This is a genomic window from Parasulfuritortus cantonensis (assembly GCF_004337445.1).
Classification (GTDB): Bacteria; Pseudomonadota; Gammaproteobacteria; order Burkholderiales; family Thiobacillaceae; genus Parasulfuritortus; species Parasulfuritortus cantonensis.
This window is the reverse complement of record NZ_SJZB01000001.1, coordinates 1-55716: the sequence shown is the minus strand read 5'-3', so window position 1 is coordinate 55716 and position 55716 is coordinate 1. Positions and strand designations below refer to the sequence as shown.

Below are 55716 nucleotides of genomic sequence, written 5' to 3'. Positions count from 1 at the left end.
GAGTAGTCCCTTGCGAGCCCCCATGCGGGGCTCTTCCTTTTCATGGAACGTGGTGGCGACAGGTTGCCGATTCCCGGACGACAGGCGCCCACGCCTGCCGCACGCTTCCCGCATGTTCGCTGGCGTAGCCGGCAGCATCCCAGGCAGTCGAGACCTTCGAGACTGCGGTGCGGCTCTTGCCGCGCTGGTTGCTTCTTCCACCGGACGCATGCCGTGTCCTTCCACCTCACCCTCAAGGGACATACCTCCCTTGCGGGCGGGAGTCCCTTGGTTACCACAAGGAATCTCCCATGGATACCCAAGCCATCCGCGCACAAATGCCGACGATCGTTCGCGGCCACGTGCCTTCCAACATTCGCAGCTTCAAGTTCAACATCTTCGACGGCCAGCCCAAGGTTTCGACGCTGGGCTTCCATATCGATCCCAAGCCGTTCGAGGGCAAGGTCATCGCCACCACCGACGAGGCCATCGTCGTCAAAACAGGGCGCGCCGAATTCGCGGTGCTCGACCGGACACTCGTGACTGAAGTGCCCGACGAAGGTGCCAAGGTGCAGGTCGAACCCTACGCCCGACGCCGCTTCGACGGCCTGCGCGCGGACACGCCCGAGGAAGAGACCGCATTCACTGCCGACGGCAAGCCGTACACGGTGCAGCGGTTCGTGCTCGGTTCCGCGCCGGCGAAGTTGCCGATCCCCGTGCCTCGTTGCCCCGAGCTGCAGGAGCTGATCCAGCAGATGGAACAGTTGCCCGCACCCGATGGCTACCGGCGCATCACTCATTTGCTGGTGGATGCCGGGGCACGGGACTTCACCTGGGTCGATCCGCTGCCCAAGGACATCATCGCGACGCCGCCGGCCATTGGCTTCGCGGTGGCCACGGCGAAGTTCCAGGGGCGCGTCACCGTGTTGTACGAGCGCGGGCTCGATGTGTACGCGGTGGAACTGCACCGCGACAGCGAGCTGTTTGATCGGGTCGACGAAGTGTTCTTCGACTCCCTCGGCGGGACGCTGGAACGGCTGATCGACGACGGGAACTGGCGGCGCATTCGCGTGCAATGCCTGTCCGTTCGCAAGCCTGTTCGTCACTGACCGCTACGTGGTTTCCCGTCCTCGCGACGGGAAACCCTTCATCCCTTTACCTGGAGATCAATCCATGTCTGTTCGATTCAAAGGCTCTGACCTGCGGCCCGTGCTCGCCGAAGCGGTGGTCAACCAATGCCGCGTCATTCTGGTCAAGGATCAGGGCGTGTACTTCCTGGCCGAGCGCGGCGAGCGCCGGCCCGATGGGCGCCAGAAGCTCATCACCTACGCCGAGGGCTGCAACCCGGATGTCGATGCGTTCGATGACTGGTGGGAGCTGGCGCGCGCCGAGTTCGGTGGCGACGACTTCGGCGAGTTCTTCGATCCGCAGGATGGCGTTTTTGCGCTCATCCTGAACGGCGAGTGCGACCTCGAGGTGTCTGCCACGGCAACGCAGCTGTCGCTGCAGGCCGTGACTCCTACGCGGCGCGGCAACTGACTGTCTGCCATTCCCAGCCCCCGCCCGGGGGCGTCTCACTTTTCGCACCGCGGTCCTCGCCGCGTGCTCGCGCTCGTCTCCAGCCCCGTCTTGGGCCACCCCTGCCGGCGACCGCCGGCCCCTGCCTGGAGATACTTCGCATGCGCGACCCGTTCAAGATCGATCAGCCGACTTGCATCAGCTTCAGCGGCGGGCGCACCAGCGCCTACATGCTCTGGCGCCCGCACACTCTGCCTGAGGGTGACCTGCGTCGCCCCAGAAAAACAAAGCGCGGTGGTAGATTGCTCCACCACCGCGTCAGCAATTTAGTTCAACGCCGGCGCTCAGCCGCAGCCGCGCGAAGCGATGCCTCGGCTGGAGCGTCTGGTTGGGCCGCACTATTTCTGTAGGGGCAGCACTTTGGTTTGCCCATCGTTCTTGTCCCTAAGCGTGCAATAGAAACCCTTGCCCCGAATGGATATGAAATGGCGCTCCAGGAAGCGCTCCAGCCTTTCCAGATCACTCCACAGAGCGGGTGAGTGCTTAGCGTAGAAGGTGTCGTGCTCTACCCATGTGTATGGATTCAATTCATGCGCCCAGCCATGAAGACGTTGGTAGATGGCGATTAGCTCATCGTGAGTGAGCCGGCGCTCCGGAAGGCCCTCAATGGTGGTCTTCACCCCGTGCTCTTTCTCTTCATCTGGCGTGGCTGGACGGATAACGCTCGGGCTTGGCAATACCTCCAGGCCCTTCTTCTTGAGGTTCTTAAAGATGTCTTCAGCATTCCACTGGCCCTTGGCGTCCCTTGGGATGGTCGTCAAACCGTTCTCAATCGCAACAAGACAGGCGAACGCAGTGCCTTCCACGATTTTGCGCCCGTGAAAGGCCGCAGATTCTGCGCGAGCGAAGTCAGCGGCATGTGATGCTTTGAGTTGTCCGATGACGTCAAAGCGCTCCCTAATGGTCTGCATCAGTGATCCGTAATTCTCGAGCGGCATCATGGTGTGGCCCAACGAAGGGTTATTAGATGTTTGGCGCGACATACCTTGCATTTCCTTTGCACCCCGTAACGGAATATTGCGTGCCCCCAGAACGCCTTCCATTTGTCTTTGGAGCGCGGCCTTGCCACTTTCATGGGGGAACCGCACTTGGGGTAGCTAGGGGCAAACCTGATTGTTTCGAGTTTTTCCTGATGCTGTTTGCGCTTCGCGGATACCGCGTAACCGCTCCACGTGCCCCATATGGCGTTCTTTCTTTCGGACAGCATATCCCATCGGGCCTTCCATCTGCCCTTGTTTCGAGTGACGCGTCAAAAACAGCCAAAACCGCATGATTTCGACATCAGCCCTCGCTTTCTCAGCGCTGCCATGGCGGGACGAATCGGGTCGGACTTTGATGCTGATTTACTCTCACCGGTCACGCCGAGGAATGGCAGGCTGACGCCATGTTCCGCTGACTCCCGTCAGCAACATGCCCAGGTAGCCACGATCCTCAAGGCTACGGCGCGGTTCTGGCCGCGTTGATCACCCCAGTTCGCACCGGCATCCACGCGCGAACGCCCATCGGTTTCCGATGGCGATGCCACCAAGCTGTTCCATTAACCCACGCGGGGGTTCCACACCTTCCCCGCCTGGGTCGGGTGTGTCTCCGCCTCTTTAGTTCTTCAGGAGATTCACCATGACCACTTCCACCGAAAAGTCCTACTTCGATCTGCACATTACCGGCCTCGGGTACCTCAATCGCATCCGCGAAGTGAAGCCCAAGAAGGGCGATGCGTTCTTGGCCTGCGACATCGCAGCTCTGAACGGTCCCAGCGATGACGTCTCGTATGTGCGCTTCGACACGCGCGTATCGGGATCGGAAGCGCAGCACCTGGTGCGCCGCTGCATCCAGGCGGTTGACGCCGAGAAGAAGGTGATGATCGGCTTCCGCCTGGGCGACCTGTGGGCCGACACCTTCACCTACTCCAAGGGCAAACGTGCCGGCGAGCAAGGGGTGAGTCTCAAGGCCCGCCTGCTGTTCGTCAGCTGGATCAAGGTCGACGGCAAGCTCGTCTACAAGGCCGAGCCGAAACCGACCGAGGCCGACGAGCGCGACCCGGAAGTCCCTGCGATGACCGATGCACCCGCCGCGCAGCAAGCCTCGGTACCTGAGCCTTCTCAGTCCGCTGACGAAGCTTCCGACGACACCGATGCCCCCGCATTGGCTGCCGCCAAGTCGTTCTGATCCACAAGGCCCCGTTTTCTGGGGCCTTGTCTTCTCATCGTCAGCAGGAGACCTTCATGATCACCATCCCCGGCCAACTGGCCATCAAGACCATCCACGGCCGCAACGGCGACTTCAATGTCGGCCGCCTGGCGACCTCCATCGGCGAGTTCGTCGTGAAGAACGCCGAGCTCGACCAGTACACCGAAGGCAAGTATGAGGGCGATTTCGTCATTGCCGAGATTCGCCCTTCCACGTACAACGCCAACGGCCGCATGGTCATCGAGATCCGCGCTGTCCTAGGCGGAATGACGCTGTCCAACATCGACGCCCTGAGCCGCGACGAAGCCCGCCGGCTGAGTCCGCAGGAAGTCGATCCGATCGACGAGGAAGCGCAGGCTCCCGCACCGGTCGCCCCCAAGGCGCTGGCTAGGGCAAAGTCGCGCAACACGCGCGATCCCTTGGTCGACACCACGCCGTTCGGCAGCGAACCGGCCGCAGCATCCCCCGAGGCTTCTGCCGAATCGGACGACGCGGCGCTGTTCGGTGCGCTCTGGCCGCTGGGCGCGATCGTCAAGCTCGACGCCACCGTCGATCGTCGCGTGCTGCGCCAGCAGCGCGACCGTCTAGGTGCGCTGGGCTACGAGTTCGCACCTTTGTCGCAGGACTGGCACCTCGCCAGGGCCTGATTCCCACCGCCGCGCCAGCGGCATTCCACCACCCGCCGGGGTTCCTCCCCGGTGGGGCGGGGCTCCGGTCTCTTATCCAAAGGAGATCGTCATGCAACTTGCATCCCGCTTCGCTTATCGCTCCCCGGTGTTGCGGTCGAATCAACCGTTATCGGATGACCAAATTCGCACCGTCGCGCCCTCCATCTTCGCGGACAACCCGCACGAAAGCCGCTCCGAGCGGTACAGCTACATACCCACGGCGGCTGTGCTGACCGAACTTCGCAAGGAAGGCTTCCAGCCGTTCATGGTGTGCCAGGCCCGCGTGCGTCAGGAGGACCGCCGCGACTACACCAAGCACATGCTGCGCCTTCGCCATGCGAGCCAGATCAACGGCGCCGAGGCGAACGAGATCATCCTGCTCAATTCGCATGATGGCACCAGCAGCTACCAGATGCTGGCAGGCATGTTCCGCTTCGTCTGCCAGAACGGCCTGGTGTGCGGCGACACGTTCGCCGACGTGCGCGTGCCCCACAAGGGCAATGTCACCGACCACGTGATCGAGGGCGCCTATGAGGTGCTGCATGGCTTCGAGCAGGTGCAGGGCTCGCGCGACGCCATGCGTGCCATTACGCTCGACGACGGAGAGGCCGAAGTCTTCGCCAGATCGGCCCTGGTCCTCAAGTACGACGAACCTGGCAAGACCCTACCGATCACGGAAAGCCAGATCCTGCGTCCCCGTCGTTTCGACGACAACCACGCGGACTTGTGGACCACGTTCAATCGGGTCCAGGAGAATCTCGTCAAAGGCGGTCTGAGTGGCCGCAGCTCCAACGGGCGACAGCAACGCACCCGTCCCGTCCAAGGCATCGACCAGAACGTCCGGCTCAACCGTGCGCTCTGGCTGCTCGCGGACGGCTTGCGTCAGTTGAAGGCCTGATATCCCAAGCGGATTGTGCCCATCGCGGCATGGTCCGCTTTTTCTTTGGCGGACGGCCGATGTGTAGAGCAAAAGGGGAAGGCGCCGGCTGCGCTTTGTTGCTCACGTTCGTCCGCCCGTTGAATCAGGCTTGGCGCCATGTCCGTCGGCGATGCCGACAACATGCCCAGGTAGCCAAGACCTTCAAGGCTATGACGCGTTGCGACGCGCAGGTCGTTCTTCTTCGCCAAGCCGTTCGCGGCGTTTTCTTCCACCCATTGGGGCAGTCACAGCCCCGGCGGGCCGTGTTGCCTCCGATTCATTCGAGGACCATACCATGCCTGCCACCCATCCTTCCAAGAAGCTGTATCGCATTGACGAATGCCCCGACCTGATGGCCGATGGCTGCATCGGTGATGAGAACGGCAACCTGGTCTTTCTCTCCATCTGGGCGCGCGACACCGCGGTCCAGGAATTCCTTGCCCGTCTGACCCTGGGTCGGGATGAACAGGGACTGGACAAGTTCCATGTCATCACCGAGCAGGGTGGCAGCGTCCCGGTTTTCGTCGGCAACGTCGAGAATCTGGAAAAGCGCAGCACGCGCGCCTACCGGCGCACGCTGTTCGGCTCGCTCTCCAACGTGTGGCTGTTCGACCGCCGCTGCGTGCGCCCCGACAAGGCCAACGCCAGCGCACTGGCGCTGCTGCCACGCGATTCCGCACATCGGCTTGACCGGCTATGGACGCTGGTGCGGGATACCTGCCCGCTGCCGTTGCTCGATCACTGGCGCGACCTCGTGCTGGAGCTGCTGCAGGCCGAGTCGATGCTGACACGCCTGCCGTTCGCTCTCGGTTTGCTGGAAGGCCACCGGCTCGCCATCGACGTGCCGGCGCTGACCCACACACTGGGCGGCCTGATTCGCAGCCGCGTACTCACCGCAGAGACCACCAAGCCCCGCTCGACTCCCGCGCTGCCGCTCGAGGCGGTGGCGTGAGGCGATCCACCCACGGACATGCCCACCCATGTCCGTTTCCTTTCATTCACGCTATCAGGAGAATTCCATGGCACTCATGTTCCCGCGGCTCGCCCGCAATTTCGTCAAGAACGGGTACTTCCCCACGGATGAACCCACGCTCGAAAGAGCACTCGCCGCACTGGCGCCCGCCGCCGGGCCGATGTGCATCCTCGATCCCTGTGCCGGCGAAGGCGTGGCGATCGCCGAAGCCGCTCACGCCCTCGGGCGCGAGCAGGTCAAGGCCTTCGCCGTCGAGTACGATGCCGAACGTGCGGCCCACGCACGCCGACTCGTCGATCGCTGCATCCACGGCGACCTGATGGACACGCTGATCTCACGCCAGACATTTGGCCTGCTGTGGCTCAACCCGCCCTATGGCGACCTGTCCAAGGACGCCAACGGCAACATCGGCTACCAGGGCCAAGGTCGTGCCCGGCTGGAAAAGCTGTTCTACCAGCGTGCACTGCCGCTGCTGCAGTACGGCGGCGTACTGGTCTTCATCGTGCCGTCCTACGTGCTCGATGCTGAACTGGTTGGATGGCTGACACGCCACTTCGCCGAGCTGCGCATCTACCGTGCGGTGGAGACGCAGTTCAAGCAGGTGGTGATCTTCGGTCGCCGGGTTCGCCAGCGCGACCAGGCTTCGGATTCGGTCAAGGCCACGCGCGGTCTGCTGTTGCAGATCGGGCAGGGCGATGCCCAAGCTGAGGAGCTGCCGCTGGAATGGCCGTTTCTGCCGTACTCGGTCCCCACGAGCCCCGTCGAGCCGGAGCACTTCTATCGCGTGACGATGGAACCCGAACAGTTCGCCGACGAGGTCGGCCGGCTGCAAGGGCTCTGGCCGGCACTCGATACGCACCTGGGCGCCGCACAGCAGTCGCTGCGCCCGCCGGCCCGTGCCTTGTCGCACTGGCATCTCGCCCTGGCCTTGGCCGCGGGCGCGATTTCCGGCGTGGTGAAGTCCAGGACCGGGCGCGTGCTCGTCGTCAAAGGTGATACCCACAAGGAGAAGACCCTCCAGACGGAATACACCGAACGCGACGACGGCTCCGTGGCCGAGACGCGCATCCTCACCGACAAGTTCGTGCCGGTCATCCGCGCCTGGGACATGACGCCAGGTTCCCCGACTCGGGGCGAGGTGCTGACCATCCGCTGATCGCTGTTCCCCGACGGTTCGCCGTCGCTTTCATCCACCCATCGAGGTCATGTCGCCCCGATGGGGGGCCGTGGCCAGCTTTTCCCAAAGGAGAAATCACCATGTCACTCGCAGTTCTCAGCCTCGCGTCGCAAGCACGTTTTTCGCCCGGGCCGGTGGTCATGACCACCGGCGTCGACGAGCTGGTCCATCAGGGCCGGCTCAATCCCGTGCCGTGCCTGCGCCGTCATCTTCATGGCGACTGGGGCGACCTGAGCGACAACGATCGGCGACTGAACGATGCCGCGCTGAAGTCCGGCGAGGATCGTCTGTTCTCGTCTTACCAGGTCACGCCCGACCTGAAGCTCTGGATCATCACCGAATGGGATCGCAGCGTCACCACGCTGCTGCTGCCCAGCGAGTACTGATCCTCCTCGACGGCCTTGCGCCGTTCCTTTCTTCCCGCTTTGGGGCATGTCATCGCCCCGTGGGGGAGGTGCATGCCCTTTCACCTTGGAGCATCACCATGTCCCTCGATCTTGAAACCATTCCTGAAACCGCTGTGCAGGGCGACCTGCTCGAAGCGGCTGCTTCTCCTCTCACTCTCAGCCTGCAGGACTTCGTCACCGAATTCGGCGACGAACTGCTCGACTCGCTCAACCGCGCCAATCCACCGGTCTACGCCGGACAGGCGCGGGCGCATCGGCAGATCGTCCTCGCCAGCCTCAAGCGCAAGCTGTTCCAGGCGCAAGCCGAAGTGGTCCATGCCGTCACCGAGCTGTTGGTCGACCGCGGCGAACGCGCCGCGATCGTCAATGGCGAGATGGGATGCGGCAAGACGACCGTTGGTATCGCCACGGCCGCCGTGCTCAACGCCGAAGGCTACCGCCGTACCTTGGTGCTCTCGCCACCCCACCTGGTCTACAAGTGGCGGCGCGAAATCCAGGAGACGGTGGCTGGCGCCAAGGTCTGGGTACTCAACGGCTCGGACACCTTGCTCAAGCTCATCAAGCTGCGCGAGCAGTTGGGTGTGCCCGCAGGCGGTCAGGAGTTCTTCGTTCTGGGCCGCGTGCGAATGCGGATGGGGTTTCACTGGAAGCCCGTCTTCACCCGCCATCGCACTCGCCACGGCGACGTGGCTGCGTGCCCGGACTGCGGCCATGTCATCACCGACCTCGACGGCGAGCCGGCCAACCCGGTCGCGCTGGAAGCCGAGGAGTTCCGCCGAGAGTGCAGCCATTGCGCCGCACCGCTGTGGACGTTGATCCGTCCGAGGAGCCTGTCCGCCAGCGACCAGTCCTCTTCCGTGCTCAAAGCCTTGAAGCGCATCCCGACCATCGGGGAAGTCACCGCGCAGAAGCTGATGCAGAAGTTCGGTGATGCATTCCTCGCGTCGATGCTCGAGGACAACATCCACGAGTTCATCAACCTGATGGACGACCGGGGTGAGCTGGTCTTCTCGGATCGCCAGGCGCACCGCATGGAGCGCGCGATGGCGAACATGGAGTTCGGCTTCGGCGAGGGCGGCTACCAACCGTCCGAATACATCAAACGCTACCTGCCGCAAGGCACGTTCGACCTGCTCATCGCCGATGAGGCGCACGAGTATAAGAACGGCGGCAGCGCCCAGGGCCAGGCCATGGGCGTGCTCGCGGCGAAGTCGCGCAAGACCTTGCTGCTCACCGGCACGCTGATGGGCGGCTACGGCGACGATCTGTTCCACCTACTGTTCCGAGCCCTGCCGGGGCGGATGATCGAAGACGGCTACCGGCCGACCAAGAGCGGCAGCATGACGTCGGCCGCGATGGCGTTCATGCGCGATCACGGCGTGCTCAAGGACATCTATTCCGAGAGCACCGGCACGGCGCACAAGACCGCCAAGGGCACCAAGGTATCGGTGCGCACGGTCAAGGCACCGGGTTTCGGTCCCAAGGGCGTGCTGCGTTGCGTGCTGCCGTTCACGGTCTTCCTCAAGTTGAAGGACATCGGCGGCAACGTGCTGCCGCCCTACGACGAGGAGTTTCGCGAAGTGGCGATGGACACGGCGCAAGCCGTGGCCTACCGCGATCTGGCGGGGCGGCTGACCCAGGAGCTGAAGCAGGCCCTGGCGAAGCGCGACACGACGCTGCTCGGTGTAGTCCTCAACGTTCTGCTGGCCTGGCCGGACTGCTGCTTCCGGTCGGAGACGGTGGTACATCCGCGAACGCGCAGCACTTTGGCGTTCGTCCCGGCTCAGTTCAACGAGCTGGAAGTGATGCCCAAGGAGCGCGAGCTGATCGAGATCTGCCGGCAGGAGAAGGCGGAAGGTCGCAAGACCCTGGTCTATTCGGTCTACACCGGCACGCGCGACACCACGTCGCGTTTGAAGGTGCTGCTGGAGCAGGAAGGCTTCAAGGTGGCGGTACTGCGCGCTAGCGTGGATGCCTCCCGCCGGGAAGACTGGATCGCCGAGCAGTTGGACCGCGGCATCGACGTGCTCATCACCAATCCCGAGCTGGTGAAAACCGGCCTTGACCTGCTGGAGTTCCCGACCATCGTGTTCCTTCAGTCGGGCTACAACGTGTATTCGCTGCAGCAGGCGGCCCGGCGCTCATGGCGTATCGGCCAGAAGCAGCCGGTGCGGGTGATCTACCTCGGCTACGCCAATTCCTCGCAGATGACCTGCCTGGGGTTGATGGCCAAGAAGATCATGGTGTCGCAATCCACCTCGGGCGACGTGCCCGAATCCGGGCTCGATGTCCTGAACCAGGATGGCGACTCGGTGGAGGTGGCGCTGGCACGGCAGTTGGTGCATTGAGCATGGTTGAACTTGGCGGCCCCTTCGGGGGCCGTTCCTTTGCGGTCGGCGATCAGTTCCCTTTGTTTGCTGCCCAAATGTGCGGGCGCGGCGATGGTGACGGCTCCATCTTCGAGGAACCGACCCATGCGACAGTCCTCCCGTCTCCTCGGCCTGGCCGTCCTGTCGGCGGTGATGGCCGAGGCCATCCTGCTATCAGGTTGCGCCACGTCTGCGGCACCTCCCACTTCTGCCCTGGCTGAAGACGCGCCCGCGCTGCGCGCCGCGCTTCCAGTCCCGGCGACGATCAACCCTGACCCTGCCGTCTCCTCCGACCTCACACCTGTCGTCCGGTACGGACGCTACACGCTGATCGAACTGGTGTCCGAACCGGCGCAGCGCGACCTGATGCGGCAGGTGGTGGAGGTCGTGATTCCGCCAAGCCTCGACGCCAACGTGGGCGACGCAATGCGCCACGTGCTGCGGCGTTCGGGGTATCGGTTGTGCGACACCGCGGACGCCGCGGCGCTGTATGCGCTACCGCTGCCTGCCGCGCATCTGCACCTTGGGCCGCTGATGCTGCGCGATGCGCTGCTGACGCTCGCCGGCCCCGCGTGGGATGTGTCGGTCGATGACGGTGTGCGCCAGGTGTGTTTCAGGCGCCATGCGACACCCGTCGAGGCTTCCGCGAATCCATCGGCTGCGACCGGCGCCGCACTGCCCTCGGACGAGACCCAAGGTGCCGATGGCCGGGAGGTTCGGCCATGAACCTCCCGCAAATGTCTCCCGACGGCGCAGGCCATCCACGCTGGCTGAAGATCGCGGCTGGTGTCTGGTTGGTGCTGGTGAGCGCCATCGCCATTGTCGACAGCGTGGGGCTCTCGCGCCTGATCGAACAGAGCCGCAGCAGCGCACAGGATGCCCAGATGCAGGCGCTGGCCACGCGCATCAGCGATCTCGAACATCAAGCCGAAGCCGCGAAGCGCCAGCCCAAGCCGGTCGTCCAAGGGGACTTCGACGCCGCCCGCCAGGCGCTGGAGGAGCGGCTAGCGCACGTTGAACAGGCGCAGGCGACGGATGCGCATGGCGACGACATCAAGGCGCTGCAGGCGCGCGTGGGTGTCCTCGAAGCGCGCCTGAAGAGCAGGGCACTGTCCGCGACAACTTCCCGCAAGACCGCAGAGACGGCCAAGCCCAAAGTGCCCGAACCGCCATTCAACGTGGTCGGCCTGGAGCTGCGCGGCGGCGAACGCTTCGTGTCGATCGCATCGCGCGGCGCCACGGCGCTTATCGACCTGCGGCTGCTGCGCGAGGGGGAGTCGATCGGTGCTTGGCAACTCCAAGCCATCGACGCGCATGCCGCCGTCTTCCGCGTGGACAACCAGACCGTGCGCCTCGCGCTGCCGTAGGAGCGTGCTATGAAGCCAGGCTTTGCGACCGCGATCAGCCTTGCCGTGGCGCTATCCCTCGCGGCGGCAGGTGGATTCGCGCAGTCGGCGCCGGTGGCGAACTCCCGCGTGACCCCGAGCTTGGTCCAGAACAGCGCCGACGCAGGCTTGGACGAGCGCCTCGCACGCGACTGGGGACTGCGGCCCGAGGAATGGGCGCGCTATCGGCAATTGATGCAGGGACCGCTCGGCATCTACTCCCCGAACCTCGATCCACTCACGGCATTGGGCATCGAGGCCCGCAGCGACGAGGAGCGCAACCGCTACGCGGAGCTGCAGGTGCAGGCCGAGTCGCGGCGAGTGGGCAAGACGCTGGCCTACCAGCGCGCCTACGACGCTGCGTGGCAACGCATGTTTCCCGGCCAGCAGCGCGTGAACCTGCCCGGCGCACAGGCTCCCGATTCCGGCAACAAGGGCTCCGGCCGGCTGGCCGTCTTCGTCAAGGCTGACTGCCCGCCGTGCGAACAGCGCGTCCGCCAATTGCAGGCGGCTGGCACGGCCTTCGATCTCTACATGGTCGGCAGCCGCCAGGACGATGCCCGCATTCGCCAGTGGGCGGTGCAGGCCGGCATCGACCCCGCACGGGTGCGGGGGCGCACGATCACGCTCAACCACGACGCCGGGCGCTGGCTTTCACTCGGCTTGCCCGGCGAGTTGCCCGCCGTGGTGCGCGAGGTGAACGGCCAATGGCAGCGCCAGTAGCAGCGGCACGGGCCGCATGCGCGGTGCTGGCCCTCTGCGCCTGGTTGCCGATCGCATCGGCCCAGGAAGTGCCGCCACCGGCTTACCAGCTCGCGGCACGACGGGCGGGCATACCCTCGCCAGTGCTGTTTGCGGTCGCTCTGCAAGAGAGCGGCGCGCGGCTGCACGGCCGCCTGATTCCCTGGCCGTGGACTCTCAACGTCGCCGGCCGGGCGGAGCGCTATGCCACACGCGCGGAGGCCTGCTCGGGGCTGCGCCGAGCGCTCGCACGCACACCCGCCAGCCGTATCGACGCGGGCCTCGGGCAGGTGAACCTCGGTTATCACGCGCACCGCTACGAGCACCCCTGCGATCTGCTCGATCCGTACCGCAATCTCGCCATCGCCGCGGACATCCTCCTGGAGCAGCACACACCGGGCGAGGACTGGATGGTCGCCATCGGCCGCTACCACCGGCCCGCCGGCGGCGAGCCGGCCGCCCGCTACCGCCGCAGCGTTCACCGGCACCTTGCCCGCGTGCTGGGTACGGACGCACCCGTTTCTTCCAACGCTTTCACCCGGACCCGCACGCCATGAAGCGCATCCTGCTTGTCACTACCCTGGGGTTGTGGTCGGCCACCGCCGCCGTCGCGCAATCTACTCTCCCGCCAACCCAGACGACCGCGTCCCAGGCGCTGATCGTCGTCGAGGACCGTGGTGGCGTCTCGGCCTTGCCGTACTACCAGGCTTTGAATCCACAGGACGCGGGCCCGGCCCAACCGCCCGTTGCGACACCGGTGCCCCGCGTCGACAATCCGGCCTCTGCGGAAGCGGCCGTGCTGCCGGTTCGCTCGGCGCAGCTGACACCCGGCGACGAGCCGCGCCGCGTGATTCGTGCACCGGGCTTGACGCCGCTGTTCTTGGTGGGAGACGACGATCGCTCGCGCGCCTGGCTGCGGCAGCGGCGCGCGGCCCTGCAGGAACTACGGGCGGTGGGACTGGTGGTCAACGTGGCCACGCCCGAGGCCCTGGTCGCGCTGCGCCGGCTCGCGCCCGGACTCATGCTTTCGCCAATCGCCGGCGACGACCTGGCGCAACGGCTCGGCATCCGCCACTACCCGGTGCTGATCACAGCCACCGGCATCGAGCCTTGAAGCCCAATACGGTGAGGCATCCGCCATGGCCCAGCCCCACTCCGTCGAGGTACTGCTCCGGCCAGCGGTGGAGCTTTACACCGTCGCGGTGTGTGTCGGCGCCGCGCTGCTGTGCCTGGTGGCGCCGTGGTCGCTCGCGCTGAGCCCCTTGCTGGGCCTGGGCAGCGCGCTCGCGTTTCTCACCTTCGGCGCCATCCGCTGGCGGGATGCCTGGGCAATCCTGCGCTACCGGCGCAACATCCGGCAGTTGCCACGCTACGTGATGACCAGCCGCGATGTGCCGGTCAGTCAGCAACGGCTGTTCATCGGCCGGGGCTTTCGCTGGGACCAGCGCCACACGCACCGGCTCGTGCAGACCTACCGGCCGGAGTTCCGCCGCTACGTTGAGCCGACGGCAATTTACCGCGCGGCGCGGCGCATCGAGGAGCGGCTGGAGTTCGCCCCCTTTCCGGTCTCGAAGCTGGCAAAGGCCATGGCCTGGGACAGTCCGCTCAATCCAGCGCGCCCGCTGCCGCCGGTCGGAGGGCTGCCGCGACTGCACGGCATCGAGCCGAACGAGGTCGACGTCAGCCTGCCGTTGGGCGAACGGGTGGGCCACTCGCTGGTCCTGGGCACCACGCGCGTGGGCAAGACTCGCCTGGCCGAACTGTTCATCACCCAGGACATCCGCCGCAAGGTGGGCGGCCAGCACGAGGTGGTGATCGTCTTCGACCCGAAGGGCGACGCCGATCTCCTGAAGCGCATGTATGTGGAAGCCAAGCGCGCTGGGCGCGAGGGCGAGTTCTACGTCTTCCATCTGGGCTGGCCGGACATCAGCGCGCGCTACAACGCCGTGGGCCGCTTCGGCCGCATCTCGGAAGTCGCCACCCGCATCGCAGGCCAGCTCTCGGGCGAAGGCAACTCGGCCGCGTTCCGCGAATTCGCCTGGCGCTTCGTCAACATCATCGCGCGCGCCCTGGTGGAACTGGGGCAGCGCCCCGATTACCTGCTGATCCAGCGTCACGTCATCAACATCGACGCACTATTCATCGAGTACGCGCAGCACTTTTTCGCGAAGAACGAACCGAAGGCCTGGGACATCATCGTCCAGCTCGAAGCCAGGCTGAACGACAAGAACATCCCGCGCAACATGATCGGGCGCGAGAAGCGCGTCGTGGCGCTGGAGCAGTACCTCTCGCAGGTGCGGGTCTACGACCCGGTGCTCGACGGCCTGCGCAGCGCAGTCCGCTACGACCGGACCTACTTCGACAAGATCGTCGCGTCGCTGCTACCGCTGCTGGAGAAGCTGACCACCGGCAAGATCGCCCAACTGCTCGCGCCGAACTATTCAGACCTGGCCGACCCGCGGCCGATCTTCGACTGGATGCAGATCATCAGGAAGCGCGCGGTAGTCTATGTCGGATTGGATGCGTTGTCCGACGCGGAGGTGGCGGCCGCGGTCGGCAACTCGATGTTCAGCGACTTGGTGTCGGTCGCCGGGCACATCTACAAGTTCGGCATCGACGATGGCTTGCCGGGCGCAGCGGCCGGCGTGAAGGTGCCGATCAACGTGCACGCCGACGAGTTCAACGAGTTGATGGGCGATGAGTTCATCCCGATGATCAACAAGGGCGGCGGCGCCGGCGTGCAGGTGACGGCCTACACGCAGACGCTCTCGGACATCGAGGCGCGCATCGGCAACCGCGCCAAGGCCGGCCAGGTGATCGGCAACTTCAACAACCTGTTCATGCTCCGCGTGCGCGAGACTGCCACGGCGGAACTGCTCACGCGGCAGTTGCCCAAGGTCGAGGTATATGCGACGACGGTGATGAGCGGCGCGACCGACAGCTCCGACCCCACCGGCAACACCGCCTTTACCTCCAACACACAGGACCGCATCACCACCACCAGCGTGCCGCTGATCGAGCCGTCGCATGTCGTCGCATTGCCCAAGGGACAGTGCTTCGCGCTGATCGAGGGCGGCAACCTGTGGAAGATTCGCATGCCGCTGCCGGCACCTGACCCCGACGAGGCGATGCCGAAGGATCTGCAAGAACTGGCCGGCTACATGCGGCAGCACTACGTCGAGGCTGGCGACTGGTGGGAGAACCAGGGCCTGCCCAGTCTGCAGGACAGCGCACTGCCGGCCGACATGGTGGACGACTTCAAGCAGATGGCGGGCGATGCCGCGGAGGCCGAGGCATGACCGACCCGGCCGTCGCCGCGCAACGGCAGCAGGTTCGCCAGCAAGGCCTGATCGCGGGTCTGGTCACGCTGCCGTTTCGCTTTTTCGGCGTACTGTGCGGTTCGCTGCTGCTGTGCATCGTGATCGAGTGCATCGGTCTGCATTTCTTCTGGCCCGAGCAGGGCTGGCACCATGCGCAGGGCATGCTCGATTACGAGCTCGCCCAGGTCTCGGAGAACTTCACACGCAGCGTGCTCGTGCAGGAGCCGGGGCGCAGCGCGCGTCGGCTCATCGAGCATGCCTATGACTGGATGTTTCTCAAGAGTGGTCTGCTCGATTGGATACGCGATGCCGCGGCGCAGTCCCGCGCCGGCGCGCACAACCAGGCTGATGACTTCCGCTACTACCTGGGCCAGGTCTACGTGCATGTCGAGAGCTACCTGATCGCGTCGGCCTACACCGTGCTGGTTTTCCTCGTGCGGCTGCTGGTGCTGACCCTGACCTTGCCCCTGTTCCTGATGGCCGCCTTCGTCGGGCTGGTGGACGGCCTGGTGCGCCGGGACATCCGCCGCTTCGGCGCGGGACGCGAATCGGGGTTCATCTATCACCGCGCCAGGGCCAGCCTGATGCCGCTGGCCGTGCTGCCGTGGGTTACGTATCTGGCACTGCCCGTCAGCGTCCATCCGCTGCTGATCCTCCTTCCCAGTGCAGCGCTGCTCGGGATCGCCGTGGACATCGCGTCGGCGAGCTTCAAGAAATACCTCTAACCGATCACTGGACTGGCGCTACACACTACGAGCTTCATCGACCCACGGGTCACGGCGACGTAGAGGTTCTGCGCGCTCATGTCCTCGACATTTAGCAGCACCGCGACTTCGGCTTCCAGCCCCTTGAGCAACAGCGTGCTGCCGACGGCGCGTTTTGGCAGCGGGCGCCCCAACAGCCGGTTCTCTTCCCGCACGCGCCGGGCCGCTTCTGCCAGAAGGATGGCCCCCGACGAGGCTTCTCGGAGCGCCTTGAGCACCCCGTAGAGGATGGCCGGCCGATGCACACGCACGTTCGGCAGTGCCCGCAGTTCCGACAACAGCGCGGCGGCCGCAGCGAGAGAGGGCGCGCGCCCGAACGCCAGTGCGCGGCTTTCTGCCTCGTTCGGAGGATTCCTTGCAGTTCCCTTTGCCAACGACTCCAGGCGCCGCGTCAACTCCGCCACGCCCACATTGGTCATGACGCTCTGTGCAAGCGCCAGTAACTGCGCGATGGCATTCGGTGCCCCCACTTCAAAGCTGCTGGCGAAGGCGATGAGGTCTTGCAGATCGACGGCCTCGACTGTCGAAGCGCCCGGCGTCTGGCTCGCAAAGTTCTGCTGAGCTGCTCGGTTGCGGCTATCGGCGATGATGAGCACGCGCCCGTCAGCGGTTGGCGATGCCGTCCTCGCAGCGGCTAGGCGCTGGGCATGGTCGTTGGGCGGTACGGCCTGCATCCAGGTCACATGCGCCGGTGGCCCACTACGCAGATCCACCGACTGCCCCGCCGCCAACAAGTGGCGGGCCTCCAGCAACCATTGTCCCAGCGCTTCCGCGCCGGCGTTGCGCCATCGCCAGGGCGTTGCCAGCTCCCCGACGACAGGAAAATGCGCGCACACGTGCTGGTTCCAGTCGGCCAGCGCATTGCCCCGGAACCCGAAGATTGCCTGCATGGGGTCGCCCAGCACGCAGGTCGGCAAGATCAACGAGAGGAAATAGACGATGTAGTGCTGAGGCACCGAACAATCCTGGTACTCATCCACGATCAGATGCGCATACGAGGCTTTCAGCACCTCACTGACGTGCCCGGCTTGCAGCAGCTTCCAGGCGGCATCGCGGATTCCCGGGTAGTCCCGCGCAGGTGTAGCTAGCCGCAGAATCTCCGGATCGTGGGCGCTGCGGCCGGGAAAGGTCGAGATGAGCCGGATGGCCCAGCCATCGATCGTGCTCAATCGATAAGCGCTGGCTGGCACACCGGCGCGGTCCAGTCGGCCACGCAGGGCCGCTACCCCAGCGTTCGTGTGTGTCAGCACGAGGATGGGCTTGTTGCCCCGATGACCGGCAAGCGCATGGGCAATCAACTGTGTTTTGCCGCAGCCGGCCGGTGCGGTGACGGTTCCGCGTTCGATCGCACGAAGGTCGATTTCAACGTGGTCCATGAGCGGCCCACCCGAATACCTGCTCCATCAGCGCACGGAAGCCCGGATCGCAAAGATGCAGGTCCGGTGCAACGATGGTTCTCGACACGTCCTCCATCCACGAGATGGACTTGAACCAGCCAGCCTTTCGGATGCGCGCCGCCTGACCAAGGATGGCCCTGCGTTCGGCCGACAGGAGGCCGGTGTTCTGGATCTCGTCCCAGACCTGCTGGAAGGTGAGCGTGTTGTTCGAGACGGTGCGCAGGTGTTCGACGATCAGGTCGCCATGCAATTCGTTGGCGTAGCCGATCAGCCTCTGGCAGGCAGCCGGCGTGAGACTGCCGAACAGCTCGTCCTCCAGCGCCCGGCCCGCTCGGTAGGCGACGACGGTGCCACCGTTCTGGACAAATGCCTGCTCGATAGCAGGTGTGGGCTTCTTGTCGTCGTCGCGCAGCACCATCACCCGGTAGCCCAGAGACTGGAATGCTGCGGCGCGGGCATACGGTCGATCCGGCTCCCCGCCACCGCAGTCGACGAGGGCCACACCCAATGCAGCCAGTGACGCATTCCCCTGGTCAAGCCTGTACAAGTCCAGGCCGCGCAGCAGGCCGATCTCGCTGGCTCCCTCGCACACGACCACGGAGCCAGCCAGGAAAGCCTCGGGATAGAGGCGGATCGTGCTCTGGATGTCATTGTCGGCGCCGACCAGGCGAGCCTCGTGGCCCTGATGACCACGGCGTAACACGAAGAGTTGGCCGCCCGACAGTTCTCTCAGCGCCACGGGTGAATGGGTGGTGAGGAACACCTGCAGCGGAGCAGCGGCCTCCTTGGCGCCGAGGGAGCCCAGGAACCGCGCGATGCGGTGCGGCTCCAGCCCGTACTCCAGTTCGTCCGAGAGCACGATTGACGCCTGACCGGCCGCCTTGCGCTGCAGGCCGGCGACGAGCAGGCGCGTGGAACCGACGCCCAGGCCGCGAAGCGGGATGCCGCTTTCGTTGTGCAGGGAGATGGTGCCGCCACCAAACGACACCGAATGCGAATCCAGGAGTGCCTTGGCCTTGGTGCCAATGTTGACGCCCAACTCCTGGGCAGTGGCGGTGACGATCCCCAGCGCTTCTCCCAACTGTTGTGCGGCCTGATCTCCGAAGGCACTACGCGCATCCCTTGCAGCCTTGACCAGAGCGGCTGAAGCGTCGGCTCGCTCCTCCGAGATGCGGTTCAGTACGGAGCCCCGCTGCCATCCCAGATTGAAGTCCGAAAGCGCGCCGATGCGGGTGGGCGCCAGGGTGCCGCGATCCTTCCATGCGAGCGTCTTGACGATGCCTTGCTGTGCGGCGCGGTCGGAGACTAGGGTCCACGAGGGCTCCAGGTCACTGGCGACCGTCAGGTTCAGGCAGAGCACAACCTCCGCGCCGGCAGAGGGTTCGTCTTCGACGACGCCAGTGTTGGCATGGTATCCGCGCAGGAATGCACCGAAGCTCTCCAGCGTCCTCATGCTGTCATCGAGGTCGCCGAGCGTCAGCGTGACGCTGATCGGGGTCGTGATGTCCAGGCCGAAGAAGTCCGCATCCGAGAACTGGACATTGCGCCTGGCCCCCAGGCATAGGTCGATCGCGTCCAGTACCGTGGACTTGCCGCTGTCGCCCGGGCCGATCAGGCAGTTGATGCCAGGTGTCGGGCACCAGGCCAGCCACTGGATGCCGCGGAAGTTGGCGATCTCGATTTTTCTGATTCGTGCCATGGGTTTCCTCTCTGGTGATGTGCGGCCGTGGCCGATTCATGAGGTTTTCGCGCCGAAGTGCCTGGCGAAGTAGTCGATCATTTCCGCCGCCTGCGCCCCCTCACGGAACTGCTTCTGTTCATCGAAGTTGATCGACGGCACTAGATGGATGAACTGATCGTCGGCATACAAGGACATCACGGTCTGCGGGTCCAGTAGCGGCGGGCGCAGGCCTGTCAGCCCGTTGGCGGCCTCGATGGCAGCGCCGATCATGACGTCGGCGATCTGCACGGCCGGACTGGTCTTTGAGTCGACCTGGGTCACGGAAGACAGCTTGAGCGGGAAGCGGATGCCCGCGATCTGTGTCTGCCTGAATTCGACTTCATCCTGATGGTCGATGTAGCGCTGGAGCAGTTCGTGGTACGTGAGCAGATTCTTGGACTGGTCGTGCTCGACCCGGTACGGCCCTGCGGCCATCACCTCCATCCGGGTAATCAGGGATTGGAGCACCACCATCGCGGCGTCGGTCGAGACGCCCGGCGTGGCGATCGCGGACAGGCATTCGGGCGAGCCCAGCGCGATCGGCCCCAGCGCTTCGGGCAGTTCGGGCCAGTTGAGCTTCCTGGCCGCGTTCACCAACGCATCCAAGGCTTGCGGGGTCTTTGCCTTGACCGCCCTCTGGAAGGCCACAAGCAGATCATCGAACGCGGCCTTGCCGAGCAATGTCGGGCCGACCGTGTACAGCAGCGAGGCCAGGGCGTAGTTCTGTCCGTCCTTGTAAAAGTCCTCGCCACGCTCGTAGTAGAACGGTTCGACGGCGTAGTCCAGGAACATTAGGATCAGCAGGAATCGCTTGTCACAGACGTAGGTCACGCACTTGTGCTGGGACAGCACGGCACGCTGCAAGTCCAACAGTGGCTGCCGGTAACCCGGCCTGCGCGCGAGGGCGTGGTACTTGAGTTCGGGCGCCTGCAGCTTGGGGAAGTGCGCTTGGATCAGCTGAGCGGCGTCTTCGTCACTGATGGCCACCGCCGTGGCGCCTTGAAAGCGCTGTTCCGCATTGAGCAGGTCGAACCCCGTATAGCCACTCTCGTCGATGTGAAAGCATTCCATGTCCATCCCTCGCTTCCGTCACCGCCCGAGCAGCGCAGCGGCGGCGTCCATCTGTTCGTGCTCGAAGGCCGGCGCGAAGTCATCCAGCTCGACCGCGCGCAATCCGACCTCCGGGCTGAGCGCGACTTGGCGCCAGCACGATACCGCGGCATGCACCTCACCCAGCACGGCCAGGGCCTGCGCCTCGTCCAGCGCGAAGTACGATGCGCGGGCCAGCAGCATCTGAACGTCGGTGATCGGCCCATCCTGCTCGGTCAGCCAGGTCTTGGACTCCCTGTCCTTGTCCGGGAAAGGATTGATGTCGAAGGCAGGCGCAAGCCGCCAGAGCCCATGCTCCACGTGCAGGAATCCGTGGTTCTGCAGGTGATCGTCCACGTTGGTGATCAGCAGGTTGAGCACCAGGCGGCGCCAAAGCTGGCGTACATCCTCGGTGGGCGCGTGGCTGTGGGAGCGGATGGCGTCTGCGATCTCGGTATAGCTACGATCCTCCTCGCGTGAGGCCTGCAGCAGCGATGCGGCCGACTGGTAGGGAATGCGGCCGTCTTCGCTGTCGCGGTCGAACCGGCGGATGACCGCTACCGGCACCTCGTGTCCGCTGTCACCCAGCAAGACGATGCGCGCGGGCGCGGCATCGATGCCGGCCAGCGCCGCCAGCTTGAGGGCCAGCACCTCGCCGCGCGTGACGCTTCGGGTGTCGCCCACGCTCGGAAACTTGCCGATGGCCAGCCAGCCGTCCTCGTCCACCATCGTGCACTTGGGCCGCAGACCGCCGAGCGAGGTGCCCTTGCCTTGCAGGTAACGCAAATCCTCCGCCGATTCCTGCCCGCGTTCGACGGCACGGCTGGCCTGGTAGATGTGCTCCAGCTCGATCAGCGGCGGCGTGTTGCGCCGGCCTTTCGCGACCGTTCTGTGCCACGTCCCATCTGCATCGCGCAGGCGCAGTGCACCGACGCGGCTAAAGTCGTCGACCGCCAGCAGGTAGTCCAGCTCGGTGAGGGCCGGCAGTCCCGGATCTACCCGACGGCGCTTGGCATGGTCGCGGGCGATGATGCGTCGGCCCCAGGCATCTGGCGCGGTATCTGCGATCGCACCATGGAACACGGAATCATGGGGCGATGCGGCTTTGTGCGGCTGGTGGCCCGGCATCAACTGCAGGTCGGCCGACACGTTGAAGCACGCCGGATTGGCCAGCCAGGCCGCGTCATAGGCGAAGGCGCAGTTCTCGCGCCGTCCCTGCCGGACATAAATGAGCGAGCCGACCGGCAGGCCCGCCTTGCCGATGCACAAATGGACCTGCTGACGGATCGGGGCGACGGCAGCCATCAGAGCGCTCCCGAGGTGCCGCCTGGCTTGCTGCGCACACGCTTTGGCAAGCGCTCGTCCATCAGCGTCAGGCCGATCTCGTCGTGAGCAGTATCCAGCAGATGCTCCAGCGCCTGGATTTCGCCGAAGACATGCAGCGCACGGGCGAAGAAGTGGATGGGTACGCGCACGTCACCTTTCTCCATGCGGCGCACGGTGGAAAGGGATGCCCCCATGCGCTCGGCCAGCGAAGCCTGCGAGATATGGCGGCGCCGGCGCGCCAGCGAAATGTCGCTGCCGAGCTTGTGGATGGCACGCTCGACAGGCAGGGGAATCGGGGATTCCATGCTAATCGCTCCCAAGGGATTCTTAATGTCGGATACAGAGTTCTGTCGGATGATTATATCAGGCGACACCAGGAAATGGCAATAAATGCTCCTGTGGGAGCATTTAACCCAGATCTACGGTCCATCGAGAACTCTAATGTGGCTAAAATGGGGCGCGCTGCGCACTTCGGGCTCAATGACTGGGCGGTGTTGCGCCATCAATCCGGTCGCACAGGAGTTCCCTTTCTCTGCTGCGCCTGAGTCGGGAGCGCCGCAGCATCAACGCCATTCACTACACGGGGGAATGGCGATGGAACAAACCCGCCGACGCATTGGCACATGGCCGCGCGCAATGGCTGCGTTGCCGCTGGTGTTGGCCCTCTTGGTTTCGGCCGTGCGTCCGGCCATGGCCTCCGACGGTGCTCTGGAGCGCGAGCAACTCGCGGCCCTGGCGCGTCAGATCGAGCTGGCCGACCGACTGGCCGACCATCTGGCAGCACAGGCCGCCAGCTCCTCGTCGCCAGAGCGCGTCCGCTACCACTTCGACTACGCCCGGCTGCGCGCTGATCTGCAGCGCATCCGCGCCGGCGTGCAGGACTACCTCGTTCCGCAGCGCGCCCAGCCGCGCGATCCCGTGGCCCTCACGGGCGACTACACCCGCAGCCGCATCGCAGACGATAAGGAGGCGCCGTCGCCATGACGCCTTCCGCCGATCAGGTCGCCGCGTTCCAGGCCAACGGCGGCTTCACGCCCGCGACCGTTTCCACCGTCGTGCTCGGCTTCGTCTTCGCCATCCTGCTGCTGTGGGGCGTATGGGCGATGCGCACCGCCTATGTCGGCTGGGCCGAGCAGCGCCTGTCCCAACGCCAGTTCCTCGGTGTCATCGTGCGTTTTGTCGCGATGTACCTGGTGCTGAGCTTCTTCCTTCTGTCCTGACCACCACGAAAGGGTATTCCGCCATGAACGCTTCTTCCCTTGCGCATCGCGCTTCCTCCCGCTTCCCGCTGCTCACCCCGCAGCGTATTACTGCTGCACTCGCGCCGCTGGCGAGCGCAGTCGCACCGCTGTCCTCGCACGCGGCCGGCCTACCTACGATGGAAGATCCGTCGCGTGGTACGGGCAGCGGCATCATGCAGACACTGCAGAACTACGGCTACGACATCGTGCTGCTGGTCGCACTGCTCGTGGTCGCTTCGATGTTCATCGGCGTCTGCTACCACGCCTACACGCGCTACGCGGAGATTCACACCGGCCGCGCCACCTGGGGCCAGTTCGGCCTGACCGTGGCGGTCGGCGCCATCCTGCTGGTCGTCGGCATCTGGTTGCTGACCAAGGCCACCGGCGTGCTGTAAGGGCCGCAATCGATGGCTGGTCCCATGGACAGTTCGCGGGACATCCCGCGCGACGGGCTCGTGACCTTTCTGCCGCACCGCCTGAACCGGCATCCGGTGGTCGTGCGCGGGCTCACCGCCGACGAGCTGTGGGTCTGCGCGGGCCTGTCGGCCGCTGCCGGCTTCTTGGCCGGGGTGCCGTTGGCGTGGCTCACCCACAGCATCGCCATGGTCCCGACGCTGATCGTCGTGGGCATCGGCATCGGCGTCTTCGTGGGCGGGGGACTGGTGCGCCGGTACAAGCGCGGCCGGCCTGACACCTGGCTGTACCGCCAGCTCCAGTGGTCGCTCGCGCTACGCCACCCCGCGCTGGCGGCCCACGTGGGCGGTGCGCAGCTCATCGCCCGCTCGGGCTGGTGGACCACTCGGCGCCAGCGCGCCGGCCACCACGCCACACGAGCTGCGGCTGTTCCGCCCTCCGGACGGACGGCACGCGGCGACAGGAGGTCCATCCAGTGAGCCGATTTCGCAATGAGGTCATGCACCTGCAAGCCCACGTGAAGACGCTGCGTCTGAGCGCCGCCGCGCTGTTCGTGGTCGCGCTGCTGCTTGGCGCGGGTTGGTGGAGCGCGCCCAAGAGCCTGACCATCCACGTGCCACCCGATCTGCGCTCGGGCAGCACCCGCAAGTGGTGGGAGGTGCCGCCGGAGAGCGTCTACGCCTTCACGTTCTACATCTGGCAGCAGGCACAACGCTGGCCGACCAATGGCGATGAGGACTACCCGCGCAACCTGCGCGCGCTGTCCACCTATTTCACGCCGAGCTGTCGAGCCTTTCTGCAGCAGGACTACGAATACCGGCGCGGCAACGGCGAGCTGCGCCAGCGCGTGCGCGGCATCTACGAGATTCCGGGCCGGGGCTACGGCGACGACCCGGCATCGCGCGTACAGGTGCTGTCCGCGAACGACTGGGTCGTCACGCTGGACGTGAGCGCCGACGAGTACCTGGGGTCGGAGCAGGTCAAGCGCGCGCTAGTGCGCTACGCACTGAAGGTCGTGCGCATGGACATCGACCCCGAACGCAACCCCTTCGGCTTGGCGCTGGATTGTTATGCAAATGCGCCCCAGCGCATCGAGACCCCACCGGCTCCGGCGTCCGCCGGCAAGCCCGCCACGCCCGTCAGCCCAGCCACGCCTTTGCAGGGAGCAACCCCATGAAGCGACTCATCCCGTCGGCCCTGGCCGGCATGCTGTTCGGCCTGGGGCTGGTGCCTGCCGTACAGGCCATGGAGATTCTGCGTTGGGAGCGGCTGCCCCTGGCCGTGCCTCTCGTGGTCGGCCAGGAGCGCGTGGTCTTCATCGACCGCAACGTGCGCATCGGCATGCCGGCAGGCGTCGGCGAGAGCCTGCGAGTGCAAAGCGCGGGCGGCGCGATCTACCTGCGCGCGAGCAAGCCCATCCCATCCACGCGGCTGCCGCTGCAGGATGTGGAATCCGGGGCGTTGATCCTGCTCGACATCGCCGCCGAGCCGGCGAAGGCAGGCCAGGCAGCGCTGGAACCGGTGCGCATTGTCGAAGGCGAAGCGGCTCCTGCGCACTACGGCGAGCAGGCAGCCACGCCTCCGAGCACCGACGACGACACGCAGGGCGATACGCCAGCGTCGGGGCGCACGCCTGCCCACAAGCGCGAAACGCCGGTGGCCGTGGTTCTGACCCGTTTCGCGGCGCAGAACCTGTATGCACCGCTGCGGACGGTGGAACCTGTTGCCGGCATCGGCCGCGTGAACCTGCGGCGCGATCTGGCGCTGGACACCCTGTTGCCCACACTGCCGGTACGGGCAAGGGCGCTGGAGGCCTGGCGGCTCGAAGACCAGTGGGTGACGGCCGTGCGGCTCACCAATACCACCGCACGCGGGTTGGATCTCGACCCGCGCGCGCTGCAGGGCGATTTCGTGGCAGCGACGTTCCAGCACACTACATTGGGGCCGGCCGGCCAGTCGTCCGATACCACGGTGGTCTACCTCGTCACCCGCAAACATGGCCTGGCCGAGTCGCTGCTGCCAAGGATCAGCCGCATCGACGCCACCGTGAATCTACCGTCTGCCGGGGCCGCCGGCACGACCGAGGGAGCCGGCGATGAAAAGTAACCCGCTCCTCAAGTGGCTCTTGATCCCGATGGGGCTGCTGCTGGTCTTCGTCGGCATCAAGCTGTTCTCCAGCGAGCGGGGCGCCAAGCCCGCACCGGCCGGCGCTGCCAGCCAGCTCACACCCGAGGAAATGAAGGCACTGGGCGTCGAGGGCGACACGCCGCGCGATACCGTCGCCACGCTGGTCGCCCAGGTCAAGCAGTTGCGCAACGAGCTGCAGACCGCGCTCACCGACAACAAGAATCAGAAGGCCGAGAACGAGCGCATGCGTGCCCGCGAGGGTGCGATCGACCAGCGGATCCAGACTGCACTGGATGGCGAGCGTGGCCGTCTGCAGCAGGACCGTGACCAGGTGGCCAATGACCGCCAGCAGACCCGGGGTCTGCTGCAAGACCTGCAGCGTCGCCTCGACGGCCTCTCCGGCAAGGGCGGCCAGGCCGATATGCCAGTCGGGCTGGGCCTGGAGGACGGCGACGGCAAGAACTTCGGCGGTAGTCAGAGCGGCGGCGCCCGCCCCAGCAGCAGCGTTGGCACGCGCTGGGTCGAGCCGGACGACGCGAAGCCGACCAAGAATGGCGGCACGACCGGCGGGCTGAACTTCCCGACGAGCTTCGGCCCGGCGCAGAAAGCCCTCTCGAACGCCGCCGATTCGGTGGCCGATACTGGCACGCAGGCGGCCAACGCGGTGCGCCCGTCCGCCAAGCCGGTCTACACGGTGCCGTCGAACTCGACACTGATGGGCTCAATCGCGATGACCGCGCTGATCGGGCGCGTGCCGATCGACGGCACGGTGAACGACCCGTACCCGTTCAAGGTGCTGATCGGCCCGGACAACCTGACCGCCAACGGCATCGACATTCCCGACGTGGCCGGCGCGGTTGTCAGCGGCACGGCCTCGGGCGACTGGACGCTTTCGTGCGTGCGTGGCCAGATTCGCAGCGTCACCTTCGTGTTCCAGGACGGCACGATCCGCACCGTGCCGGAGGACGGCAACCGCGCGCAGGGCAGCGGCGGTCAAGCCAATGGCGCCAATGGCAACAGCACCACACACGGCGGCCTGGGCTGGATCAGTGATCCCTACGGCATCCCCTGCGTCTCAGGGGAGCGGCGCAGCAACGCCCAGCAGTACCTCGGCTCGCAGGCTTTGATCACCGCGGCCGGTGCCGGCGCGGCGTCGCTCATCAAGTCCAACAACGGCAGCGTTGCCGTTGTCGCCAACAGCAACGGCTCGCTCGGCACGGTCGGCATCAGCGGCAACGAGGCCATGGGCCGTATCCTGGCCGGCGGCGTGCAGGAAATGTCGCAGTGGGTCAACAAGCTCTACGGCCAGGCGTTCGCCGCGGTCTATGTACAGCCCGGTGCCAAGGTCGCCGTGCATCTGGAGCAGCCGCTCAACATCGACTACGACGCCAAGGGGCGCCGGGTCAATCACCGCATCGGAGGCGCCCATGCGTCGGATCTGGACTGAGGCGGCCGCGATCATGCTCGCGGTCATGGTGCTGGGCGGCTGCGCCACCAGCAAGGACCAACTGCTGCCACACGGCGACAGCACCATGCTCGACGTCTGGCAGCAGGAGACCGGTGGGAGCGGCGCTGCCGGCGGGCAGACGGCGCGGCAACTGCTCGATGCGCGTCAGAGCCTGCGCCGCCCGCTGACCGACGCCGACGTGCAGGCAACGCCAGCCGCCAACGCCGCCTACACGCGCACGGCGAGCACCGAAATCTATCGGCAGTTCCGGCGCCTGCCGAATCCCGACCTGGTGATGTATGTGTTCCCGCACCTGGCCGGCACCGACCCGGTGCCCGTGCCCGGCTACAGCACGGTGTTTCCGCTGTATCAGCGTGTTCAGTATGCGATGCCGGGCGAGCGCGTGGAGGACTACTGATGGCCTGGTCCATGCCATGGGTGCGCAAGGCAGCACCGTCCAGCACTCCTACGATCCCGTCAGCCAACATGGCCGATGCAGCCGACGATGCCTGGGAGCGGCATGTGACCGCGCTCAGCGACGCTGGCATCCCGGAACCTGGCAGCGTGCTCGACGCGAGCCGGCGTCGGCCCGCGACCCAGGCCGACCACGAGGCACTCTACGGCGTCGCGCCGTCGTTCGCAGACATGCTGCCCTGGGTGGAGTACCTGCCGGGCTCCAAGAGCATGCTGCTGGAGGACGGACAGTCGGTCGCAGCTTTCTTCGAGCTGGCGCCGGTGGGCACCGAAGGGCGCGAGATGGCTTGGCTGTGGCAGGCCAGGGACGCGCTGGAAAACGCACTGCAGGACTCGTTCGACGAATTGGACGACAACCCTTGGGTGGTCCAGCTCTACGCCCAGGACGAATCGAACTGGGACAGCTACCTGCGCACGTTGGCGAGCTACGTGCGGCCGCGTGCCCAGGGCAGCGCGTTCAGTGCGTTCTACCTGCGTTTCTTCGCGCACCATTTGCGCGCCATCGCGAAGCCAGGCGGCTTGTTCGAGGACACGACGGTGACGCGCCTGCCGTGGCGCGGCCAGGCGCGGCGGGTACGCATGGTGGTCTATCGGCGCACGCCCAACGCCGCATCGGCCCGCCGCAGCCAGTCGCCCGAGCAGGCGCTGGCGACGATCTGCGACCGGCTCGTCGGCGGACTCGCGAACGCGGGTGTGAAGGCCCGCCGCCTGGCTGCCGCCGACATCCACGACTGGCTGCTGCGCTGGTTCAATCCGCATCCCACGCTGCTGGGTCCGACCACCGAGGACCGGGAACGCTTCTACGCACTGACCCGCTATCCCGAGGAGGCAGAGGAAGGTGAGATCGAACTGGCAGGGGGCGACTTCGCGCAGCGGCTGTTCTTCGGCCAACCGCGCTCGGACGTGGATAACGGCACCTGGCTGTTCGACGGCCTGCCGCATCGGGTCATCGTCATGGACCGTTTGCGCATGCCGCCCGCGACGGGCCACATCACCGGCGAGACGCGCAAGGGCGGCGATGCGGTCAACGCGCTGTTCGACCAGATGCCGGAAGATACGGTGATGTGCCTGACGCTGGTCGCCACACCGCAGGACGTGCTCGAAGCGCACCTGAACCACCTGAGCAAGAAATCCGTCGGCGAGACCTTGGCTTCCGAGCAGACCCGGCAGGACGTGCAGCAGGCGCGCGGCCTGATCGGCAGTGCGCACAAGCTCTATCGCGGCGCGCTGGCCTTCTACCTGCAGGGCCGCGATCTGCCCCAGCTCGACGCACGCGGGCTGCAACTGGTCAACGTCATGCTCAACGCCGGCCTGCAGCCAGTGCGCGAGGAAGACGAGGTGGCGCCGCTCAACAGCTATTTGCGCTGGCTGCCCTGCGTGTTCGACCCGGCCCTGGACAAGCGCCAGTGGTACACCCAGCTGATGTTCGCGCAGCACGCCGCGAACCTCGCGCCGGTGTGGGGCCGCAGCCAGGGGACGGGGCATCCGGGCATCACCTTCTTCAACCGCGGCGGCGGTCCGATCACCTTCGATCCCTTGAACCGGCTCGACCGGCAGATGAACGCGCATCTGTTCTTGTTCGGCCCCACCGGCTCGGGCAAGAGCGCGACCCTGAACAACATCCTGAACCAGGTGACGGCGATCTACCGGCCGCGCCTGTTCATCGTCGAGGCGGGCAACAGCTTCGGCCTGTTCGGCGACTTCGCCGCGCGCCTGGGGCTGACGGTGCATCGCGTCAAGCTCGCCCCCGGTGCGGGGGTGAGCCTCGCGCCCTTCGCCGACGCGCACCGGCTGGTGGACACGCCCAGCCAGGTGCAGACGCTGGACGCCGACGACCTGGACGAAGACCGCGACGCGGCGGCGCAGGTCGCGGATGCGGACGAGCAGCGCGACGTGCTGGGTGAGCTGGAGATCACCGCGCGGCTGATGATCACCGGCGGCGAGGACAAGGAAGAGGCCCGCATGACGCGCGCCGATCGCAGCCTGATCCGTCAGTGCATCCTCGACGCGGCGCAGCGTTGCGTTGCTGAGAAGCGCATGGTGCTCACGCGCGACGTGCGCGATGCGCTGCGCGAGCGCGCTCGCGACGCCACGCTGCCGGAGACGCGGCGCGCCCGCCTGCTGGAGATGGCCGACGCGATGGACATGTTCTGCCAGGGTGTCGATGGCGAGATGTTCGACCGCCCCGGCACGCCGTGGCCCGAGGCGGACATCACCATCGTCGATCTGGCCACCTTCGCGCGCGAAGGCTACAACGCCCAGCTCTCGATCGCCTACATCAGCCTCATCAACACGGTCAACAACATCGCCGAGCGCGACCAGTTCCTCGGCCGGCCGATCATCAACGTCACCGATGAGGGCCACATCATCACCAAGAACCCGCTGCTCGCGCCTTACGTGGTCAAGATCACGAAGATGTGGCGCAAGCTCGGCGCCTGGTACTGGCTGGCGACGCAGAACATCGACGACCTGCCCAAGGCGGCCGAGCCGATGCTCAACATGATCGAGTGGTGGATCTGCCTGTCCATGCCACCCGATGAGGTGGAGAAGATCGCGCGCTTCCGCGAGTTGAACCCGGCGCAGAAGGCACTGATGCTGTCTGCCCGCAAGGAGGCCGGCAAGTTCACCGAAGGCGTGATCCTCTCGAAGTCGATGGAAGTGCTGTTCCGCGCGGTGCCGCCCAGCTTGTACCTGGCGCTGGCGCAGACCGAACCGGAAGAGAAGGCCGAGCGCTTCCAGCTGATGCAGCAGTACGGCATTGGTGAGCTGGATGCCGCCTTCAAGGTGGCCGAGAAGATCGACCGCGCCCGCGGCATCGAGTCGCTTGCGCTCGATGCGTTGGCGTGAAGGAGGGAAAGATGCCGCTGCCTCGTTTTGTCCGTTCCCGCCTCTTCCTCGCTGGGCTGCTGGCGAGCGCGATGCTGCTCTCCGCAGCTGTGTGGGCTTTCCTGCACCTGTATGCCGCAAGACCCGACGAGCGTTCCGCCCGCGCGGAGTTGCCCGTCACCGCTGCGGTTCATGTCGAGCCTGATTCATCGGCGCCAGCAGGTCCGCCCTGGCGCTACGGCCGGGCGGATGCGCGTTTCACGGTGGTCGAGTACGCCGACCTCGAATGCCCGTTCTGCCGCGCGTATTTTGTCGTACTCAAACGCTGGATCGACCAACATCCCGAGGTCGCCTGGCAATGGCATCACCTGCCGCTGTCGATGCATGAGCCCGCAGCGTCCGCAGAGGCGCGCCTGGTCGAGTGCGTCGGCCAGACCGGCGGTCACACCGCGTTCTGGCAGGCCGTGGAGTGGGTCTATGCCCATACGCGCGGCGACGGGCAGGGCTTGCCCGAGGGCCTGCGCTATCCCGACCTCACGCCCGACGCGCAGCAATGCCTCAACTCCGAGCGGCCGGATGCGGTGATCCGCGCGCAGGCGGCCAAAGCTGCCCGGCAGCACATCGCCGCCACGCCCACGCTGCGCCTGCAAGACCGCCAGTCCGGCAAGACGCTGCTGCTACGCGGGCCTGTCGACGGTGACGCCTTGCTGTCGGCCATCGACTTGCTGGCCGCAGGGGGCACCGATGCCCCGTCAACAAAGGAAATGCCTGCCGAGCCCATCGGCGACATGCCCAGGTAGCCACGATCTTCAAGGCTACGACGCGGCCTGGCCGCGCTGATCGACCCCGTTCGCTTCGCATCCCTCGACGCGAACAGCCACTGCGCGAGCGGTGGTGGATGCCGCTGTTCCCTTATTCACATTCCCATCGTCCCTGGAGGGTTCGCCCTTCCGGGGCGGGCGTCCTCCCACTTCATCCTTTGGAGGTTCGCCATGTCTTATACAGTTACCGACTCCCACCCGGAGTCACTGGCCCTGATCGCCACCCAGCACGAGGATTGGATCATCCAGCAGGCCATCCTCTTGCTGGAGCACCGCATCTTCAAGGCCGGGCCTTGCCTCTCCTGTCCCGCCGCCGTGCGCGACTACCTGCGTCTGAAGCTCGTCGCCGAGCCCAACGAAGTCTTCGCCGTCATCTTCCTGGACAGCCAGCACCGCGCGCTGGCCTACGAGCAGCTGTTCAAGGGCTCGATTGACCAGACCTCGGTGTACCCGCGGGTGGTCGTCCAGCGCGCCTTGGCCCTCAACGCCTCGGCATTGATCCTGGCGCACCAGCATCCATCGGGGATGACCGAGCCCTCGGCCGCCGATCGCGCGCTCACGGAACGGCTCAAAGCCGCCCTGGCCATGGTCGATGTCCGGGTGGTGGATCACTTCATCGTCGGTGAGGGCGCGCCGTACTCCTTTGCCGAAGCCGGTCTGCTGTAGCCGCAGTCTGCATCCGGCCTTTCCACGCAGCGTCATTCAACCCTGCGGGAGCCTCGGCTCCCGCATTCCTTTCGTGGTTGCCCCAAAGCGGAATGGTTGCGGTGCGCTTTCTTTGTCGCGAACGGAGCGGCGTTGGCGTTCGATTGGGGCTTCGATCGATTTCCAGGACGCCCGCCATGATGGCTCCCCATTCCTTCATCTCTCAGCGCTTGCGAACCATCGGCACGGCCCTCGCGTCGTGGGTCGTCGTGTCGTCCGCACTCAGTACGGCGGCGACGGCGGCCGAGGTGCTCGTGATCACCGACAGCGGCCACCCCGTGCGGGTAGCGGCCGGTACGCGCGTCGTCGAACTGGACCTGCCGGCGCGCATCGAGGCCGAGTTGGCTGCAGGCATGCCGGCCGATCCCGCCCGCGCCTCCGCCATCGTGCAGCAACGCCTGCGCGAGGGTGGGCCGGACTTGCAGCGCCGCATCGGGCGCGCCTACCAGGACGTCGCGGAGGCCTGGGGCCTGGGCATCGCCAAGGTGCCCGCCGTGGTCGTCGACCGGCGCTACGTAGTTTATGGCGAGCCGGATGTTGCCCGCGCCGCGGCACGCATCGAAACCTATCGGAGGACCCAGCCATGATCCGCCTGCCGTCGACACCTTCGCGCCGCATGCGCGTGGCGGGCGCCTCGCTGCTGTTGGCCGGCGCAGCTTCGTCTTTCGCCCTGGACACGGCCACCATCGTGGCCTCAGCACTGTCGCCGGATTGCCTGGAGTACCGCGTCGTCGGCATCTGCTACTGGCTGTTCTGCACGCCGTTCGGCTGCTCGGTGCGCACCTCGGTGAAGGTGCGGCATTACGTGCCCGACGCAGTGGTGTCGAGCTACTCGAACACCGGCGAAAACCCGTGGATCGAAGTGCGTCCGATGAGTGTGCCCAACCCCACGGCCCGGGCCGGCGGCGATGGCACCACCAACCACGACAACGAGAACAACCTCGGCAAGTTCAAGAACGCGGACGTGATCGGGCATCCCGCCGGCGCGGTGTTCAGCCAGTTCGCCAGCGCATCCGGCTACACCTGCCAGGGTGCGGGCACGGCCTTCATGCCGTACCTGTTGAGCACGCTCGATACGCTGGCCTGGCGCTACAACATCCCCGAGATGGTGTACCCGGAAGCATTGATCCCCGGCATGCGCGAGATCGGCGGTCGCACGACGCTGAACCTGTGGGGCAACGTCTATCCGCGCGGCGGCTTCCTGCACCAGACCGACGACTACAAGAGCGGCGCCGTGGTCGCTCAGCGCGCGGGCGACATCGTGACCCGCCGCGCCCAGCCGCACGTCTATCAACCGCTGCTGGCAACAGCGCGCGACGGCTACTGGCCCGCCGGCGCGCTTGTGGAGACCGACGCCTCGACCGGCAAGTGGCAGGAGCTGACGCCGACGCTCTCGACCTCCTGCGCGGTCTTCCCGCACAGCAATACGCGGGTACAGGCCCAACAGGGTGACTACGCCTGGGCGCTGTGGCGGCCCTATGCCTGCTGCCGGCGGCGCGGACAGGTGTTTCTCGGCAGCGTCGATTTCATGTGAGGTGATCCGATGAAGGCGTCCATTTCCCGTTTCATTCAACGCACCAAACCCTATAGGCTGGCCGTCGCATTCGCCTGCGCCTTCACGGTAGCGGTAGGCGTCGCATGGGCGCAGACCCGCATCGACCCGAGCGGCGCGAACGTGAACGGAAGCGTCATCGGCGACGATGTGCTCTACAGCATCGGCGGCGGTCGTGCCGTGTCCATGAGCGGCGCCGGGAACATGCAAAGCATCGGCGTCGGGATCGGCTGGAACAGCAACCTGATCTGCGGAAACATGAGCATCACGACCACGCTGCAGAACCAGCTCAACGGCATCACCAACGGGTTCCAGTCGATCATGAGCACCGTGATCCAGAACGCCACCAGTGCCGTGGCATCGCTACCGGCGTTGATCATCCAGCGCGCCGATCCCGGCCTCTACAACCTGCTCACCAACGGCGTCCTGCAGGCCCGTCTGGATTTCGACCGCTCGAAGATGACCTGCCGGGCCATCGCCAACCGGATGGCCGACATGGCCGGCGGTCAGGCCGGCTGGGACCAGCTCGCCGAGGGCATGGCACTGCGGGATGCGGTCAGCGGCAACGATGCCGTGTCGGCCATCGAGCAGGCCGAGTCGAACAGGGGCAACAACGGCGTGCCTTGGGTCGGCGGCAGCAACGCGGGCGGTTCGGGGCAGGGTTCGATCAAGGTGGTGGGCGACGTGACCCGCGCGGGCTACAACCTGCTCAACGGCCGCAGCGTCACGGACACCTCGTCGATTCCGCGCGCTTCCTGCGGCAACCGGCTGACCTGCCAGACCTGGAGCTCGCCAGATGCCGCCGCCGCCTTTGCAACCCGCGTGCTGGGCGAGCGCGAGCAGCGCACCTGCGAGAGCTGCACGAAGACGCAGACCACGCCCGGCGTGGGGCTGACGCCGGTGATCCAGGAGGAGTACGAGACCAAGCTGCAGGCGCTGCAGGATCTGGTGACTCGTGCGAAGCCAACGACGGTGACAAACCTGGAGGCGGCTAGTAGCAATTCGCTGCCGATCACCCGTGGTGTGATCGAGGCCCTGCGGGACGAGCCCGACCAGGATCTGCTGGGCAAGCGCCTGGCCTCGGAGGCTGCACTCTCCAGCGTGCTGGAAAAGGCCTTGCTGTTGCAGCGCACGCTGTTGACCGGCAAGAAGGAGCCTAACATCGCCGCCAATGAGCTGGCCGTGAAGGCGGTCGATCAGGAGAACGGCACGCTGGAGCAGGAGATCAACAACCTCAAGACCGAGCTCGAACTGCGGCGCGCTCTGGCCGGGAATTCCGCGATGGCGATCATTCAACGGCACAGCACCAGGGCTGGCGGATCGCGCGGCATCTTCGAGGGTGACACGACCCGTGACCGGCTCAAGGAAGTGCAGAAGCCGCGGGGCACGCCATGAGCATCAAGAGCTGGCTGCGGCCGGCGTGGCTGTTCAACCGCCGCGTCGGCATGGCGTTGCTGTGGGCGCTGCTGGTCGCTTGCATTGCCGTGGCCGTGAATATCGTCGGTATCGGCATCGTCGGCAGTATCGATGACTGGGAGCGCTGGCTGCGCGCGCATTCGGCGCACTTCCTGGTCTGGCGGCTGCTTGTCTACACGGTGACGGCCTATGGCTGGTGGTGGATGCGCGGGCGCCTGCGCGAGCGCGAGCCCGAGTCGGAGGCGCACCAGCGCCTGCTGCGCGTCGAGATCGCGGCCGTGGTCACCATCGTGCTGCTCGAAGCCAGCCAACTACTGCGCGCAAGCTGAGGCGGGGAGAATGAAATGACGCTCTACACCACGGACTACCTCGAGTATTACCTGACCCTGGTGGGCTGGGTGATCAACAACGGCATCTGGAACATCCTGGTGGCCAGCGGCGTGTTCGCGCTGCCGTTCGTTGCCATCGTGATCCATGAGTGGCTGCGGGCGCGGGCCGAAGGAGCGGACGAGGGCAACAAGGGCGTGCTGTCCTCGATGCGCATCGAGAACCGGGTATGGGTGGCAATCTTGGTCATCATGTTCGCCGGCATTCCCTTCATTCCCGTCGACCTCAGCACGATCAGGTTCGACACAACCCGTTCGGCGCAGTGCCAGGTCAACGTGCCGCAGCCGGCGGACACGGGCTGGTCCAACGCCTACACCACGCTCAACAACCAGAGCGCGCTGGTGCCGGTGTGGTGGTTCTTCATGCACGCCATCTCGAAGGCCATCACAGGCGCTGCGGTCGCGGCAATTCCCTGCGGGACCGATCTGCGTCAGATGCGCATGGACGTCGATGCCACGCGCATCAGCGATCCGGTGTTGGCTCAGGAAGTCGCCGACTTTGTCCACGACTGCTACGGGCCGTCGCGCGCCAAGCTGTTCATGAACCGGCCGACGCTCTCCGACGATCAGATGAACGACGTGACCTGGATCGGTTCGAGCTACTTCCAGAGCACGTCCGGCTTCTACGACACCTACCATTCGAGCACGCCACGTACGGCCTGGCCTTACGACGCAACACGAGACGCGGGCCTGGCCCAAGTGGACAGCGGCGGGGGCTATCCGACCTGCCGGCAATGGTGGTCGGATGGCGGCAGCGGGCTGCGCGCGCGCCTGCTGGCCCAGGTCGATCCGGATCTGCTTTCCCGTATCGGTCATTGGGCAGGGTTCCTGTCGCAGAACGAGGTGAATGACTCGGTGATCCGCGCGGTCGTGTCGCCGAGCCAGCAGAAGATGAACCAGGGCGCCGTCTATACCGACTATGGCGGTCAGATCGAGAAGACGCTTCCCAACATCGTGACCCGCGGTGCCGGCGACCTTGGGATGACCGTCGGCTCGCTGGGCTTCTTCCCGGCGATGGATGTGGTTCGCCAGGCGTTGCCCATGGTGCTGTCGTTGCTCAAGATGGCACTGGTCATCTGCATCCCGCTGGTGCTGCTCTTCGGTACCTACGAGCTGAAAGCCCTGGTCGCGGTGAGCTGCGTGGAGTTCGCGCTGTTCTTCGTGGATTTCTGGTTCCAGCTCGCGCGCTGGCTGGACAGCACGATCCTCGATGCTCTCTACGGCTGGGGTTTCGGTGCGAATCGGCCGCACACCAACTTCGACCCGTTGATCGGCCTGAACAACGCCTTCGGCGACATGCTGTTGAATTTCGTGATGGCGACGATGTTCATCGTGCTGCCGGGCTTTTGGGTGACCGCACTGGCCTGGGCTGGAGTTCGCGCCGGGAATGTGCTTCAGGGACTGTCGGAAGGTACGAAATCGGCAGGTCAGGCCGGCTCAAAGGGAACAGGCATGGTGATCCGCAGTGCCAAATAGCCTACCTCTCGTCATCGAACCGAGGGTCGGGATCGTCGTTGTAGTTGATCGGATCGTAGAAGACACTGCGCTTGTGATCTGCTTGGTCGCCGATCTCCCCTTCCTCGTATTCGTCGTATGCGGAGCCCCGAGCCGCCCAAGCCGCAACCACTGAAAACGCGACCAGCAGTGCCAGCCAGAACGCGGCATAAAGCAACAGACCGAATGCAACGAGCTTGGCCGCCAACAGCGTCGCCTTGGCTGCGCCCGGCGCCCATCCCCGCGCAAGCAGCCAGCCCTGTGCTCGCCGATCAAGATGCGCGCAGCGTCGCCACGCTCGGCCCAGCATCCGGCCGAGACGTTCTGCGAAGGTGGTCTGTGCGGCGGTCTTCATTTCGGCTACCTCATGGTCGTCCTGTGCTTCTTTTGATACCCGTTCGTTATTCGCTTGATTGAATCCTGCATGAGTTTTCAACCCATGAGCGAAATTCTGTGCAACGTCAAATCACGTCTGCGGCGGATGCCGGCAAACAAGATCGTTCTGGCCTTGGCGTCGTGGCGAAAAAACAGGTGGATCGCGTGGCACGACTTCCAGGATCAGACGGCTCAGCGGGCGGAACAGCCCGGGGTTGGCGTTGGCCTCAGCATGCAGCCATGGTAAGGAATGCTGCCTGCCATGTCCATGTTTTTCACCATTATAGGCACTTTCAGCATCTGGTGAAAGCACCCATCTCAGTGAAATCCTTGCGGAAATTTCACGAAATGTGGTATTTTCAGCGGATGCTGAAAGACCATCATCCAATGAAAGAAGCAGAAGCCCGTGCCGGCGAAGCGTTGCGGCGGCTGCTTGAGAACGTCCCGATCCTTCACATCGAAGGCATCGAGCCTGAAGCCGTATCCGGCGATTGGGAGCCAGACTTGATCGCCCGATTGCTCGTGGACGGGCGGCAGCACATGCTCATCTGCGAGTACAAGTCGAATGGTCAGCCGCGGTACGCCCGTTCTGCACTGCTGGAACTGCGGAACTACGTGGCGCAGCGAGCCCCGCAGGCAACGCCCATCTTCATCGCGCCTTACCTCTCACCCGCAGTGAGGCAGTTGTGCGTAGAGAAGGACGTCGGCTATCTCGACCTTGAGGGAAACGCCCGAATCGCCTTCGGCGGCGTGTTCATCGAGCGTATGGTGGCGGACAAGCCCGCGGCCGAACAACGCGAACTCAAGTCGCTGTTCAGGCCGAAGTCGGCCCAGGTTCTACGCGCCATGCTGCGCGAGCCCGACCGTGCATGGCGCGTCACCGAGTTGTCGGCAATCTCCGGGGTCAGCCTGGGGCACGTCAGCAATGTGCGCACCGGCTTGATCGATCGGGAATGGGCGCGAGCGTCGGACGATGGCCTCGTCCTCTCAGAGCCGGACGCACTGCTCGACGCATGGCGAGACAGCTACACCGCACCGCCAGGTGAGCGGCTGCGGTTCTACACCCCGTTGCATGGCAGCGCGTTCGAAGATGCGGCCCGCGGCGCACTGCGCGCCGAAAGCGGCCCCGGACGCGCCGTCTTCGCCTCCTTCTCGGCAGCGCAGTGGCTCGCTCCTTACGGGCGCACCGGCACGCACTACTTCTTTGCCGATGAGGCAGGTCTTCAGAAGCTCCAGGCCGCGCTGAAGCTCGCGCCCGCCTCGAAAGGCGAGAACGTGGCCATCACCGTGTCGAAGGACTTGGGACTGCTCGCCGACACTATTGAACCTGCGCCGGGCGCGGTCTGCACGAGCCCGATCCAGACCTACCTTGATCTGTCCATTGCCGGCGAACGCGGCGCCGAGGCCGCCGAGCACTTACGCCAAGAAAGGCTCTCATGGCCCAAATGACACCCCAGGAACCACAATCGGCCGCCGAGTACGACGACCGGACGACTGCGGCAGTGAAATCGGTGCTGATCGAGATCGGCCAAATCCTTGGTAGCTTCAAGGGCAAGTTCGCCATCATCGGCGGCGCGGTTCCTTGGCTTCTGCTGGCCAACGAGGACATGCCGCATGTCGGCACGCTCGACGTGGACGTCGGCCTGGACGCGGAAGCGCTCGGCGACGGCGAATACGCGACATTGATCGGCGCGCTTCAAGGCCATGGCTATGCCCAGCGCGAGGGACTTCGGCGCTTCCAACTGGTTCGCCAGGTTCCCGCGCGCGATGATGGAGAAGCGATCGACGTCGTGGTTGATTTCCTGATGCCGCGCGACGCGGAGATCGTCAAGAACGATCCCCCTCTAATCAGCGATTTTGCCGTGCAGCGGGCCGATGGCGCCGACTTGGCGATGCGGTTCTACCAACTGGTCGCCGTGGCGGGGCCGATGCCGGACGGTGGAACCAACCGCGTGGAGATTGCGGTGTGTTCAATCCCCGCTCTGCTGGCGATGAAAGGCCACGCACTGGCGGGCCGCTACAAACAAAAGGACGCCTACGACATCTACTACTGCGTGCGGAATTACCCTGGCGGCATCGATGTGCTGGCACAGGAATGTCGCCCCCTGCTGGGGCATCCCAGCGGTGAGCGCGGTTTCCGGCACATCGCCGACAAGTTCGACACCTTCGAGGGTCATGGGCCTACCTGCGTGAGGCGCTTCGTCGAAGACACGCATGCGCTGGGCGATCGCACCCCCGAACAGTGGCAGCAGGACGCCTTCGGGCAGATCGACGCGCTGCTGCGCGCCATGGCGCTGCGAGGTTGAGTCGCGCAACCATGGACTACGTGCAACTTCGCAATTTGCTGGAGCCTCTGGTCACCGGGCTGAAGGATGCTGGCACCCACACCATGCTGCCGACGCTTTGCGAGGAACTGGGCCTGCCTGCGCCTGGCGCCGATGGTTCCAAGCGCGAGCGCATGACCGCCAGCTTCAATGCGGTAGCGGACACGGACCTGCCGATAGTTGCACGCAAGCTGCTGGTGCGCCACCCGCCCAACGCCACCACGCGCAACCAGATTCAGGACATCCTCTGGAGCGACAGCCCATGTCCTCCCATCCCGAAGCGGTACCGGCGCGAGGTCGCGCGCAGGCTCAATCGCGAGGAGCTGTACGGGGATGCCCGCAGGTTCGACGAGCTGTTGGAGCGCCTGTGGATCTTGGATGCGGATGACTGGATGCACCTGCTGGGCGGGAAGCCGACGGGATTGCGCGCTGAAATCCAGCAGCATGTCCATCGCAATCCGGAGGACTGGCCAGCCGAAACGCTGTTCGACCAGTTGGGAGCGTATGACGCCTCCGACAGGCGCTTCGCGCTGTTCCTGGAGGGACTGGCTTCGGCCGACGTGCGCCCCGACGAGGCCGCCCAACGCCACTTCGTCGCCTGCGTCAACGAGCCGCTGCGGAGTTGCGGCGTCGAGCTGCGCGAGACCGACTCGGAAGGCGGCTACCCGATCTTCACGCTGGTCCCGCAGCACGCGGCGACCAAGGGCCGGCCGAAGAATCTCATTTTCGCCTCGCCCGACAAGCCCGACCTGCGCTTTCGCGACGCGCTGGACAACGACGTCGAGATCGTCACCAATGCGGACAAGGTGCTTGTCTATGATCGGCCCATCGGCAACGACGGGCTGCGCTGGAACGATCTGCAGCAGTGGTGGGGAGAAGCCGAGCAGATCGCCGATGCGACGCTGGCCAAGCGCTCGCTATACGCGCGTCTCAAGGCCAGCCTGCCACGCAACTCCCCGCCGCAAACCTTGCTGTTCGATGCCTTCTTCGAGGGATTTCGCAGTGCCGTGCCCAACCTGCCAGCGCTGCTGCCCGAAGTCTGGCTGCATTGGGACCCACGGACGGTCAAGGAGCGAGGGCCGGATGCGCTTCTGCGGTTTCGCATGGACTTTCTGCTCCTGCTGCCCCAGGGCGTTCGAGTCGTCATCGAGGTCGACGGCAAGCATCACTACGCGGACTCCACGGGCAGCGCCGACGTGCAGCGCTATTCGCAGATGGTCAAGGCCGACCGCGAACTCAAACTCGCCGGTTATGAAGTCTTTCGGTTCGGGGCAGCGGAGCTGCAGGTGCCCACGGCGAAGGCTGACGTAAAGACCTTCTTCGAGGCCCTGTTCAAACGCTACGGCGTACCGACGACCTGACAACCCAGGCCCGTGCTGGCCCTCGATGCGGGCCTGGGCCAGGACTGACGACAATTCTGCAGCGCTCCGGGTTTGCCGGGGTTGCCCCATGCCGCATTGATCGTGGCGCTCCAACCCTGGCGGCCTTATACCCAAGGCTTCCATAAAAGCCAAAGGGCTGGGAAGGGGGCAAGGGAATGGGGCCAAGGGGAAAGGCCCTACCCGAAAAGGCAAAAAGGCTCCCCCGAGCAGCCCGACATCCGGGGTTTCCCATGCTCTCGCTGTTCAAACGCAAACGGGTGCCGCCCACTGCCAGCGCGTCGCCGACGCCCACATCTCCCGCCGAGCCCGGCAAAGGGCTGGTGCGACCGGAGCCGGCCGCATCGCTACTGGCGACGCCACGTCGGCAGAAGCTGCTGGAACATATCTGGCAGCGCACCTCGCTGTCGCGCCGACAGTTCGGCACGCTCTACCTCGCGCCGCTGGAGCGCTACGCCGAGCTGGTCCAGCAGTTCCCTGCTTCGGAAAGCCACCACCATGCCTACCCGGGCGGCATGCTGGACCACGGCCTGGAGATCGTTGCCTACGCGCTCAAGCTGCGGCAATCGCACTTGCTGCCCGCTGGCGCCACGCCGGAGGCGCAGGCCGCCCAGGCAGAGGCCTGGACCGCCGGCACGGCCTACGCGGCGCTGTTGCACGACATCGGCAAGATCGCCGTGGACCTGCACGTCGAGTACGCCGATGGCGCTGTCTGGCACCCCTGGCACGGTCCGTTGCAGCGGCCGTACCGCTTCCGCTACCGCAAGGACCGCGAATACAGGCTGCACGGCGCCGCTACCGGCCTCCTGTATGCGCGCCTGCTTGATGCAGCCATCTTCGATTGGCTCAGCGGCTATCCCGACCTCTGGGCCGCGCTGCTGTACGTGCTGGCGGGCCAGTACGAACATGCCGGCACGCTCGGCGAACTGGTCGTGCAAGCCGACCAGGCATCGGTAGCGCAAGAACTCGGCGGCGATCCAAGCAAGGCTCTGGCAGCACCCCGGCACGCTCTGCAACGCAAGCTGCTGGACGGCCTGCGCTACCTGCTTCGGGAGGAGTTCAAGCTGAACCAGCCTCAAGCGTCAGACGGATGGTTGACCCAGGACGCGCTGTGGCTGGTCAGCAAAACCGTCTCGGACAAACTGCGCGCCCATCTGCTGGCCCAGGGCATCGACGGCATCCCATCCAGCAATACCGCCGTCTTCAACGTGCTGCAGGACCATGGCATTGCGCAACCGACATCTGAGGGCAAGGCCATCTGGAAGGCCACCATCACCAGCGACGCGGGCTGGTCTCATACCTTCACGCTCCTGCGCCTCGCCCCCTCCCTGATCTGGGAAGGCAGTGAGCGGCCTGCACCGTTCGCCGGCACGGTGACGGTAGTGCAGGAAGACGGGGAGCCAACCATTCCTGTGCCCTCGCCAGCCGCGGCGGATTCGGTCGCATCCGAGCCTTTGCCGGCGCAGTCGGCCGGCGATGGCGTCGAAGCACTTCTGGATCTGCTCGGCACTTCCGGCATGGCGCTGGCCGACCTCTCGTCCACCACCGAACTCCTTCCGCCGACCATGAAAGAGCCGCTCCTCGAATCCGGTGAGTTAAGGGTGCTGGCCGACGCGATGGCGCCAGCGCCTACAACGACGCCGGGGTTGGAGGAAACGCCGTCTGGTGAGCATTTTGTCGCTTGGCTCCGCCGGGGTATCGAAGAGCGCCGGCTCATCATCAACGACGCCAAGGCACTGGTGCATACTGTTGCCGACACCGTCTATCTGGTCAGTCCCGGGGTATTCCAGCGCTACGCTCAGGAACATCCCGAGACTACCGTCCTTGCCAAGCAGGACCAGGTGGCCGACTGGCAGTGTGTGCAGAAATGGTTCGAAAAACTGCAACTCCACCGCAAGCAGCAGAACGGTCTGAACATCTGGACCTGCACAGTCACGGGGCCGCGGAAGTCGCGGCGTCTCCACGGTTACCTGCTGGAAGACCCGCGTGTTCTGTTCAACGATTTACCGCCGAACAACCCTTACCTGTCGCTATCGCTCTCTACGGACTCCGTGCATCAGCCTTCGTAGAAGGGCGTGGTTGAGGTGGCGGCCGACACCGTGCCAGGCGGCCTGTGTCCTGAACTGCTCCGTAGTCTCCTTGGCCCCGGCCTGCAGCCGCGCTGACACTTGCGTCATCAGTTCCGCTTTCGCCTGTTCGGCATGGGCATGCCCCCCGCGAGCCCGCCGGGATGTACGCAATGTTGTCAGAGGGAAGTTGAAAAGCAGTGTCCCCTTAACCGCACTCAACTTTCTTGATCTTCGGGATACGCCGCTTGGGGAATCGGTATCCAGCCATTGCGGGTGATGCCTGCCCCGATGCGTATGTTCTTGCTTTCGGTGGCCGCCCAGTGCCCACCTCGGTGCAATACAGCGCGAATCACCGACTTCCGTGGATGATCCTCATCCGCCTTGGCAGAGCTGCATATGGCATTCCAAGAATGCTTGTCCGGCATACTGTCCAACCGTGGACCAACCAGTTGATCCAGAATTTCAGTCGAAACATTGTGCCGCCCACCATGGTGAGGCACCTGGAAATACCGAATGCCTGGCAGTGCGAGTCCCGCAAAAGGCGCGTAGTCAATTACCTCTTGCAGCGCTTCACGCCCGGCATCGCCAGTAAGCATGACGCGATGACCATTTAAGACAGCCGACTGCACCACACTCATTTCATTTTCACGACTGGTCGGCTCAGGCGGAAAATACTCCTCACCCCACAGGGACTTGATGTATGCGGTCGCGGCCTTCACTACCCGAAATATGCTGTTCAGCGCGCTATCTAGAGCACTTTCCTCAACAGCTTCCGGTGTCTTCGCGGAGTCCACGACCAGGTCAAGGTAGCGCCCCAGGGTAGGTGCCATGACCGTGAACGGACCGATGCTCTGCCCCTGAAGAGGGGCATGGATTGGAATTCCCTTCTCCACCGCAAGATCCTCAAGAATTGCCGTGGCATCGTAGATGGAGCGCAACTTCCGTCGCAGTGCTTCAACCGATTCATAGGTCTCAAAGTGATCAATCAACTGGTCCGCGTATATCCACGGTCGGTTGATCCAAAGATTCCTGACCGTGCATTGCTCCAGGACTTTTCGCAGCCCATTTGCGTGATCGCGATCAGGGTGCGTGAGGATCACATGGTCGATGACAGTTGTTCCATAGTACGTCTTCAGGTGTTCGACAATCTGATCGCCCGTATCCAGATATCCACCGTCAACGACGTGCACGCCCTCAGTGCCATTCACCGAATAGCGCAGCGTGATCGCATCCCCGCTTTTCGCTGTTTCGACGCCAAGAAAATCAATCTCGAAGTAGTCAGCCATACATCCCTTTCGTTCTATGCCAACAAAGTGCCGGCGGCTTCGCACCTACCAGCGATCCACCGCACATGTGAGTCCTGTCGGAGTCCATACCAGCGACACGGCGGGAAGGCCGCCAGCATCCTCGGCGATGCCGCGCAATGTATTTCGGTCTATACCCGAATGTGCGCCGCCTTTCGGGTGGCTGCGGTATGGCCATTTCCCCATTTACCCAACTTGTCGTTGTGAACCTCCTGATAGAACACAGGATCGACTTGAGCAGTCAGTTCGGCATTGATGATGGCGTATAGCCCGCCATCAATCGTCACGTAGCCTGCGGGAACTATCAAAATCGTGCCGTCAGCGGGAGAGGCGGCCGCGACATTCTCGGCACTGAATACAAGGGTCGAAGGACAACTGTCTCGACGCGTCGGCTCCCACCCCTGTTCAAGGTCCAGCAACGTCCCGGCTGCGGCCTTGTGCAGCCAAACGATCAACTGATCGACAATGGCATCCAGACCAAACCGATGCAGCAGCTCGTCCAACGACCCCTCGAACAGGCAAGGCGAGACCAACTCACCTTCGCGATGGGGATTGATGTGCGGCAAGTTGAGCGGGAAGTCCGCACGCAAGAAAGGCTTGGGTGCAGACATGGGCCAGTCACTGCCGAATACCAGAACGCATGTCTCGACCGAGCACACTCCGGTCCCGGATACGCCATTGCGCCGAGACCTGCTCGGCAGCTCAACAGCAACATCGACTTCAATCTGCGTCGATTCACCACTTTTCCTTGGCTCGCCAACGCGGACAAGGCCCCTGTGCCGCTGAAGTTGATGCCGTGCGTCCGCGATGGTGCCCGTCATGATGCCCCGTGCGGCATGGGGGCGCGCGCGGAGGTGATCACGGCGGCGGCCTTCAATCCGGCTTCCTTCTTCGAGGGAGGCTGCACACCCTGAGCGGTGACGGTGAAAACGAGAGGCTCCACGGATTTGTCGCTCGGATATTCGCCCGTGCAGTAGAACTCGCCTTTTGCTTCATCCACGATTGCTACGTACTCACGCTTTGCGCGGATGCAGGGCGGATCGCTGTCGTCGTCTGCGATCGGCTTGCAGCTAGCGACGATGACGGCACCGTCACGGGTCTGCGAAAGCGCCTTGCGAGCGTCGGCATCGAGTTTGGCCTTTTCGCGGTAGTCCGACCAACTGTCATAGGACAGCGAATGCCAGGAACAGTGATGCGGTGCCTGCATGATGTCGTACTCAAGCACATCGGCTTCGGCCTTGTGGCGCTGCCACTGGCGGTTCCAGATAAATACTTCGGCATCGCCACCAGTAAGGAATTTTGCGCCATCCGGCGTCTGAGCATCAGCGGCCAATGTGAAGTTCAAGATCACGCTGGACTGGTTCTTGACCAGGCACTCTTCCTCTTCTTCGTCGTCCTGGGCGTCCAAGGGCGCCAGAAGAAACGCGGAGAAGAATGCGGAACTCTTGCCATTGATCGTCGAGAAGCGCGTGTCCACCTTCCGCACAATCGAGGTGAGATCATCGGTTTTTCCGTCGATGTCCTCGCCCATGATCTGAATGCGGTCGCCGTTCCCGACGACGAAATTCTTGTCGCGGTTCAGCTGTACGCGCCGACGCGCCTCTGTGTTGAATGCCTTGGCGTCGTCACTCAAGGTGTGCGTCTTGCTGGCGCGTCGAAACACGATCGGGGACGACCACATCTCTCGGATCACGATCTTCTTGTCCTTGTCGTCCTTCTTGTCATCCGGATACTTGTCCAGCGGCCCCAGGTGGAAGTGCCGCGTCAGGCCTCGGCAATGGTCCTGGTCCGGGTGGCTCAGCAGGAACGCATCGACATACGGCCTGCCGTTCTCATCTTTCTTCAGTCGGTTGCGCAGATCCTTGGCCACATCGCGCGCCTCCCCGTCAGGGTCGTCGGCGTCTTGCCTGATGTTTACGTCGATCAGCAAGGTGGTTGCGTCGAGGTCGCCGAACTTGATGAGGGTCATGTCCCCGTTGTCGACGGGAAAAACGTGATGGTTGTGGGCATTGGGGGCTCCGGGTAGACGACCGAAGGATGATCGCGTATAGTTAATGTACGACTATTTTTTATATCCGTCTACTTTTTAGGCGCAACTGATGCAAGAGTCCTCTGTCACTGCCGCCAATCCTGCTGAGCCCAAAGGGCTAAGTTGGGGGTTGGAGAGCAGACTTCAATTCATCGATTTCCGTTTGCGCTGGGAGCGGCGCATCAATCGAATGGATCTCACTGAGCACTTCGGCATATCGGTTCCCCAGGCGTCACTGGACATTGCCAAGTACATGGAGTTGGCGCCGAGTAACCTGACTTACGACCGCAGTTCCAAGACCTACACGGCAGCGCCGAGTTTTCGCCCGCTTTACCAACGAAGCTCGGCGCAACACTATCTAGCGGAGCTGCTGGCCACCAAGATGGGAGTCATCGAGCCTGCGGCCAGCTTTATCGGCTCAGCACTTGAGGCAGATTGGGCGCCGTCCCCCTGGCGCACGATCAATGAACAGACCGTCGAAGCAGTGGTCCGGGCAATTCGGCAGCAGGAAGCCATTTGGGTGAGCTACCAGTCCATGACGTCCATGGACGAATCGGTTCGTCTGCTGTCTCCCCACGCCCTTGGTAATGACGGTTTTCGCTGGCACATGCGCGCGTTTTGCCACAAACGCCAGCGCTTCAGTGATTTCGTCCTCGCCCGAATCCTGCGCATCGAGGGCTTCGAACCGAGCAAAGTGGACGCCAGCCAGGATACGCATTGGCATACTGTGCTGATGCTGGTGCTTGCTCCGCACCCCGATTTGCCCGCGGCCAAGAAACGAGTCTTGGAACTGGACTACGGCATGGAAGACGGGCAGGTCAAACTTCCATGCCGCCAAGCGTTTCTGTACTACACGCTAAGGCGTTTGGGCTTGCATACCAAGGAAACGCCGGACCCTCTCGCGCAACAGATCACGCTAAAAAATCGCGATGAAATCCAACCCTACATCGATGCTTTGACAGCACAGGCTTGATTTCCCATGACAACAATTTTCGAACTGGTAAAGGACCCGTACGAGCGCAAGGCACGTGTGGTTCCAGGGCTTCTCGTGGCTTTGCCATTGCTCGTCCCCTTGCTATGCGTCTACGGAGCAAAGCATCCTGTGCTTACAGGTGTAATTGGCTTGCTTGGCGGCTGCGGCGCCATTTATGCACTTGCAAGCGTGGCTCGTGGACGCGGGAAAAAACTAGAAGAGATTCTGGTTGCAAAGTGGGGCGGCATGCCTACAACCATCGCTCTACGCCATCGTGATAAGTTTCTCGATAGCGTCAGCAAGCAACGCTACCACACGGCGATCACGGCCAAGCTGGGTATTGTCATGCCGACGGCAGAGGAAGAGTCAGCAAGCCCCGACAAGGCAGACGACATATACATCGGTGCAACCAAACGGCTTCGCGAACTCACGCGTTCTAACAAGCAGCTCTTGCTGAAAGAGAACATTGCCTATGGATTTCATCGCAATATGCTGGCGATGAAGCCCGTCGGTATCGTGTCGTGCCTCCTGGGTATCCTTTACGGATTGCTGATTGCAAAGGTTCTCCAGGTAACGCCTCCCCACTTTGATCCTGTGCACTTTGCCGATCCGGGGCTCGCCGCAGGCTTGACGTTGCTCATTTCGCTGGCGCTGCTTGCCGCTTGGCTGCTGTATTTCGATCAGAGCGCGGTCAGGCGTATGGGTTTCGTCTATGCGGAACGTCTATTTGAGTGCTTACCGTCGTTATCTTCTTCAGCCTCACGGAAAAAGCCACAGGGGGCACAGGGCGCTTGAACGCACTACGCCGGATGCCGTTCTACTTCGCCAATCTGCCCGCGTTGCAGGAAGTGGCGTAGACACGAGCAATTGCTACCTTTGCCGCAAAGCGACGAACTGGTTGCTCGGGCCTTCCGACCGAAGGCTTAGATTCGGGCTGTTCGACACCACGTATGCCAAGGGCCGCGTCAGGGCGAACGGAAACAACACCGGCAGCGATTGCAGACTTGGCACAGAAACGGGCTTGCCCGCGTAGCGCACAGCCGCCTCGATCAGCCATGCCGTAAGTTCGTCGTTCTCGATCGCTGTTGGTGTAAGCCGGACAACGCGCTTGCCCTTCTCCACGCGCTCCACAGCGCTCCAACTCGCCTGGCTCTGGATGACCATGTTGGTCATGCGCCGTGTTCCTTCGCGCTCCCCGTAAGTCTCACTCATGCGCCGGTGCACTTCGGCGGATGCGCAGTCGCCCTGGATGGCGGACAGGCGGCCCACCAATTCGGCCACCTTGCCGAAGAACGGGTACGTCGCAACAGCCATGCCCCAGCACAGCGCGGCGACTGGAATGTCCGAATGCGTCTTATGGATGGCCACGCCGCGATCCGCGTAATCGACAAGTTCGGCGCGCGGCTCTAGCCACAGCCGGTTCAGTACGGTGCGTGTTTTCTTCTTGGCTTCGACGCCAAGTCCGGCTGCATCGAGCAGTGCATTCAGATCATCTAGTCCAGCCGCGCCAGCACGAACATTCAGTGCCGCAGTCGCCCAATCAAGCTGAATGAACCGATCGAAGCCTATTTGAGGGGCTGATGAATTCATTCGGTACCAATCACATATTTGACTTTCACAAAGGGCACGATCAACTCTTCGACCGACACCCCGCCGTGGACTACCACCTGCTCGCCCTCAGGCACAAAGGCAGTTCGTCCGCCTGCGAATAGGGGCATGAAGTTCGCGGGTAGTCCTGCAATGTCCAACCTGACCGTGGTGGGATAGGCCGCAGCGGAATCGGCCAGCAAGTGTTCGCTACGATAGACCCGAACGCGTTCGCCGCGCGTCTCTGCAATCACGCCCTGGTTGGGCCTACCGACGCCGGTGGACTCGACGTTGCCGTGGTCTGCCGTCAGGTAGATGTGGTAACCCTTATCCAGCAGCAGCGAGAACAGCCGATCAACGAAGCCGGTCGCCAACCAGTTCCCAACCCACATGGCCACGTCCTTCTTCGATCGCTCCTTGTGGAGCCGGTCGTCCACCTCATCGATCACCAGGCCCAGAACCTTTGGATGCCGGTCTGTCAAATCCGATTCCAGTGCATCGAGCTGATTGATCTGTCGCAGCGCGCGGCGATACATCACCTGATTTGGGTTGACGCCTTCGTTCTGCCAGAACGTCTTCCACAAGGACTCCTCCTTGTCGGTCCGATCAATCGAGTCGTCGAACTCACGAGGCTTCAGGCCAGAGAACAGTGCCTGGCGCGACACAGATGTCACAGTGGGCAGCCACGCGAACGCCGTTCCCTCATCGAACGCAAAGCGCTTCGTGCTGGCGATCAGCCGCTCCCGGATCTGCACCCACTGGTCAAATGCGAGCCCATCGAATACCAGCAAAGCGACCTTCGCTTCACCAGCAGAACGCCGATGCCGCAAGAAGCGCGGAACGTGATGCACCATCACCGGGCCCTTGGTGACCGGCTGCAAAATCAGGTCGGCGTAATGCTTGGCCGCGACCCAAGCATGCAGCCGCTCGTCTGATTGCGCCTGCAGCGTCTTGATGCGGTCGTCGATCTGTTGACCCATAGCCAGAAGATACTCGCTGCCTTCCGCGCCGGGCAGGGTATGTGTTCGAGCCAGGATCTCGCCGTAGCGCTTGGCGAACTCGCTCCAGTCCTTGTGCGAGCAGCTTGCCGTGGGCAGCGCATCGATCAGACCGTCGATGCCTTTGAGTACCAAGGCCTGCAACGCCGCGGGGTCCTGGACAATGCCGGCCTTAATCCAGCTCGGCATCCCCGCCGGGACACTGTGCACCGCCAGCGGGTGCAAGGTGCCGTCGAGAAACATGGAATCGACCAGCACCTGCACATCGGAGTGATCGAAGGGAATCTGGATCTTGGCGACATACTCCGGCGGTGGCGGTTCCCCTGTGCGCGTGCCATCCAGTCCCAAGTTCGCCAGGTAGCGATACCACGCGTCCTGCACCACCCGTAGCAGCGCACTCTTGGACGCCAACCATGTGGCGACGGGCTGATCCGCGAACAGCCCTTTGCTCTGGATAATGCCCGCCGCGTGCAGTGCGAATAGCGGCGGCAATGAGCGGTTGGCGAAGTGCATCCGCAGCAACTCGCGCCAGAAATCCACCGGGTTGCGAATGGACCGCGGCGTCAGTTGATAGACATGTTCGAGGATGAAATCTTTCGACTCGTTTTCACCGCGCGCTGACTGCAACTCGGTCTGGTGGGCATAAAACAGCCCCGCAAGATGCTCCTGTTCTACCTGCTGCATAGCGCTGTAGGCCAGCCTGGGGAAAAGCTCCGCAAGGCTGAGCCGTACCACGCGCCCGTGGTGCACGATGTCCCACGGCAGCTCATTCGCATCGGCGCTGCGCAGATGCAGAACCAGTGAAGGCGCCGGTCCCGGCTCACCGCGATCCCATGCGGCGCGATACCGTTCTTCGTATTCCGCCCGGAAGGCAAACGGGTCCTCGTACAGCATCACCTCGAAGCCCCGGTCGCGCAGCTCGGACAACAGCTTTTCGTCGAGCAGCACATCGTCGGGGTCGCAGGCCACCCACAGCCGGGTGAGGTCGGCCGTGAAGTGACTGAGAATGCGTTTTGACCACTGGCTCATCCCACCTGTCCTCCGGGCATCGCATCACCGGAGACGCGCACCATCATCACGGCATTCAAATCCGGCACGCTGGCCTCCATGTCATCCAGGGCCGCCATACGTGCATCGTGTTCCTGTTGCAGTCGCTTGCGCCGATGCTCACGCACAGCGGGCAAACCTATCCGCCCGATCGCCTGGCCCCGGGCCTCGAAGGCATACAGCGCACGTTCCCGTTCTTCCTTCAGGCGCTCACGGTGTTCGTTCAACAGCTCGTTAAAAATCCGCTCACCCTGGGTACTGGCGGTGGCATGGGATGCCTCGAACCACTTCACCGACTCCTCGGCACCCGTCACGGCATGCACGTCCACGGTTTCGGTCAGCAGCAGATCCCAGACGCGCTTGGCGGTTGGCACGAAGGGCCGGCCTTCCTCGTTGATGAACACCGGCAGGAAGCGCTTCCGACTCAAGCCTTCAGCCGCCAGACTGATCTCCCACAGCGACCAAATGCCGCGTACTGAATCCGGCAGCCCGGTCACGCGGATCACCGGCAGTGGCTGGCCGGCGACAAAGCGCGGCAGCTCGCTGATCACAGCACGGGCGCGTGGATCTTCCATCGTGACCCATTCCAACTCCGGGTTCTCATCCGCCGTGCGGGCGTCAAAGCAAGCCTGTGCCGACTCGCTGCCGTCTGCCCATTTCACCCGCCACGCATTGCCCACCTTGGTGGCCGAGCCACCACGGGCGGCCAGCCCGCTGGTGATGGCGCGCTCCAGCCAGAACTGCGCTGGGTGGTCGCGCCACTTGCGGGCATCATCGGCATCCAGATCATGTTCAGTAGTGAGCAGATCGCTATTCTTCTTCGACTCCGCCAGGGTGGTTCGCAACTGCGACACCACCGCGTCGCACTCCTGTTCGATGGCATCCGGGTTCTGCAGACCGTGCACGAACAGTTCGTCGAAGATCGGGTCGGCCTCAACCGAATCCATCACATCGGCCGCCTTGTCGACGCCAAACTCCTGTGCGATGACTTCCAGCTTTTCTTCCAGCACCTGGCGCACGCGGTGCTCCACGGTGTCTTCGAGCACGAAGTTGATGGCACGCACCACGTGCTTCTGTCCAATGCGGTCCACCCGGCCAATGCGCTGCTCGATCCGCATCGGGTTCCACGGCATGTCGAAGTTGACGATGACGTGGCAGAACTGCAGGTTCAGACCTTCACCACCCGCGTCCGTCGAGATCAGCACGCGCACATCATTGGAGAACGCCTGCTGTGCGCGGGTGCGCGCTTCCAGGTCCATGCTGCCGTTGAGCGTCGTCACCGAGAAGCCACGGCTCTCCAGGTAATCGGCCAGCATCGCTTGCGTGGGCACGAACTCGGTGAAGATCAGCACCTTCAGCGCCGGGTCACCTTCTTCCTGCTGCAGCTTGTAAATCAGCTCCAGCAGCGCCTCGGCCTTGGCATCGGTGCCTGCGGCTTCGGTTTCCCGCGCCAATTCCAGCAGCATCTCGACTTCGGACTTCTCCAACTCCCAGCCGCTGGACTGCATGGCCAGATCCACCTGGGACTGGCCGTCCAGGTCCGCCCACTCGTCTGCGCTGGTGTTCTCGAACAGGTTGGCCTGGGGCTGCGGTGCTTCAAGCAGGGCTTGGCGCTTTTCCAGTGTGGTGCGGATGGCTGCCGTGCTGGATGTCACCAGCCGTTGCATCAGGATCATCAAGAACCCGATGTGGCGCTGCTTGGCCGCCATAGCTTGGTTGTAACCGTGGCGCACATAGTCGGTCACCGCCTCGTATAGCCGCTGCTGCGAGCCGTGCCGGCTCTGCCAGGCCACCGCCTGCAGCCGGGTGACACGCGGCTTGAACAGCGGCTGGCCCTCGGCATTGATGGACACACGCTTCTCGGTGCGGATCACAAAGGGGCGTACCCGGTCACGGCTGACGCTGCTCTCGTCCGGGAAGGCTTCCCGGTCCAGCAACTGCATCAGCCGCATGAACTGGTCGGTCTTACCCTGGTGCGGCGTGGCCGATAGCAGCAAGAGATAGGGTGAGGCTTCGGCCAGCGCGGCGCCCAGCTTGTAGCGGGCCACCTGCTCGGTGCTGCCGCCCATGCGGTGGGCTTCGTCGATGATGACCAGATCCCACGATGCTGAGATCAGGTCCTCGAAGCGCTCGCGGTTGTAGGTGTTGAGTTGTTCCAGGCTCCAGCCGCGACGGCCTTCCAGCGGCTTCACCGAATCCAGCGAGCAGATCACCTGGTCGTGCATGCGCCACAGGTTTTCTTCCTCGCCCGCGCCGCCGCTGCGCCACTGGCGGAAGGCCGCCAGCTCGGATGGCTCGATGAACTGAAACTTCTCGCCGAAGTGCAGACGCATCTCCGCCTGCCATTGGCGCACCAGCCCCTTGGGCGCCACCACCAGGATGCGCTTCACCCGGCCACGCAACTTCAATTCGCGCAGCACCAGGCCGGCCTCGATGGTCTTGCCGAGGCCCACCTCATCGGCCAGCAGGTAGCGGATGCGATCGCGGCTGATCGCGCGGTTCAGCGCATAGAGCTGATGCGGCAGCGGCACCACGCTGGACTGGATCGGCGCCAATAGCAGGTTGTCCTCCAGCGCATCCAGCAGCTTGGCAGCCGCCGTGGTGTGCAGGATCTGCTCCACGCTCGGGCGCACGCTTTCCAGCGAGGCCAGGTCCGCTGCCCGGGCGCGCACCACCGCGTCCTTGGCCGGCAACCAGACGCGGTAAGCCACCTCGCCCCATACGTCCTGGCGTTCGATCACACGGCAGGGCGATGCCTGCCGGGTAAACCAACACCAATCGCCGATGGTAAAGCTCATGGACCGACCCGGCTTGCCGGCATGTGTGCCAGAGTTTTGTTCCAGGCAGCAAGATTCATCACTGCACAACCGGCCACAAATGGTTTTTTCCACGGACGATCTGCGGGTCCATTCATAGGGATCTGGCGCTTCAGAGCATCCGTTCGCGTTATCAGGTCGGCATCGGACAACGTACTCGCGCCGATCAGTACCAGGTAATAAATGGGTTTCTTCGCTCTACCTTCGGCGTACTCGTACAACCACGAATCCCGATACTTGGTCTTGAGATCGCTATCAATTGCGCCACTCATGAATTTCTTGAGGAACGCAGCGCTGTCCTGGGGCTTGGCATTGGGATTTTCGGGGTCTTTGAACTCGACAAAGTATGTTCGATCGTCCAACTCGACGATAAAGTCCACGGCCTTCATGCAATGGCTCAAGCCATGACTGGTCTCATCATCGAACTTCCGGCCAGCGACGCCTGCTGGCAAAGTGATTTGCAGATCATCTTCGGCAAGCACCGTCATGGTTTGATGCCTCCCAGGCTGCGCTTGAGCTCACGGTCGTAAAGATCGCTGAACGTGGCGGCAATCGCATTGGGATCAACGCCAAGATAGCTATCGCTTGCCTTGGCGACGACAGCTTCCGTCTCATCCCGGAACAGCGACAGATATCGAATCTGGTCGTCCTTCTGCTTGCGCAGATCGAATTCCTTCAGCAGAACATAGTTGTGAGTGGTCAAGAACACCTGCACGCCCATTCGTTGCAACTCCAGGATCACCTCGACCACATCGCCCATCAAAGCTGGATTCAAGTTGGCTTCGGGCTCATCCCAGAACAGCACCGAGCCCGAGAGCAATGTGCCGTTCTGGATCAGCAACCAGATCAAGGCCAGCTTGCGCATGCCCTCCGCCAACAGTGTGAATTCGAGATCGCCCTGTTTGTTCTTGAGGAAAAAATGCTCGCCTTTCGCGACCACCTTGCCGTCGATGGCCTTCTGTAGTGCAGTCAGCAGGCGCTGCCGATCTTTGTCGGTCGGGCCCATCAACTTGGGGAGGAAGGCACGCTTGATGATGTCCACATAGACTTCTTCAAAGGCAATTTCCCGCTTGGCTGCCGTGGCCAGGAAGCCTGGCGCGTGGGCCAGCATTTCCTTGACCGGATATAGGCGCTGGCCAGCTCTTCTTTTTTCCAGGATGCCTCGCCAGTGACCTTCACATCCTCAGGTTTGTTGGTGTGATTAGAAAACTCTGCCGCCAGCTTTACGCCTCCTTCGCGGGTGACCACGGCTTTGGTTTTGACGCTGGTTGATTGCCGACGTGCCAAACGGCCCATGCGACCCTCATGCGGGTTGAAAACACTGCGCAGCTTGAGTGCAAAGCCCTTATCCTTGTCTTCGCCCACGGTCACTGCGCATGCCGCATACAGCACTTTCAGCAAGTGCGTTTTGCCAGTGCCATTTGCACCGATGATGACGTTGACTCCTTGCGAAAACGCCTGATCCAATCCGGCAAAGGACGTGAAGTTATCCAGCTTGATGTGCGTGATTTTGCTCATAGTCCGTCCTCCGTTCTGGTCAGCGCGAGGTCAAAGAGCGTCAGCAGCTTCTCGTCTTCCTGCAGCGTTTCCTCTGGCAGCTTGTTGGCAATGCCGATGATGGTTTGATAGTCCTTGGCTGCCCACGCAGCGCGGAAACCGGCACGCAGTACCTCAAGGCGCGACTCTTTGATCTTGCGTCCGGTGAAGGCCTTGTAGGTCTCAAACTCTTTCAGCAGTGCCTTCTCGCGCTTCTTCTCCAAGTCCTGTGCCTTGTTCGGGTCAGGCACATACCAGCGGTCCTTGGCTCTGGATCTCATCACTGGATGACTTTTATCGAGCCCGCGACAGTCATGAAAGTTCTTGGATAAATAGTTGGAAATCTGATTTGGAACGTCACCGTCGCCGTCATATCG

At 64.0% G+C, this 55716-nt stretch carries 56 protein-coding genes and 1 pseudogene (1 of these 57 only partly in view); 39 read left to right on the top strand and 18 right to left on the bottom strand.

What is annotated here, in order from left to right; all coding sequences use genetic code 11:
• The 3 genes from EZJ19_RS00285 to EZJ19_RS00275 form a co-directional block, all read left to right on the top strand.
• A protein-coding gene (locus EZJ19_RS00285; protein ID WP_131444311.1) for a DUF5983 family protein crosses the window boundary here: on the top strand, positions 1 to 6 show its 3' end. Its footprint begins 711 nt before the window's first position; only the last 6 of its 717 coding nucleotides appear in the window; the start codon falls outside the window, past its left edge; it ends in the stop codon at positions 4 to 6.
• A gap of 284 nt (positions 7 to 290) precedes the next feature.
• A complete protein-coding gene (locus tag EZJ19_RS00280) occupies positions 291 to 1088 on the top strand; it encodes a GTPase (protein ID WP_131444310.1) in 798 nt (265 codons plus the stop codon).
• Positions 1089 to 1152: 64 nt separating this feature from the next.
• Positions 1153 to 1518: a DUF3085 domain-containing protein gene (locus tag EZJ19_RS00275; RefSeq protein ID WP_131444309.1), complete on the top strand. Its 366-nt coding sequence runs from the start codon at positions 1153 to 1155 to the stop codon at positions 1516 to 1518.
• Positions 1519 to 1895: 377 nt separating this feature from the next.
• On the opposite strand, the gene EZJ19_RS00265 is transcribed toward EZJ19_RS00275, so the two are convergent.
• Positions 1896 to 2600, bottom strand: a complete 705-nt coding sequence (locus EZJ19_RS00265) for a hypothetical protein (RefSeq protein WP_131444307.1) — start codon at positions 2598 to 2600, stop codon at positions 1896 to 1898.
• Positions 2601 to 3174: 574 nt separating this feature from the next.
• Between EZJ19_RS00265 and EZJ19_RS00260 the strand changes: the two genes are divergently transcribed.
• From EZJ19_RS00260 to EZJ19_RS00250, 3 genes are all read left to right on the top strand, one after another.
• On the top strand, positions 3175 to 3723 hold the full coding sequence (locus tag EZJ19_RS00260) for an STY4534 family ICE replication protein (RefSeq protein WP_131444306.1): 549 nt from the start codon (positions 3175 to 3177) through the stop codon (positions 3721 to 3723).
• 56 nt (positions 3724 to 3779) lie between these two features.
• On the top strand, positions 3780 to 4391 hold the full coding sequence (locus EZJ19_RS00255) for a DUF3275 family protein (RefSeq protein WP_131444305.1): 612 nt from the start codon (positions 3780 to 3782) through the stop codon (positions 4389 to 4391).
• Positions 4392 to 4482: 91 nt separating this feature from the next.
• The gene (locus tag EZJ19_RS00250; protein ID WP_131444303.1) at positions 4483 to 5310 is read left to right on the top strand and encodes a DUF932 domain-containing protein; all 828 of its coding nucleotides are present in this window, start codon (positions 4483 to 4485) and stop codon (positions 5308 to 5310) included.
• Here EZJ19_RS00250 and EZJ19_RS00245 read toward each other — a convergent pair.
• A complete protein-coding gene (locus EZJ19_RS00245) occupies positions 5295 to 5540 on the bottom strand; it encodes a hypothetical protein (protein WP_131444301.1) in 246 nt (81 codons plus the stop codon). The two genes, EZJ19_RS00250 and EZJ19_RS00245, sit on opposite strands and share 16 nt — an antisense overlap.
• 86 nt (positions 5541 to 5626) lie before the next feature.
• On the opposite strand from EZJ19_RS00245, the gene EZJ19_RS00240 reads away from it, so the two are divergent.
• The 11 genes from EZJ19_RS00240 (at position 5627) to EZJ19_RS00190 (ending at position 16428) form a co-directional block, all read left to right on the top strand.
• Positions 5627 to 6283: a hypothetical protein gene (locus tag EZJ19_RS00240; RefSeq protein WP_131444299.1), complete on the top strand. Its 657-nt coding sequence runs from the start codon at positions 5627 to 5629 to the stop codon at positions 6281 to 6283.
• 67 nt (positions 6284 to 6350) lie between these two features.
• Entirely contained in the window at positions 6351 to 7460 is a 1110-nt protein-coding gene (locus EZJ19_RS00235) for a DUF6094 domain-containing protein (protein WP_131444297.1), read from the top strand.
• A 101-nt stretch (positions 7461 to 7561) separates the two neighbouring features.
• A complete protein-coding gene (locus EZJ19_RS00230) occupies positions 7562 to 7867 on the top strand; it encodes a hypothetical protein (RefSeq protein ID WP_131444295.1) in 306 nt (101 codons plus the stop codon).
• A gap of 98 nt (positions 7868 to 7965) precedes the next feature.
• Positions 7966 to 10236, top strand: a complete 2271-nt coding sequence (locus tag EZJ19_RS00225) for a helicase-related protein (protein WP_165873394.1) — start codon at positions 7966 to 7968, stop codon at positions 10234 to 10236.
• A gap of 126 nt (positions 10237 to 10362) precedes the next feature.
• A complete protein-coding gene (gene pilL2, locus EZJ19_RS00220; protein WP_165873393.1) occupies positions 10363 to 10983 on the top strand; it encodes a PFGI-1 class ICE element type IV pilus protein PilL2 in 621 nt (206 codons plus the stop codon).
• Positions 10980 to 11624: a PspA/IM30 family protein gene (locus tag EZJ19_RS00215; protein ID WP_131444293.1), complete on the top strand. Its 645-nt coding sequence runs from the start codon at positions 10980 to 10982 to the stop codon at positions 11622 to 11624. The genes pilL2 and EZJ19_RS00215 overlap by 4 nt, the downstream gene beginning before the upstream one ends.
• A 9-nt stretch (positions 11625 to 11633) precedes the next feature.
• On the top strand, positions 11634 to 12365 hold the full coding sequence (locus EZJ19_RS00210; protein ID WP_131444291.1) for a TIGR03759 family integrating conjugative element protein: 732 nt from the start codon (positions 11634 to 11636) through the stop codon (positions 12363 to 12365).
• Positions 12350 to 12940 (top strand): lysozyme family protein, encoded by a 591-nt coding sequence (locus tag EZJ19_RS00205; protein ID WP_131444289.1) that lies wholly within the window; start codon positions 12350 to 12352, stop codon positions 12938 to 12940. Before EZJ19_RS00210 ends, EZJ19_RS00205 begins: the two co-directional genes overlap by 16 nt.
• On the top strand, positions 12937 to 13497 hold the full coding sequence (locus EZJ19_RS00200) for an integrating conjugative element protein (protein WP_131444288.1): 561 nt from the start codon (positions 12937 to 12939) through the stop codon (positions 13495 to 13497). Before EZJ19_RS00205 ends, EZJ19_RS00200 begins: the two co-directional genes overlap by 4 nt.
• Before the next feature lie 25 nt (positions 13498 to 13522).
• A complete protein-coding gene (gene traD / locus EZJ19_RS00195; RefSeq protein ID WP_131444286.1) occupies positions 13523 to 15682 on the top strand; it encodes a type IV conjugative transfer system coupling protein TraD in 2160 nt (719 codons plus the stop codon).
• A complete protein-coding gene (locus EZJ19_RS00190; protein WP_131444284.1) occupies positions 15679 to 16428 on the top strand; it encodes a TIGR03747 family integrating conjugative element membrane protein in 750 nt (249 codons plus the stop codon). The genes traD and EZJ19_RS00190 overlap by 4 nt, the downstream gene beginning before the upstream one ends.
• Here the strand turns inward: EZJ19_RS00190 and EZJ19_RS00185 are convergent.
• The 5 genes from EZJ19_RS00185 to EZJ19_RS00165 are packed head-to-tail and all read right to left on the bottom strand — an operon-like array spanning position 16425 to position 22304.
• On the bottom strand, positions 16425 to 17843 hold the full coding sequence (locus tag EZJ19_RS00185) for a UvrD-helicase domain-containing protein (protein ID WP_131444282.1): 1419 nt from the start codon (positions 17841 to 17843) through the stop codon (positions 16425 to 16427). The two genes, EZJ19_RS00190 and EZJ19_RS00185, sit on opposite strands and share 4 nt — an antisense overlap.
• Positions 17830 to 19563 carry an ATP-dependent nuclease gene (locus EZJ19_RS00180; protein ID WP_131444280.1) on the bottom strand — a complete coding sequence of 578 codons (1734 nt, stop codon included), beginning with the start codon at positions 19561 to 19563 and terminating at the stop codon, positions 17830 to 17832. The genes EZJ19_RS00185 and EZJ19_RS00180 overlap by 14 nt, the downstream gene beginning before the upstream one ends.
• Before the next feature lie 36 nt (positions 19564 to 19599).
• Positions 19600 to 20661, bottom strand: coding sequence for a DUF3800 domain-containing protein (locus EZJ19_RS00175; RefSeq protein WP_240754600.1), 1062 nt, complete (start codon positions 20659 to 20661; stop codon positions 19600 to 19602).
• Between the two features lie 12 nt (positions 20662 to 20673).
• The gene (locus EZJ19_RS00170) at positions 20674 to 21978 is read right to left on the bottom strand and encodes a type II toxin-antitoxin system HipA family toxin (RefSeq protein WP_165873392.1); all 1305 of its coding nucleotides are present in this window, start codon (positions 21976 to 21978) and stop codon (positions 20674 to 20676) included.
• Positions 21978 to 22304 carry a helix-turn-helix domain-containing protein gene (locus EZJ19_RS00165; RefSeq protein WP_131444277.1) on the bottom strand — a complete coding sequence of 109 codons (327 nt, stop codon included), beginning with the start codon at positions 22302 to 22304 and terminating at the stop codon, positions 21978 to 21980. The genes EZJ19_RS00170 and EZJ19_RS00165 overlap by 1 nt, the downstream gene beginning before the upstream one ends.
• Positions 22305 to 22593: 289 nt before the next feature.
• Between EZJ19_RS00165 and EZJ19_RS00160 the strand changes: the two genes are divergently transcribed.
• The 16 genes from EZJ19_RS00160 to EZJ19_RS00085 all read left to right on the top strand — a co-directional run bounded on the left by EZJ19_RS00160 (position 22594) and on the right by EZJ19_RS00085 (position 36884).
• Entirely contained in the window at positions 22594 to 22983 is a 390-nt protein-coding gene (locus EZJ19_RS00160; RefSeq protein ID WP_131444275.1) for an integrative conjugative element protein, RAQPRD family, read from the top strand.
• Positions 22980 to 23219 carry a TIGR03758 family integrating conjugative element protein gene (locus tag EZJ19_RS00155; protein ID WP_131444273.1) on the top strand — a complete coding sequence of 80 codons (240 nt, stop codon included), beginning with the start codon at positions 22980 to 22982 and terminating at the stop codon, positions 23217 to 23219. The genes EZJ19_RS00160 and EZJ19_RS00155 overlap by 4 nt, the downstream gene beginning before the upstream one ends.
• 23 nt (positions 23220 to 23242) lie before the next feature.
• Positions 23243 to 23635 (top strand): TIGR03745 family integrating conjugative element membrane protein, encoded by a 393-nt coding sequence (locus tag EZJ19_RS00150; protein WP_131444272.1) that lies wholly within the window; start codon positions 23243 to 23245, stop codon positions 23633 to 23635.
• A gap of 24 nt (positions 23636 to 23659) precedes the next feature.
• Positions 23660 to 24133 carry a TIGR03750 family conjugal transfer protein gene (locus tag EZJ19_RS00145; RefSeq protein ID WP_476704060.1) on the top strand — a complete coding sequence of 158 codons (474 nt, stop codon included), beginning with the start codon at positions 23660 to 23662 and terminating at the stop codon, positions 24131 to 24133.
• A complete protein-coding gene (locus tag EZJ19_RS00140) occupies positions 24130 to 24831 on the top strand; it encodes a PFL_4703 family integrating conjugative element protein (RefSeq protein WP_131444268.1) in 702 nt (233 codons plus the stop codon). Before EZJ19_RS00145 ends, EZJ19_RS00140 begins: the two co-directional genes overlap by 4 nt.
• The gene (locus tag EZJ19_RS00135) at positions 24828 to 25760 is read left to right on the top strand and encodes a TIGR03749 family integrating conjugative element protein (protein ID WP_131444266.1); all 933 of its coding nucleotides are present in this window, start codon (positions 24828 to 24830) and stop codon (positions 25758 to 25760) included. The genes EZJ19_RS00140 and EZJ19_RS00135 overlap by 4 nt, the downstream gene beginning before the upstream one ends.
• Complete coding sequence (locus EZJ19_RS00130; RefSeq protein WP_131444264.1) at positions 25750 to 27228, top strand: TIGR03752 family integrating conjugative element protein; 1479 nt, start codon at positions 25750 to 25752, stop codon at positions 27226 to 27228. Before EZJ19_RS00135 ends, EZJ19_RS00130 begins: the two co-directional genes overlap by 11 nt.
• The gene (locus EZJ19_RS00125; protein WP_131444262.1) at positions 27209 to 27646 is read left to right on the top strand and encodes a TIGR03751 family conjugal transfer lipoprotein; all 438 of its coding nucleotides are present in this window, start codon (positions 27209 to 27211) and stop codon (positions 27644 to 27646) included. Before EZJ19_RS00130 ends, EZJ19_RS00125 begins: the two co-directional genes overlap by 20 nt.
• Positions 27647 to 27714: 68 nt before the next feature.
• Positions 27715 to 30549 carry a conjugative transfer ATPase gene (locus tag EZJ19_RS00120; RefSeq protein ID WP_476704059.1) on the top strand — a complete coding sequence of 945 codons (2835 nt, stop codon included), beginning with the start codon at positions 27715 to 27717 and terminating at the stop codon, positions 30547 to 30549.
• A gap of 11 nt (positions 30550 to 30560) precedes the next feature.
• Complete coding sequence (locus tag EZJ19_RS00115) at positions 30561 to 31328, top strand: DsbA family protein (protein ID WP_290898068.1); 768 nt, start codon at positions 30561 to 30563, stop codon at positions 31326 to 31328.
• A 192-nt stretch (positions 31329 to 31520) separates the two neighbouring features.
• Entirely contained in the window at positions 31521 to 32015 is a 495-nt protein-coding gene (radC, locus tag EZJ19_RS00110) for a RadC family protein (RefSeq protein WP_131444258.1), read from the top strand.
• Positions 32016 to 32263: 248 nt separating this feature from the next.
• Entirely contained in the window at positions 32264 to 32641 is a 378-nt protein-coding gene (locus tag EZJ19_RS00105; RefSeq protein ID WP_476704058.1) for a TIGR03757 family integrating conjugative element protein, read from the top strand.
• Positions 32638 to 33588: a TIGR03756 family integrating conjugative element protein gene (locus tag EZJ19_RS00100; RefSeq protein WP_131444256.1), complete on the top strand. Its 951-nt coding sequence runs from the start codon at positions 32638 to 32640 to the stop codon at positions 33586 to 33588. Before EZJ19_RS00105 ends, EZJ19_RS00100 begins: the two co-directional genes overlap by 4 nt.
• Positions 33589 to 33597: 9 nt before the next feature.
• On the top strand, positions 33598 to 35001 hold the full coding sequence (locus tag EZJ19_RS00095) for an integrating conjugative element protein (RefSeq protein WP_131444254.1): 1404 nt from the start codon (positions 33598 to 33600) through the stop codon (positions 34999 to 35001).
• On the top strand, positions 34998 to 35351 hold the full coding sequence (locus tag EZJ19_RS00090; protein WP_131444252.1) for a hypothetical protein: 354 nt from the start codon (positions 34998 to 35000) through the stop codon (positions 35349 to 35351). The genes EZJ19_RS00095 and EZJ19_RS00090 overlap by 4 nt, the downstream gene beginning before the upstream one ends.
• A 15-nt stretch (positions 35352 to 35366) precedes the next feature.
• Positions 35367 to 36884: a conjugal transfer protein TraG N-terminal domain-containing protein gene (locus EZJ19_RS00085; protein ID WP_131444250.1), complete on the top strand. Its 1518-nt coding sequence runs from the start codon at positions 35367 to 35369 to the stop codon at positions 36882 to 36884.
• Position 36885: 1 nt separating this feature from the next.
• Here EZJ19_RS00085 and EZJ19_RS00080 read toward each other — a convergent pair whose 3' ends face one another.
• Positions 36886 to 37257, bottom strand: coding sequence for a DUF3742 family protein (locus EZJ19_RS00080; protein WP_131444248.1), 372 nt, complete (start codon positions 37255 to 37257; stop codon positions 36886 to 36888).
• A 323-nt stretch (positions 37258 to 37580) separates the two neighbouring features.
• Between EZJ19_RS00080 and EZJ19_RS00075 the strand changes: the two genes are divergently transcribed.
• The 4 genes from EZJ19_RS00075 to mobH all read left to right on the top strand — a co-directional run bounded on the left by EZJ19_RS00075 (position 37581) and on the right by mobH (position 43049).
• Positions 37581 to 38726, top strand: a complete 1146-nt coding sequence (locus tag EZJ19_RS00075; RefSeq protein WP_206199261.1) for a type IV toxin-antitoxin system AbiEi family antitoxin — start codon at positions 37581 to 37583, stop codon at positions 38724 to 38726.
• Complete coding sequence (locus EZJ19_RS00070; protein ID WP_206199260.1) at positions 38714 to 39583, top strand: hypothetical protein; 870 nt, start codon at positions 38714 to 38716, stop codon at positions 39581 to 39583. Before EZJ19_RS00075 ends, EZJ19_RS00070 begins: the two co-directional genes overlap by 13 nt.
• 11 nt (positions 39584 to 39594) lie before the next feature.
• Complete coding sequence (locus EZJ19_RS00065; RefSeq protein WP_131444246.1) at positions 39595 to 40962, top strand: AbiJ-related protein; 1368 nt, start codon at positions 39595 to 39597, stop codon at positions 40960 to 40962.
• Between the two features lie 251 nt (positions 40963 to 41213).
• A complete protein-coding gene (gene mobH / locus EZJ19_RS00060; RefSeq protein WP_131444244.1) occupies positions 41214 to 43049 on the top strand; it encodes a MobH family relaxase in 1836 nt (611 codons plus the stop codon).
• A gap of 215 nt (positions 43050 to 43264) precedes the next feature.
• Here mobH and EZJ19_RS00055 read toward each other — a convergent pair whose 3' ends face one another.
• From EZJ19_RS00055 to EZJ19_RS00045, 3 genes are all read right to left on the bottom strand, one after another.
• On the bottom strand, positions 43265 to 44335 hold the full coding sequence (locus tag EZJ19_RS00055; RefSeq protein WP_131444242.1) for a ComEC/Rec2 family competence protein: 1071 nt from the start codon (positions 44333 to 44335) through the stop codon (positions 43265 to 43267).
• Positions 44336 to 44484: 149 nt separating this feature from the next.
• On the bottom strand, positions 44485 to 45174 hold the full coding sequence (locus EZJ19_RS00050; RefSeq protein WP_240754598.1) for a hypothetical protein: 690 nt from the start codon (positions 45172 to 45174) through the stop codon (positions 44485 to 44487).
• Complete coding sequence (locus tag EZJ19_RS00045; RefSeq protein ID WP_131444240.1) at positions 45171 to 46322, bottom strand: ComEC/Rec2 family competence protein; 1152 nt, start codon at positions 46320 to 46322, stop codon at positions 45171 to 45173. Before EZJ19_RS00045 ends, EZJ19_RS00050 begins: the two co-directional genes overlap by 4 nt.
• Before the next feature lie 130 nt (positions 46323 to 46452).
• Between EZJ19_RS00045 and EZJ19_RS00040 the strand changes: the two genes are divergently transcribed.
• Both EZJ19_RS00040 and EZJ19_RS00035 read left to right on the top strand, forming a co-directional pair.
• Positions 46453 to 47355: a BrxR family helix-turn-helix transcriptional regulator gene (locus EZJ19_RS00040; RefSeq protein WP_131444238.1), complete on the top strand. Its 903-nt coding sequence runs from the start codon at positions 46453 to 46455 to the stop codon at positions 47353 to 47355.
• A 6-nt stretch (positions 47356 to 47361) separates the two neighbouring features.
• Positions 47362 to 48150 carry a hypothetical protein gene (locus EZJ19_RS00035; protein ID WP_131444236.1) on the top strand — a complete coding sequence of 263 codons (789 nt, stop codon included), beginning with the start codon at positions 47362 to 47364 and terminating at the stop codon, positions 48148 to 48150.
• 75 nt (positions 48151 to 48225) lie between these two features.
• Here EZJ19_RS00035 and EZJ19_RS00030 read toward each other — a convergent pair whose 3' ends face one another.
• From EZJ19_RS00030 to EZJ19_RS00005, 7 genes and pseudogenes are all read right to left on the bottom strand, one after another.
• Entirely contained in the window at positions 48226 to 48945 is a 720-nt protein-coding gene (locus EZJ19_RS00030) for a hypothetical protein (protein WP_131444234.1), read from the bottom strand.
• A complete protein-coding gene (gene pglZ, locus EZJ19_RS00025) occupies positions 48942 to 50969 on the bottom strand; it encodes a BREX-3 system phosphatase PglZ (protein WP_131444233.1) in 2028 nt (675 codons plus the stop codon). Before pglZ ends, EZJ19_RS00030 begins: the two co-directional genes overlap by 4 nt.
• Entirely contained in the window at positions 50966 to 53785 is a 2820-nt protein-coding gene (locus tag EZJ19_RS00020) for a DEAD/DEAH box helicase (RefSeq protein ID WP_131444232.1), read from the bottom strand. Before EZJ19_RS00020 ends, pglZ begins: the two co-directional genes overlap by 4 nt.
• On the bottom strand, positions 53782 to 54291 hold the full coding sequence (locus EZJ19_RS00015) for a hypothetical protein (RefSeq protein WP_131444231.1): 510 nt from the start codon (positions 54289 to 54291) through the stop codon (positions 53782 to 53784). The genes EZJ19_RS00020 and EZJ19_RS00015 overlap by 4 nt, the downstream gene beginning before the upstream one ends.
• Positions 54288 to 54845, bottom strand: coding sequence for an AAA family ATPase (locus EZJ19_RS15970; protein ID WP_206199259.1), 558 nt, complete (start codon positions 54843 to 54845; stop codon positions 54288 to 54290). Before EZJ19_RS15970 ends, EZJ19_RS00015 begins: the two co-directional genes overlap by 4 nt.
• A complete protein-coding gene (locus EZJ19_RS15965) occupies positions 54809 to 55321 on the bottom strand; it encodes an AAA family ATPase (RefSeq protein ID WP_206199258.1) in 513 nt (170 codons plus the stop codon). Before EZJ19_RS15965 ends, EZJ19_RS15970 begins: the two co-directional genes overlap by 37 nt.
• Positions 55318 to 55716 (bottom strand): annotated as a pseudogene (locus EZJ19_RS00005) (DNA methyltransferase); the annotation flags it as partial. The pseudogene EZJ19_RS00005 and the gene EZJ19_RS15965, both read right to left, overlap by 4 nt.

Bases quoted from the DNA above. Each gene is read 5' to 3' on its own strand.
- EZJ19_RS00280 (WP_131444310.1), top strand. From the start codon at position 291: ATGGATACCCAAGCCATCCGCGCACAAATGCCGACGATCGTTCGCGGC.
- EZJ19_RS00275 (WP_131444309.1), top strand. From the start codon at position 1,153: ATGTCTGTTCGATTCAAAGGCTCTGACCTGCGGCCCGTGCTCGCCGAA.
- EZJ19_RS00265 (WP_131444307.1), bottom strand. From the start codon at position 2,600: ATGGAAGGCGTTCTGGGGGCACGCAATATTCCGTTACGGGGTGCAAAG.
- EZJ19_RS00260 (WP_131444306.1), top strand. From the start codon at position 3,175: ATGACCACTTCCACCGAAAAGTCCTACTTCGATCTGCACATTACCGGC.
- EZJ19_RS00255 (WP_131444305.1), top strand. From the start codon at position 3,780: ATGATCACCATCCCCGGCCAACTGGCCATCAAGACCATCCACGGCCGC.
- EZJ19_RS00250 (WP_131444303.1), top strand. From the start codon at position 4,483: ATGCAACTTGCATCCCGCTTCGCTTATCGCTCCCCGGTGTTGCGGTCG.
- EZJ19_RS00240 (WP_131444299.1), top strand. From the start codon at position 5,627: ATGCCTGCCACCCATCCTTCCAAGAAGCTGTATCGCATTGACGAATGC.
- EZJ19_RS00235 (WP_131444297.1), top strand. From the start codon at position 6,351: ATGGCACTCATGTTCCCGCGGCTCGCCCGCAATTTCGTCAAGAACGGG.
- EZJ19_RS00230 (WP_131444295.1), top strand. From the start codon at position 7,562: ATGTCACTCGCAGTTCTCAGCCTCGCGTCGCAAGCACGTTTTTCGCCC.
- EZJ19_RS00225 (WP_165873394.1), top strand. From the start codon at position 7,966: ATGTCCCTCGATCTTGAAACCATTCCTGAAACCGCTGTGCAGGGCGAC.
- pilL2 (WP_165873393.1), top strand. From the start codon at position 10,363: ATGCGACAGTCCTCCCGTCTCCTCGGCCTGGCCGTCCTGTCGGCGGTG.
- EZJ19_RS00215 (WP_131444293.1), top strand. From the start codon at position 10,980: ATGAACCTCCCGCAAATGTCTCCCGACGGCGCAGGCCATCCACGCTGG.
- EZJ19_RS00210 (WP_131444291.1), top strand. From the start codon at position 11,634: ATGAAGCCAGGCTTTGCGACCGCGATCAGCCTTGCCGTGGCGCTATCC.
- EZJ19_RS00205 (WP_131444289.1), top strand. From the start codon at position 12,350: ATGGCAGCGCCAGTAGCAGCGGCACGGGCCGCATGCGCGGTGCTGGCC.
- EZJ19_RS00200 (WP_131444288.1), top strand. From the start codon at position 12,937: ATGAAGCGCATCCTGCTTGTCACTACCCTGGGGTTGTGGTCGGCCACC.
- traD (WP_131444286.1), top strand. From the start codon at position 13,523: ATGGCCCAGCCCCACTCCGTCGAGGTACTGCTCCGGCCAGCGGTGGAG.
- EZJ19_RS00190 (WP_131444284.1), top strand. From the start codon at position 15,679: ATGACCGACCCGGCCGTCGCCGCGCAACGGCAGCAGGTTCGCCAGCAA.
- EZJ19_RS00185 (WP_131444282.1), bottom strand. From the start codon at position 17,843: ATGGACCACGTTGAAATCGACCTTCGTGCGATCGAACGCGGAACCGTC.
- EZJ19_RS00180 (WP_131444280.1), bottom strand. From the start codon at position 19,563: ATGGCACGAATCAGAAAAATCGAGATCGCCAACTTCCGCGGCATCCAG.
- EZJ19_RS00175 (WP_240754600.1), bottom strand. From the start codon at position 20,661: ATGGACATGGAATGCTTTCACATCGACGAGAGTGGCTATACGGGGTTC.
- EZJ19_RS00170 (WP_165873392.1), bottom strand. From the start codon at position 21,978: ATGGCTGCCGTCGCCCCGATCCGTCAGCAGGTCCATTTGTGCATCGGC.
- EZJ19_RS00165 (WP_131444277.1), bottom strand. From the start codon at position 22,304: ATGGAATCCCCGATTCCCCTGCCTGTCGAGCGTGCCATCCACAAGCTC.
- EZJ19_RS00160 (WP_131444275.1), top strand. From the start codon at position 22,594: ATGGAACAAACCCGCCGACGCATTGGCACATGGCCGCGCGCAATGGCT.
- EZJ19_RS00155 (WP_131444273.1), top strand. From the start codon at position 22,980: ATGACGCCTTCCGCCGATCAGGTCGCCGCGTTCCAGGCCAACGGCGGC.
- EZJ19_RS00150 (WP_131444272.1), top strand. From the start codon at position 23,243: ATGAACGCTTCTTCCCTTGCGCATCGCGCTTCCTCCCGCTTCCCGCTG.
- EZJ19_RS00145 (WP_476704060.1), top strand. From the start codon at position 23,660: ATGGACAGTTCGCGGGACATCCCGCGCGACGGGCTCGTGACCTTTCTG.
- EZJ19_RS00135 (WP_131444266.1), top strand. From the start codon at position 24,828: ATGAAGCGACTCATCCCGTCGGCCCTGGCCGGCATGCTGTTCGGCCTG.
- EZJ19_RS00130 (WP_131444264.1), top strand. From the start codon at position 25,750: ATGAAAAGTAACCCGCTCCTCAAGTGGCTCTTGATCCCGATGGGGCTG.
- EZJ19_RS00125 (WP_131444262.1), top strand. From the start codon at position 27,209: ATGCGTCGGATCTGGACTGAGGCGGCCGCGATCATGCTCGCGGTCATG.
- EZJ19_RS00120 (WP_476704059.1), top strand. From the start codon at position 27,715: ATGGCCGATGCAGCCGACGATGCCTGGGAGCGGCATGTGACCGCGCTC.
- EZJ19_RS00115 (WP_290898068.1), top strand. From the start codon at position 30,561: ATGCCGCTGCCTCGTTTTGTCCGTTCCCGCCTCTTCCTCGCTGGGCTG.
- radC (WP_131444258.1), top strand. From the start codon at position 31,521: ATGTCTTATACAGTTACCGACTCCCACCCGGAGTCACTGGCCCTGATC.
- EZJ19_RS00100 (WP_131444256.1), top strand. From the start codon at position 32,638: ATGATCCGCCTGCCGTCGACACCTTCGCGCCGCATGCGCGTGGCGGGC.
- EZJ19_RS00095 (WP_131444254.1), top strand. From the start codon at position 33,598: ATGAAGGCGTCCATTTCCCGTTTCATTCAACGCACCAAACCCTATAGG.
- EZJ19_RS00090 (WP_131444252.1), top strand. From the start codon at position 34,998: ATGAGCATCAAGAGCTGGCTGCGGCCGGCGTGGCTGTTCAACCGCCGC.
- EZJ19_RS00085 (WP_131444250.1), top strand. From the start codon at position 35,367: ATGACGCTCTACACCACGGACTACCTCGAGTATTACCTGACCCTGGTG.
- EZJ19_RS00080 (WP_131444248.1), bottom strand. From the start codon at position 37,257: ATGAAGACCGCCGCACAGACCACCTTCGCAGAACGTCTCGGCCGGATG.
- EZJ19_RS00070 (WP_206199260.1), top strand. From the start codon at position 38,714: ATGGCCCAAATGACACCCCAGGAACCACAATCGGCCGCCGAGTACGAC.
- EZJ19_RS00065 (WP_131444246.1), top strand. From the start codon at position 39,595: ATGGACTACGTGCAACTTCGCAATTTGCTGGAGCCTCTGGTCACCGGG.
- mobH (WP_131444244.1), top strand. From the start codon at position 41,214: ATGCTCTCGCTGTTCAAACGCAAACGGGTGCCGCCCACTGCCAGCGCG.
- EZJ19_RS00055 (WP_131444242.1), bottom strand. From the start codon at position 44,335: ATGGCTGACTACTTCGAGATTGATTTTCTTGGCGTCGAAACAGCGAAA.
- EZJ19_RS00050 (WP_240754598.1), bottom strand. From the start codon at position 45,174: ATGACGGGCACCATCGCGGACGCACGGCATCAACTTCAGCGGCACAGG.
- EZJ19_RS00045 (WP_131444240.1), bottom strand. From the start codon at position 46,322: ATGACCCTCATCAAGTTCGGCGACCTCGACGCAACCACCTTGCTGATC.
- EZJ19_RS00040 (WP_131444238.1), top strand. From the start codon at position 46,453: ATGCAAGAGTCCTCTGTCACTGCCGCCAATCCTGCTGAGCCCAAAGGG.
- EZJ19_RS00035 (WP_131444236.1), top strand. From the start codon at position 47,362: ATGACAACAATTTTCGAACTGGTAAAGGACCCGTACGAGCGCAAGGCA.
- EZJ19_RS00030 (WP_131444234.1), bottom strand. From the start codon at position 48,945: ATGAATTCATCAGCCCCTCAAATAGGCTTCGATCGGTTCATTCAGCTT.
- pglZ (WP_131444233.1), bottom strand. From the start codon at position 50,969: ATGAGCCAGTGGTCAAAACGCATTCTCAGTCACTTCACGGCCGACCTC.
- EZJ19_RS00020 (WP_131444232.1), bottom strand. From the start codon at position 53,785: ATGAGCTTTACCATCGGCGATTGGTGTTGGTTTACCCGGCAGGCATCG.
- EZJ19_RS00015 (WP_131444231.1), bottom strand. From the start codon at position 54,291: ATGACGGTGCTTGCCGAAGATGATCTGCAAATCACTTTGCCAGCAGGC.
- EZJ19_RS15965 (WP_206199258.1), bottom strand. From the start codon at position 55,321: ATGAGCAAAATCACGCACATCAAGCTGGATAACTTCACGTCCTTTGCC.